The organism is Pseudomonas sp. NBRC 111130, assembly GCF_001320485.1.
Lineage (GTDB): Bacteria > Pseudomonadota > Gammaproteobacteria > Pseudomonadales > Pseudomonadaceae > Aquipseudomonas > Aquipseudomonas vlassakiae.
The window spans coordinates 1-53,505 of the sequence record NZ_BCBG01000037.1; the positions used below are offsets into that span (position 1 = coordinate 1).

The following is a 53,505-nucleotide window of genomic DNA, read 5'->3' on the forward strand; positions in this document are numbered from 1 at the left end:
AGCGCCTGAAAGGTGACCCATGACAACAACAACCGCCCAACTGCGGGCCTCCCCCCTGGACGCGCTGCAGCGCTGGCTTCCGAAACTGGTGCTGGCGCCGAGCATGTTCATCGTCCTGGTGGGCTTCTACGGCTACATCCTGTGGACCTTCGTCCTGTCCTTCACCACCTCGACCTTTCTGCCGACCTACAAGTGGGCAGGCCTGGCGCAGTACGCCCGGCTGTTCGACAACGACCGCTGGTGGGTAGCGAGCAAGAACCTGATGTTGTTCGGTGGCTTGTTCATCGCCATCAGCCTGGCCATTGGCGTGCTGCTGGCGGTATTGCTGGACCAGCGCATCCGTCGCGAAGGCTTCATCCGCACCATCTACCTGTACCCCATGGCGCTGTCGATGATCGTCACCGGCACCGCCTGGAAGTGGTTGCTCAACCCCGGCATGGGCCTGGACAAGCTGCTGCGCGACTGGGGCTGGGAGGGCTTTCGCCTGGACTGGCTGATCGACCCTGACCGGGTGGTGTACTGCCTGGTGATCGCCGCCGTGTGGCAGGCCTCGGGCTTCATCATGGCGATGTTCCTCGCCGGCCTGCGCGGGGTCGACCAGTCGATCATCCGCGCCGCTCAGATCGACGGCGCCAGCCTGCCGCGCATTTACTGGACCGTGGTACTGCCCAGCCTGCGCCCGGTGTTCTTCAGCTCGCTGATGATTCTGTCGCACATCGCCATCAAGAGTTTCGATCTGGTGGCGGCGATGACGGCTGGTGGCCCGGGTTATTCCTCCGACCTCCCGGCGATGTTCATGTACTCCTTCACCTTCAGCCGCGGCCAGATGGGCATGGGCTCGGCCAGCGCCATCCTGATGCTTGGGGCGATCCTGGCGATCCTCGTGCCGTACCTCTACTCGGAACTGCGGAGCAAGCGCCATGCATAGTCTTTCGGAGAAACCAGCGCTCAGCCCGAGCCGCGTCGCGATCCATGCGGTGCTGCTGATCGCCGTGCTGTTGTACCTGGTGCCGTTAGTGGTAATGCTGCTCACCAGCTTCAAATCGCCGGAAGACATCAGTACCGGCAACCTGCTGAGCTGGCCTGCCGTGATCACCGGTATCGGCTGGGTCAAGGCCTGGGCTACGGTGAGTGGCTACTTCTGGAACTCGATCATGATCACCGTACCGGCGGTGCTGATCTCCACCACCATCGGCGCACTGAATGGCTATGTACTGTCGATGTGGCGCTTCCGCGGTTCGCAACTGTTCTTCGGCTTGCTGCTGTTCGGCTGCTTCCTGCCGTTCCAGACCGTGCTGCTGCCGGCCTCGTTCACCCTCGGCAAGCTGGGCCTGGCCAGTACTACCACCGGCCTGGTGCTGGTGCACGTGGTCTACGGCCTGGCTTTCACCACGCTGTTCTTTCGCAATTTCTACGTGAGCATTCCCGATGCCCTGGTCAAGGCTGCGCGCCTGGACGGCGCCGGCTTCTTCACCATCTTCCGCCGCATCATCCTGCCGATGTCAACACCAATCATCATGGTCTGCCTGATCTGGCAGTTCACCCAGATCTGGAACGACTTCCTGTTCGGCGTGGTGTTTTCCAGTGGCGACTCGCAACCGATCACCGTGGCCCTGAACAACCTGGTCAACACCAGCACCGGGGCCAAGGAATACAACGTCGACATGGCGGCGGCGATGATCGCCGGCTTGCCAACCCTGCTGGTCTACGTGGTGGCAGGCAAATATTTCGTCCGCGGGCTCACCGCCGGCGCGGTCAAGGGGTAAGTCATGGCAACGCTCGAACTTCGCAATGTGAACAAGACCTACGGCAGCGGCCTGCCAGACACACTCAAGGACATCCAGCTTTCGATCAAGGATGGCGAGTTCCTGATCCTGGTCGGCCCCTCTGGCTGCGGCAAGTCGACCCTGATGAACTGCATCGCCGGCCTGGAAAACATCACCGGCGGGGCGATCCTCATCGATGATCAGGACGTCAGCGGCATGAGCCCCAAGGATCGCGACATCGCCATGGTGTTCCAGTCCTATGCGCTGTACCCGACCATGAGCGTGCGCGAGAACATCGAATTCGGCCTGAAGATTCGCAAGATGCCGCAGGCCGCCATCGACGAAGAGGTGGCGCGGGTGGCCAAGTTGCTGCAGATCGAGCACCTGCTCGCGCGCAAGCCGGCACAACTGTCAGGTGGCCAGCAACAGCGTGTGGCCATGGGCCGGGCGCTGGCGCGGCGACCGAAGATCTACCTGTTCGACGAACCGCTGTCCAACCTCGATGCCAAGCTGCGGGTCGAGATGCGCACTGAAATGAAACTGATGCACCAGCGCCTGAAGACCACCACGGTGTATGTCACCCACGACCAGATCGAGGCCATGACCCTGGGCGACAAGGTGGCGGTGATGAAGGACGGCATCATCCAGCAGTTCGGCACCCCACAGCAGATCTACAACGACCCGGCCAACCAGTTCGTCGCCAGCTTCATCGGTTCGCCGCCGATGAACTTCATTCCGGTACGCCTGACCAAACAGGACGGGCGCCTGTTGGCGGTGCTCGACAGCGGCCAGGCCCGCTGCGAACTGCCGTTGGGGCCGGCCAATGATGACCTCGACGGTCGCGAGATCATCCTCGGCATTCGCCCCGAACAGATTGCCTTGGGCGCAGGCGAGGGCAATGGCCTGCCGGGTATCCGCGCCGAAGTGCAGGTGACCGAGCCCACCGGGCCGGACCTGCTGGTGTTCGTTACCTTCAACCAGACCAAGGTCTGCTGTCGCCTGGCGCCGGACATTGCCTGCCGGGTAGGCGACAGCCTGGATCTGCAGTTCGACCCGGCTCGGGTGCTGCTGTTCGACGCCGACAGCGGCGAGCGTTTGCACCTGGCCAGCAGTCATACCGCCGTAAAGGACAACGTGGCTCACTTCAAGGGCCGATAACTCGTCTACACCGTCAATAAGAAAAAAGAGGACGCAAAGGGATGGAACAGCGCAATCGCATCAGCACATTGGGTTCACTGGCCCTGCTCGCCGTGGTTGGCAGCAGCGGGGTGCAGGCTGCCGAGGCATTCTCCAGCGAGTCGAAATGGATGACCGGCGACTGGGGCGGCGCCCGCACCGAGCTGCTGGACAAGGGCTATGACTTCACCCTCGACTATGTCGGCGAGGTGGCCGGCAACCTGCATGGCGGCTACAACGACGACAAGACCGCGCGCTACAGCGACCAGTTCGCCCTTGGCGCACACCTGGACCTGCAGAAGATCCTCGGCTGGCACGATGCCGAATTCAAGCTGGCGATCACTGAGCGCAGTGGCCGCAACCTGTCCAACGACCGCATCAGCGACCCGCGTGCCGGGCAGTTCAGCTCGGTGCAGGAAGTGTGGGGCCGTGGCCAGACCTGGCGGCTTACACAGATGTGGGTCAAGCAGAAGTACTTCGACGGCGCGCTGGACGTCAAAGTTGGCCGTTTCGGTGAGGGCGAGGACTTCAACAGCTTCCCTTGCGACTTCCAGAACCTGGCCTTCTGCGGTTCGCAAGTGGGCAACTGGGTCGGCGGTATCTGGTACAACTGGCCAGTCAGCCAGTGGGCGCTGCGGGTGAAGTACAACATCACCCCGGAATTTTTCGTCCAGGTCGGTGCCTTCGAACAGAACCCGTCCAACCTGGAGACCGGCAACGGCTTCAAGCTCAGCGGCAGCGGCACCAAAGGCGCGATCCTGCCGGTGGAGATGGTCTGGTCCCCCAAGGTCAATGGCCTGCCGGGCGAGTACCGCCTGGGTTATTACTACAGCACGGCCAAGGCCGACGACGTGTTCGAAGATGTCAACGGCAACCCGCAGGCGGTTACCGGCGAGGCCTTCAAGTCGCACTCGAGCAAGCACGGCTGGTGGGTAGTGGCGCAGCAGCAGGTCACCGCCCATGGCGGCGACATCAACCGTGGCCTGAGCCTGTTCGCCAACTTCACCGTGCATGACAAGGCCACCAACGTGGTCGACAACTACCAGCAGGTCGGCCTGGTCTACAAAGGTGCCTTCGACGCTCGGCCCAAGGACGATATCGGTTTCGGCGTGGCGCGTATCCACGTAAATGACGACGTCAAGAAGCGCGCCGAACTGCTCAACACCCAGAGCGGTATCGATGATTACGACAACCCAGGCTTCGTGCCGCTGCAGCGCACCGAATACAACGCCGAGCTCTACTACGGCTTCCATGTCACCAACTGGCTGACCGTACGGCCCAACCTGCAGTACATCAAGAGCCCGGGCGGTGTGGACGAAGTGGACAACGCGCTGGTCGCAGGTTTGAAGATTCAGTCGTCTTTCTAAGCATACTTGTTGTAAATTTACGCCAATCCAAATTCGGCTCCCGGCACCCACTGGCTTGCAGTGGTTGTCGGGAACAGGCCGAGACAGCGCTATCTCAAACAACAAGAGCTTGGAACCATGCCCGAACATCCGCTACATCGCTTCTTTTCCTCGCAGCGGCCCCGGCCGACGTTCGAGTGGGAGCGTTACCAGCAGCGCGATGTGCTGATCATCGACCATCCCCGTTGCCAGGCGGTGTTCAGCCGCCAGGGCGCGCAACTGCTGCACTTCCAGCCGAGCGGCGAGCGGCCCTGGCTGTGGTGCGCCGAGCAATGGCCGCAAGTGGGCGCGATTCGCGGTGGAGTGCCGGTGTGCTGGCCCTGGTATGGCCGTCACCCCAGTGAAGACCTGTGGCCTGCCCATGGCTGGGCGCGCTTGCTGGACTGGAAACTGGTGGACAGCCGTGAAGACGAGGAGGGCGTCAGCCTGAAGTGGCGGCTGGACCTGTGCGATTGGCAGGTGGACCTGCACGCCAGGCTTGGCAGCCGTATGGAACTGAGCCTGAGCACCGAGCATCAGGACAGCGAACCTTGCCAGCTGAGTCATGCGCTGCTGGCCTACTGGCGCATCAGTGACGTTTCCGAGATAGCGCTGTCTGGGCTTGAGGATATCGAAGGCTATGACCGCCTGAGTCGCCAGGCCTGCCGTGAAGGCGGCGCGCTCAAGCTCAAGGGCGGCTGCCAGAAGGTTTACCCGGGTACGCCAAGGGTGCAGCTGCAGGACCCGGCCTGGGAGCGTGAACTGTGCATTGATACGGGCGACAGCGACGACACCGTGGTCTGGCACCCGGGCAACCGGCCGCTGATGGGCGTCAGCGGCCGTGAATGCCAGGGCTTCGTCTGTGTCGAGGCGGCCAGTGGCAGTGGTGAGGGCCTGAGCCTGGCACCGGGGCAGCGTGCACACCTGCGGTTGCAGGCGCACCGGCTCAGTTGAGTTCGTCGTCCTCGATCGGGTAGCGGCTGGCGTTGAGGCTTTCCTTGATCTTGCGCAGGTGCGGCTGGAAGTCCACACCGCGGCGCAGGGTCATACCGGTAGCCAGCACGTCGAGCACGGTCAGCTGGATGATCCGCGAGGTCATCGGCATGTAGATGTCAGTGTCCTCCGGCAGCGGAATGTGCAGGCTCAGGCTGCAGGCCTGGGCCAGCGGTGAGCCGGCAGCCGTCAGGCCGAGCACCGAGGCGCCGTTTTCCCGGGCCAGGCGTGCCACATCGACCAGTTCGCGGGTGCGCCCGGTGTAGGAGATGATCACGAACAGGTCGCCAGTGTGTGCCACCGAGGCCAGCATGCGTTGCATCAGGACATCGGCATGGGCCGATACCGCGAGGTTGAAGCGGAAGAACTTGTGCTGGGCATCGAGCGCCACCGGTGCCGAGGCGCCGAGGCCGAAGAAGTGGATCTGCCGGGCCTGGATCATCATGTCCACGGCACGGCTGACCTGTTGCGGGTCCAGTTGCTGGCAGGCGCTGTCAAGCGAGGCGATGGCACTGCCGAAGATCTTCTGGGTGTAGGCTGCCGGGTCATCGTCGGCTTCCACTGCGCGGCTTACGTAAGCTGCACCGCTGGCCAGGCTCTGCGCCAGTTGCAGCTTGAGCTCCGGGTAGCCGCTGACGCCGAACGAACGGCAGAAGCGGTTGACGGTCGGTTCGCTGACCTTGGCCGCCTGGGCCAGCGCGGCGATGCTGAAGCGGGTGGCTTGTTGCGGGTTGAGCAGGATGACTTCGGCGACTTTGCGTTCGGCCTTGTTCAGCTCGTCGAGGCGTCCCTGGATCTGTTCCAGGAGGTTTCGCACGCGGTCCATGGGTGTGTCCTTGGGTCGGGAAGACAGCCGGCTGTGGGAGCAGCAGGCTTTTTGCACGGTCGTCTATCGTACTGTCGGCGCGATTGACGTACCACTTGTCTCTAACGTTTGAGTGTAATGTTGTGGTTTTTACTACATTATCCCTTGAAAACCGTGTGTGAAAGCGGTATTCCTAGACCAACTTTAGGAAAGAACCAACATCATGGCTGCGATCAGTGTCGAACCTTGCACCTTTGCCCTGTTTGGCGCACTCGGCGACCTGGCCTTGCGCAAGCTGTTTCCTGCGCTCTACCAGCTCGACCGTGCCAACCTCCTGCACGCCGACACCCGTCTGTTGGCGCTGGCCCGCGAGGCCGGAAGTGCCGAAGATCACCTGAACACCATCGAAGCGCACCTGCGCCGGCATGTGCCCGAGGCTGACATCGAGCCCGCTGCATTGGCGCGCTTCCTTGGCCGCCTGCGCTACCAGCACCTGGACTTCCTGCAGCCCGAAGGCTACCAGGCCCTGGCCGAACAACTGACCGGCGAGCAGCCGCTGATCGCCTACTTCGCCACCGCGGCGGCGGTCTACGGCGCGATCTGCGAGAACCTCGACAAGGCCGGCCTGGCGCCACGCACGCGGGTGGTGCTGGAGAAACCCATCGGCCATGACCTGGAGTCGTCGCGGCGGGTCAACGATGCCGTGGCGCGCTTCTTCCCGGAAGGCCGCGTCTATCGCATCGACCACTACCTGGGCAAGGAGACCGTGCAGAACCTGATCGCCCTGCGTTTTGCCAACAGTCTGTTCGAAACCCAGTGGAACCAGAACTCCATCTCCCATGTGGAGATCACCGTGGCCGAGAAGGTCGGCATCGAGGGCCGCTGGGGCTATTTCGACAAGGCCGGCCAGCTGCGCGACATGATCCAGAACCACTTGCTGCAGCTGCTCTGCCTGATTGCCATGGACCCGCCCAGCGAGTTGTCGGCCGACAGCATCCGTGACGAAAAGGTCAAGGTACTCAAGGCGCTGGCGCCAATCACCGGGGAAGGGTTGAGCACCCGCGTGGTGCGCGGCCAGTACATCGCCGGCTACAGCGATGGCAAGCCGGTGCCTGGCTACCTGGAGGAAGACAACTCCAACGCGCAGAGCGACACCGAAACCTTCGTCGCCCTGCGTGCCGACATCCGCAACTGGCGCTGGTCGGGTGTGCCGTTCTACCTGCGCACCGGCAAGCGCATGCCGCAGAAGCTGTCGCAGATCGTCATCCACTTCAAGGAAACCCCGCACTACATCTTCGCCCCGGAACAGCGTTTGCAGATCGGTAACAAGCTGATCATCCGCCTGCAACCGGACGAAGGCATATCCTTGCGGGTAATGACCAAGGAGCAGGGCCTGGACAAGGGCATGCAACTGCGCAGTGGCCCGCTGCAACTGAATTTTTCCGATACCTGGCGCAGTTCGCGGATCCCGGATGCCTACGAGCGCTTGCTGCTCGAAGTGATGCGGGGCAACCAGAACCTGTTCGTGCGCAAGGACGAGATCGAGTACGCCTGGAAGTGGTGTGACCAGTTGATCGCCGGCTGGCGTAACGCGGGCGATGCGCCCAAGCCTTACGCGGCGGGTTCCTGGGGGCCGATGAGCTCGATTGCATTGATCACGCGTGATGGGAGGGCGTGGTATGGCGATATCTGAATTGAAACTGCCTGCAGCGGTGCGGGCGCACGACCTGCCTGAAGCCAAGGCGCTCTGCGCTACCTTGGCCCATGACGTGGCCGAACGCCTGCGTGCAGCCATTGCCGCCAAGGGGCAAGCCTGCGTGGTGTTGTCTGGCGGTCGCAGCCCGGTGCCCTTCCTCGAAAGGCTGGCCGTTGAGCCGCTGGACTGGACCAAGGTCACCGTCAGCCTGGCCGACGAGCGCTGGGTGCCGGTGGAGCACGCCGACAGCAATGCCGGGCTGCTGGCCCGCCACCTGTTCAAGGTCGCTGCCGCCAAGGCCCGCTTCGTCGGGCTCTATCGGCAGGCCGGTAGCCTCGAGGCGGCCGCGGTGAGCGCCGATCAGGCCCTGGCAGAACTGCCGCCGATCGATGTGCTGGTGCTGGGCATGGGGGACGATGGCCATACCGCCTCGCTGTTCCCCGACAGCCCCAACCTTGCCGAAGGCCTGGCGCTGAATAGCAAGCGCCGCTGCCTGCCGATGCTGGCCCCGAGCGTGCCGCACCAGCGCCTGTCGATGACGCGCTCGCTGCTGGCCAGTGCGGCATTCATCGCGCTGTCCGTGCAAGGCCCGGGCAAACTCGCTACCCTGCGCGCCGCGCTGGCGGGCAACGACCTTTCCGAAATGCCGATTCGCGCCTTTCTTCACGACCCCCTGGACATCTACTGGTGCCCATGAGCCAAGGATCCACAGTCATGACCACCCTTGAACGCCCACAGCCCAAGCTTTCGATGGCGGATAAAGCCGCCCGGATCGATGCCATCTGCGAACAGGCGCGCATCCTCCCGGTAATCACCATTGCCCGTGAGCAAGACATCCTGCCATTGGCTGACGCCCTGGCTGCGGGCGGTATCCGCACCCTGGAGGTGACCTTGCGTTCGCAGCATGGCCTGAAGGCTATCCAGGTGCTGCGTGAGCAGCGCCCGGAGCTGTGCGTCGGCGCCGGCACTGTGCTCGATCGCAGCATGTTCGCGGCGGTGGAAGCCGCTGGCGCGCAGTTCGTCGTCACGCCGGGCATCACCCAGGACATTCTCGAAGCCGGTGTCGACAGCGAGATCCCGCTGCTGCCAGGCATCAGCACGCCATCCGAGATCATGATGGGCTATGCCCTGGGCTATCGCCGCTTCAAGCTGTTCCCGGCGGAAATCAGCGGCGGTGTGGCGGCGATCAAGGCCTTCGCCGGCCCGTTCGGCGACATTCGTTTCTGCCCGACTGGCGGTGTGAACCCGGCCAACGTGCGCAATTACATGGCACTGGGCAATGTGATGTGCGTGGGGGGGACCTGGATGCTCGACAGCAGCTGGATCAAGAACGGCGACTGGGCGCGTATCGAGGCGTGCAGCGCCGAGGCGATGGCACTGCTGGACGCCAACTGAATCTGTTGTGTGCTTTACGGCTTATGGGGCGCTTGGTCGGCGCCCCTTTTTTTTGCCGCCCGCTAGCGGGTCACTGCTTCGAGCTTCGCCACCAGGGCGAAGGTGCCGATGAGTAGCAAGGCACGGAACAGCAATACCGCGATACGTCCCTGGCGCGTGATCAGCCAGCACCATGAGCGGCTCTGGCGAGACAGCTCGGGTGCCTTGAACACCAGGCGCTCGGCGAAGAAAGCCCGTACCCCCTGGTCGATCACAGCGTCGTCGCAGGCGATTCCCTGGGCCTGGTAATAAGTGCGGATACGTTGCGCCACTTCTTCGCGACGGCGCGGCAGGTCCAGGTGATCCTGCACCTGCCGTTGCTGCAGGCGCAGCTGATCGACGAGGGCCATGGCCCCCATCTGTTCGCTGAGCGAGCCTTGCTTCACTGCGCGGCCTTGGTCAGCAGGTTGGAGAAGGCGCGTTTGGCGTCTTCGACGGCCGTGGCGATGTCCTGCGCGGCCTTGGTCGACTCGGCACGGTAGGTCTCGGTCAGGCCTTTCATGTCGTTCTGGAAGTCCAGGGTGGCCTGGGCCAGCGCGCGTACCGATTCGACCCGCAGGGTCGAGCCATAGCTGGCTTTCATCGCTGCGCCGAGCTGCTTGTTGCCCAGCTCGCCCAAGGCCTCGAGGCCCTTGTTGATGCCGGCAGTGGTGGCGTTGAGGGTGTGGGTGGCCTCGGCCATGCCCTGGTTGGCGGTGAACGACACGGCCAGGCTGGTGAGCACCACTTCGTTGGTGGAGAAGAACGAGATCATGCGCTGGTACTGGCGCTCCTTGACCACGTGCACCTGGCTGATGCGGGCGAACACCATCTCGGCGGTGTTGTAGCCGACCCGCAGGTCGTCGGCGATGTCCTTGACGATCTGGTAGCTCTTGTCTTCATTCTGCAGCGCGCGTACCGCCTCGTCGCGGGCCAGCTCAAGGGCTGCGCGCTGGGCCGGTTCCTGCCCTTCGGCGGCGGCCACGGCGGCGTTGGCGGCATCCAGGGCCTGGGTGCGCTGCTGCAGCGACTGCCCGGCGAGGGTCAGCACCTGCTGGGCGTCGACCTCGGCAGTCTTCATGGCCAGGCGGAAGTCCATGTACGACTCAAGGATCAGGCCTTCCCGGGTGATCTGGTCACTGGCGGCTTCGCACACGTCCAGGTAATGTTTGCGGATGTCCTCGAAACGGCTCGGGATAGAGCCGCGGCGCATGTTCATCCAGGCCATCTTCAGGCGTTCGACGGTGTCCAGGCGCCCGTCGTCCATCCACGAGGCCATCGCGGCTGCATCCTCGCGGATCGAGGTGAAGCTGTCGGTGATGTTCATGTAGCGGTGCGAGATGTCCATGCCGGCGATCTGTTCGCGCACGGTCTGGTTGAACAGCGTCGCCTGTTGCAGCACTGCGGCAATGCCGGTGACGCGTTGTTCGTCGTAGTGCGCGACCTTGTCCAGCAGTACCAGCACCGGGGCCGGTTGGGTCGGCTGGCTGAAGGAGATACCGAGTTGGCGCAGGCCGTCGAGGGCGCGTTGGAGGTATTGGCTCATGGGTGTCCTTGCCTGAGTGGTTGTCTGGGGAGTGCGTCAGAAACTGTCGGTAGTGCGGAAGCCGCCGCCACCTGAGCTGTGGGTGGTTTTGAACCCCCCGCCACCTGAACTGCTCGAGGTGTGGAAAGTACTACCGGACGAGGTGCGCGAACCAGCGAAGTCGCCCGAGGTATAAATCGATGCGCTGCCCCACTGGTGGTTCCTGGCATCGCCGCGGCGGTGCAGCGGCACATACTGGCGGTTTTCGTCGAGGAGCTTCTGCACGGCGTACGTGTCGAACTGGCCTTGCATATAGCCCGCCAGCACCTGCTCGATTGGCTGGGGCAGCTCGTATTCGTTACTCGGATCGCGGTAATGGTCGTCACGCAGTGCGTACTCGAGGGTCTTGGCGCGCTCGTAGAGGCGGCGCTGGTCGGCGGCCTCGTCGCGTGCGGCCCTCAGGCGCTGCTGCAGTTCCCGCAGGCGGGCGTGCAGCAATTGCAGATCGCCGACCAGTACATCGTCACGCTGGTCAGGGGTCTTGGCCGCCTCGACGATCAGTTCGGCCAGAGGCCGCTCCTTGAGCCGCTTGGCGATCGCCTGGCGCAGCTGCTGCAGGTGCGGGTCACGCTGCTCGTTGAAGGCGGCCAGCTGCGCATGCAGCGCACTGGCCTGGGCCTTGGCCTCGCCAAGCAACGTGTCGAGGTCTTGCTCTTGGGTCATCGACGCCTGCATGCCGAGGCTCTCGCGCGCCTTGTCCAGTTGTTGCTGGTGTTGTGCATGCAACTGCTGGCGCGCCTCGCCGAGGGTCTGGGCAAGGGTCTCGTTGCGGGCTTGCATGGCCAGGAGGATCTGCTCGTTGGCGTGGTTGACGCGAAAGTCCACCTTGCGGGCCAGGTAGTCGTCCAGTGCACGCTGGAAAAGCTTGGGGCGGTACTGCTCGGTACCGTACTGGCGTGCCTTGAGGAAGCAGTAGAGGGGGTGGGTGGCGTAGACTTGCAGCTTGCTGGCGCATTCGTCACGGATTTCCGTGTAGCCGGCCTGGGCTTGCCGTTCGGCCAGGTCAGCGGCGTCCAGCTGCTCGAGCAAACGGCGATGTGCCGGGTCCTGTTCCAGCAGGGCCTGGGCCTTGGCATCCAGCTGGCCGAGGTTCTGGCGTATTGCCTGCTGTTTCGCCAGGCTGCTGGCGATGGACCGTTCGACCTGCTCGAGTTGCTGGCCGAGTGCCGTACGCTCCAGCTCACGCTGTTCGAGCAGTTGCCGGGTGTGTTGGTCTTGCGCGGGGTTGGCTTCCAGGTGCAGGCCGGCGATTTCGCTCAGTTTCGACGCGATCAGGTGTTCGAGTCGGGTTTCCTGGTCGGCCTCGGCATACAAGGCCTCCTCGGCCTGGCGCAGGTGCTTTTCGGCCTGGCGCGAGTTCTTCTCAAGTGCTTTGGCGAGGGCGGTCGGGGTCATGGCGTCACCATTGCAGGATCATGTCGGGGTTTGAGCTGGTGCGCTGGGTAAAGCGCAGGGCCAGGGTGTTGGCGGGCTTGTCGCCGATGACCCGTTGGCTGATATGGCCATCGTCAAGCTTGTCCTGGCGCAGCTTCTGGTACTCGTCATGGCTGACCCGCACGCCGAACTGGTCGGCCCAGCGGGTCTTGCCGTCCTCGACGCTGGTCACTGGCACCTGGGTTGGCTTGCCGGTGGCGTCCAGGGCCTCGACGATCAGGTACCAGCTTTTGCCTCGCAGGCTGTTCGCGCTGCAGCCGGCCGCTTCGTAGCAGCGTTCCACGCCGGACTTGACGCCGGGGCGGTCGACCAGTGAGAGGGTCAGGGGCTCGGCGGCGTAGTCCAGGTAGTCATCCAGCACACCGAGCGTGTTTTCTGCCACTTTGAACTTCTGGCTGGCGATGTCTTTCCCGGCCTGTACGGCCCAGCCCGTCAGAGCCTGGCGATCCTCAGCGGGCAGTGTCACTGCCTTCAGGCGCTCAAGCATCTGTTGTTGCCGGTGCTGCAGGGCCTGGCTGTGCGTTGCCAATTGCGCGGTTTCTCTTTGCGCGCGGATGTTCTCTGACCAGTTCAGGCCCAGCAGCAGGGCCACTGTCACGGCGCCGATTGCGGTGATCTTCAGCAGCGTGCCGCGCGCCATGTTCAGGCGTACCAGCAGGCGCTGGGCCAAGTTCAGCGTGGGGGCCTCGAACACCAGGCGGCGCGAGAAGAACAGGCGTACGCCTTCTTCGATCATCGCGTCTTCGAAGGCGATGCCATTGTTCTGGTAATAGCTGCGGATCCGCTCGGCCACTTCGGCGCGACGCCGGGGCAGGTCCAGGTGTTCCTGGATTTCCATCTCGCGATGACGCAGCTGGTCGACGAGGCCCATGGCCCCGATCTGTTCGCTCAGCGGGACGCTCATCGGGTACATTCCTGGCGGCGGCTCATGGTGCTCCTTGCATGAGTTGAAGAGGGCTGGCGCAGTATACCCAAACCGCAAGGCAAAACAGTGGCCAGCCTCTGGACGCGGGCAAACAGGCAAAAAAAAAGCCCGCATCAAGGATGCGGGCCTGGTTTGCCGGGGGCTGCTTATGCCGCCTTGGCTTCCTGCTGGCTCAGCGAGCGGTTCAGTGCGCTGAACAGAGCCTTGAAGCTGGCAGTGGTGATGTTCTCGTCGATACCCACGCCGTGCACCGGACGGCCGCCGGCCACGCGCAGTTCGATGTAGGCCGCCGCCTTGGCGTTGGTACCGGCACCGATGGCGTGCTCGTTGTAGTCCATGATCTCCACCGATACCGGCAAGCCGGCGACCAGGGCTTCCAGGGCGCCGTTGCCCTTGCCGCGCCAGTGCAGGGTGGTTTCGCCTTCACCGGCGACTTCCACTTCCACTGCGCTGTGGCCGTTTTCTTCCTGCAGGCGGTGGCTGACCAGTGCGTAGGGGGCATTGGCCTGGAGGTATTCCTTGTGCAGCAGGCTGTAGATCTGCTGGGCGGTCATTTCCAGGCCCAGGCGGTCGGTTTCACCTTGCACCACCTGGCTGAACTCGATCTGCATGCGACGTGGCAGGCTGATGCCGTATTCCTGCTCGAGCAGGTAGGTGATGCCGCCTTTGCCCGACTGGCTGTTGACGCGGATCACCGCCTCGTAGCTGCGGCCGATGTCGGCCGGGTCGATCGGCAGGTATGGCACTTCCCACAGCTCGCCTTCCTGCTGCTTGGCGAAGCCCTTGCGGATGGCGTCCTGGTGCGAGCCAGAGAATGCGGTGTGGACCAGGTCGCCGACGTACGGGTGGCGTGGGTGTACTGGCAGCTGGTTGCACTCTTCGACCACCTTGCGCACGCCGTCGATGTCGGAGAAGTCCAGCAGCGGGTCGATGCCTTGGGTGTAGAGGTTCAGCGCCAGGGTCACCAGGTCAACGTTACCGGTACGTTCGCCGTTGCCGAACAGGCAGCCTTCGGCACGGTCGGCGCCGGCCATCAGGCCCAGTTCGGTGGCGGCGATGCCGGTGCCACGGTCGTTGTGGCAGTGCAGGCTGATGATCACGCTGTCGCGCCGGCTGACGTTGCGGCAGAACCACTCGATCTGGTCGGCGTAGATGTTCGGCGTGGACACTTCCACGGTGGCCGGCAGGTTGAGGATGATCTTGTGCTCGGGGGTCGGGTTCCAAACCTCGATCACCTCATCACAGACTTCCTTGGCGAACTCCATCTCGGTGGCGCTGAAGGTTTCTGGCGAGTATTGGAAGGTCCACTGGGTTTCTGGCTGCTGGGCGGCATATTTGACGAACAGCTTGGCCGCGTTCACCGCGATGTCCTTCACGCCCTGCTTGTCCTGGTTGAAGACGATGCGGCGGAACGACGGGCTGGTGGCGTTGTACAGGTGGACGATGGCCTTCTTCGCCCCGCGCAGCGACTCGAAGGTGCGGGCGATCAGGTCTTCACGGGCCTGGGTGAGCACCTGGATGGTGGTGTCGTCCGGGATGTGGCCGTCTTCGATGAGCATGCGCACGAAGTCGAAGTCGGTCTGCGAGGCCGACGGGAACGAGGCTTCGATTTCCTTCACGCCGACCTGCACCAGGGTCTTCCAGAAGCGCAGCTTCTTCTCCGAGTCCATCGGCTCGATCAGCGACTGGTTGCCATCACGCAGGTCCGAACTGCACCAGATTGGCGCCTGGGTGATGGTCTTCGACGGCCAGGTACGGTCAGGCAGGTCGATGGTCGGGAAAGCGCGGTATTTCTTCGATGGGTCTTTGAGCATGGTCATGGAAGCAATCCTTTTGTGTGCGGCCGAGATCGGGCCTGCCGAGCGATAACGAGATGAACAGGCGAGGCGATGCGATCAACCTGGTAGTCGGGCGCTGACCAGGCAGAGGCTGCGGTGTTGTCGGAGCAGGATGAGGGTGCTGAAGGTTTTCATGCCCTCAACCCTAACCAGTGGGTTGGGGGATGGCAAGCGTTGGGAAAAAATTGAGAGAAATGCTTAAAAAAAGCGCAATGGCGAGATTTTATAGCTGGAAGTTTATGAGTACTTATTGACGCTTGCGCAGTATTTTTCCATGGCGCAACACGCCGAATGTGTGAGTGTCAGTGCTGGCCCCTTCGCGGGCTCGCCCGCTCCCACAGGTATTGCGCAGCCTTCGGGAGCGGCGCGATACCCTGTGGGAGCGGGCATGCCCGCGAAGCAGGCGGCGCGGAGCTCAAGGCTGGAACGCGCCAATGAAGATCGCCGGATCCACCCGCGCATCGTTCAGGCTGACATTCCAGTGCATGTGCGGGCCGGTGGCGCGCCCGGTCGAGCCCACGCGCCCGACCACGTCGCCACGGCGCAGTTGCTGGCCAAGCTGAACATCAATCTTCGACATGTGGCAGAACATGCTGATGAACCCTTGCCCATGGTCGACGAACACCGTTCGGCCATTGAAGAAGTAGTCCCCCACCAGGATCACCTTGCCGTTGGCGGGGGTCTTGATCGGTGTTCCCGCCGGCACGGCGAAGTCCAGCCCGGCATGCGGGTTGCGTTCCTCGCCATTGAAGAAGCGACGCACGCCGAACTTGCTCGAAAGCGGCCCGCTGACCGGTTTGTCGAGGATCAGGTTGCTCGGCAATACCGGGCTGAAACTGCGATACGCCTTGATCTGTTCAGCCAGCTCGCGGTCGATGCGCTTGAGGTCGTCCGGGTTCGGGTTGACCTGGCGGGTGTTCTTCAAGGTGATGTGCTGTTCGGGGTATTTCTTGCTGCCGACGCTGAATGGCAGGCTGCGACCGGCCTGGGTCAACACGGCGGTACCGGGCTTCTGGGTCAACGGAATGCCGACGATGGCCAGCCAGTTGTCCTGCTCCTTGACCACCAGCACCGGTTTGCCATCGAAGCGCGCGCTCGGCGCCGTGGCCGCCGGGCCAAGGTCGACCACCGCCACGCCACCCGGCACGGGCTTGTTCAGGGTGCGGGTGATGTAGCTGGCCTGGGCGCCTGCGGCCAGCAGCATGAGGGAGAGGGCGAGCAGGGGCGCGAACAGGCGGGGCATGTGTCAGTCCAGTAAGGAGAGGGTGACCGGGGTCAGGTGATTGTCTTCGACGCGGACCTGCAACTCGCCTTCGTTCAGGCGGGCGGTCAGGCGCTGGCCGTTGCGAGTCTGCCCGGCGCTGCGGATGGCCTGGCCCTGCTCGTCGAGAAGGATGCTGTAGCCACGCGCCAGGGTCGCCAGCGGGCTGACCACCTGCAGCGTCTGCAGTTGGGCCTGGAAGCGCTGGCGGCGGTCCTTGAGCACTTCGCGCATGGCCCGTGGCAGGCGCTCGGCGAGGCTATCCAGGCGTTGCTCCAGCATTTTCAGGGTGCGCCCAGGGTGTTGCGCGGCCAGGCGCGTATCGAGCCGCGCCAGGCGCTCGCGGCGCTGGTTGAGGTTGAGGTTGAAGGCGCGGCGCAGGCGCATGTCCAGGTCATCCAGGCGTTGCGCTTGCTGGCGCAGGCGTTCGCCGGGGTGGCGCAGGCGCCGGGTCAGTGAGTCAAGGCGCAGGCGGTCGTGGGTCAGGCGGTTTTGCATGCGCAGCAGCAGGCGCCGCTGCAGGCCGTCGAGGCGCTGCTGCAGGCCGCTGTTGTCGGGGGCCAGCAGTTCGGCGGCCGCCGACGGCGTCGGCGCGCGCACGTCGGCGACGAAGTCGCTTATCGACACATCGGTTTCGTGGCCGACGGCGCTGACGATGGGGGTTACGCAAGCGGCCACGGCGCGTGCCACGGCTTCTTCGTTGAAGCACCAGAGGTCTTCCAGCGAGCCGCCACCGCGGGCCAGGATCAGTGCGTCGAAGCCCAGCCGGTCGGCCTGCTGCAAGGCACGGACGATCTGGTTGATCGCCTCGCGGCCCTGCACGGCGGTGGGTATCAGGCTCAGCTCGACCTGCGGTGCCCGGCGGCCGAACACGCTGATGATGTCGCGGATCACCGCGCCAGTGGGCGAGGTGATGATGCCGATGCGCTGCGGATGGGCCGGCAGCGGCTTCTTGCGCTCGGCACTGAACAGCCCTTCGGCGCCGAGCTTTTCCTTCAGCGCCTCGAAGGCCAGGCGCAGGGCGCCATCACCGGCCGGTTCGATGGTATCGAGGATCAATTGGTAGTCGCCACGCCCTTCGAACAGCGAAACCTTGCCGCGCACACGCACCGCCAGGCCGTCACGCAGTGCCTGGCGCACGCGGGTAGCGTTCTGCCGGAACAGCGCGCAACGCACCTGGGCGCCGCTGTCCTTGAGGGTGAAATACATGTGGCCGGAGGCCGGGCGGGCGAGGTTGGATATCTCGCCTTCCACCCAGACGCTGCGGAACACGTCTTCCAGCAGCACGCGGGCGCGGCCGTTGAGCTGGCTGACGGTGAGGACCTCACGGTCCAGGCCGAGTCGTTCGAAAGGGTCTCTGATCATGGCGGGCATCATAAAGGACATCGGCCCCGGTTGTCTGTCTTGCCCCAATCGTCAGCCTGGTCGCTCCCACAAGCACCTCGCATTGCCTCAGCCCAGCGCAGTAACTGCAGGGGAACTCACCGGCGATGGGACCAGTCAGTCATGCATCGCTGCCACGAACTGGCGCACCATCTGTCCCGCATCGCGTCGGCAGGCCAGCGCCACGGTACTCTCGCATCCCCGCTCCAGCGCCACGAAACTGACCGAGGCTGGTGCAATTTCCCGCATGCAATCCGGCAACAACGCCACCCCGAATCCCGCCTGGATCAGCTGCAACTGCGTGGTCTTGCGCGACAGCACCTGCGCCGCTCGCGGGAAAAAGCCAGCGTCCATGCACAGTGAGGCCGACAGGTAACTCAGCCCGCCACGATCGCGATGCGGAATGGAAATAAAGCGCTCTTCTCGCAGCTGCTCCAGCCTCACTCGCGCTGCACCGGCCAGCGGATGCCCGGCGGCAACCGCCAGCAACAACGGTTCGCTGAACAGCTCCTGCAGTACCACGCCTTCATGCTGGCGCAGTACCGGCAAGCGCAACAGGCCGATATCCAGCCGTCCGGCGGCGATGTCCTCCAGCTGGGCCTCCGAAGACTGCTGGGCGATCTCCAGCGCAATCCCTGGGTTACCCCGCAGGTAAGTGCCCAGTCGGGCCAGCAGCGGGCCGGTCAGCGGTACCGTGCTGGAGTGGTTCAGGCGCAGGCTGCCTTGCAGTCCTTCGCCAATGTCGCGGGTCACCCGCTCAGCCTGTGACAGGTCGGCCAGCAAGCGCCGCGCACGTTCCAGGAAGGCCTGGCCAGCCAATGTCAGGCGCGGCAGGCGCGCGGTACGCTCGAACAGTGGTGTGCCCAGTTGCTGCTCCAGCTCCTTGATCTGCCGGCTCAGCGCCGACTGAGCGATGTACAGCCGTTCGGCGGCACCGCTGAAACTGCCGCATTCGGCGATTTCCACGAAGTAACGCAACTGGCGGATCGACGTCATGTCATGCCTTTTCGAGATGGGTATGGAGTTAAAGGCATATTAGTCGGCATGGCTTGTGGCTGGCTAACCTTTGTCTGTCTTCCCAGGAACTGCTGCCATGCTCGCCCAGTTGTCGTTTTCCGGCCTTGACTGGCTGCCCATCCTGCTCGGCGTCGGCGCTGCTTACATCGTCTTCGGCATTGCCGGTTTCGGCACGGCATTGGTGGCGGGCCCGATACTGATCCATTTCATGCCCCTGTCGCGAATCATCCCGCTATTGGTGCTGCTCGACTTCGTCGCCGCCTTCGGCAACCTGCTGCCATCACGCCGCGATGTGGTGCGCGGCGAGCTGCTGCGGCTGTTGCCGTGCATGGCCGTGGGCTGCACCCTGGGCGTGGTGTTCCTGCTGCACCTGAAGTCCGACCTGCTGTTGCTGCTGATGGGCCTGTTCGTCACCGCGTATGCGGTCTACGGCCTGGCGGTAAAGGTACGGCCGGCCAGGTTGTCGGGCTTCTGGGCGGTGCCCATGGGCACGGTTGGCGGGCTGTTCGGCGCCTTGTTCGGCAGTGGCGGCTTCCTCTATGCGATCTACCTGAGCGCCCGCCTGGAGATAAAAGAGCAGGTACGCGCGACCCAGAGCGCGCTGATCAGCTGCAGCACCCTCGTGCGCCTGTCGTTGTTCCTGATTGCCGGCGTCTACGCCGACACCAGCCTGTTACTGCTCGCCGTCTGCCTGTTGCCGGTCATGTTCATCGGCCTCTGGGCAGGCCGTCGACTGACCCTGAAGCTGTCCCGCGAAGCCTTCGTGCGCCTGGTCACCTGGCTGGTGCTGGCCAGCGGCCTGGCGCTGATCGGTCGCTACCTGAGCGGCTGAGCGGTAGAATTGCAGGATTACCGCAGTCCGCAGGCCCGCTTCGTTCATGAACACCCAGAGCATCATCGTCCCCAAGCTGTCCACCGTGCCTTCGCATGAAGCCCGTTCGCGGGCCATCCTGCGCTGGCTGGTGCGCGAGAAGATCGTCGAAGAACAACTGACCACCTGCGGGCGCACCGGCAACCGCATGGGCCATGCCTTGGCCGAGGGCGCGCGCAAGGTCGCCCTGCACCCTGACAGGCTACCGTTCGGCGAGCAGGTCAATGGCCTGGAAGTGATGCTCAAGCGTTGCATCTATACCCCGACCGAGGGCTTCCTTGAGGAGGCCGGTTGCCCGGAGTGCCGGCGCGAGGTCGGCGAGCCGCTGTTCGAAAGCCTGGAGGAGTGGATGCCGGCGGTGAGCGACAACTTCACCTGCCCGCTGTGCGGCCATGAGGACGACATCAATGGCTTCATTTACCTGCAGCCATGTGCCTTTTCCAACCTTGGGTTCATCTTCAACAACTGGGGCGAGGCCGGGTTCACCCAGGCCTTTCTCGACAGCTTCGCCGACTGGCTCGACCAGCCGGTGGCGGTGGTGCAGGTAAAAGTGCCACAAGGCTGACCGAAGGCCCTTATTTTGCATTGAGCGGCGCGCCGTGGATGAGTATAATGGCGCGCTTCCATTTTTCCCGCCCGGGAGCCCCCGCGATGCTGCGTATCAGCCAAGAAGCCCTGACCTTCGACGATATCCTCCTTGTACCTGGCTACTCCGAGGTACTGCCCAATGAAGTCAGTCTCAAGACCCGTTTGACTCGTGGCATCGAGCTGAACATTCCGCTGGTTTCCGCTGCCATGGATACCGTCACCGAAGCGCGCCTGGCCATCGCCATGGCCCAGGAAGGCGGCATCGGCATCATCCACAAGAACATGACCATCGAACAGCAGGCCGGCGAAGTGCGCAAGGTCAAGAAGTTCGAGGCTGGCGTGGTCAAGGACCCGATCACCATCGACGCCGACGCCACCGTCCGCGACCTGTTCGACCTGACCCGCCTGAACAACATCTCCGGCGTTCCGGTGCTGGCGAACGGCGACCTGGTCGGCATCGTCACCTCCCGTGACGTGCGCTTCGAAACCCGTCTGGACGCCAAGGTCCGCGAAGTGATGACGCCGAAAGAGCGTCTGGTCACCGTCCGCGAAGGCGCCGACAAGAACGAAGTCCGCGAGCTGCTGCACAAGCACCGTCTGGAAAAGGTCCTGATCGTTGACGACAAGTTCAACCTCAAGGGCATGATGACCGTCAAGGACATCGAAAAGGCCAAGGCCTACCCGCTGGCCAGCAAGGACGACCAGGGTCGCCTGCGCGTTGGCGCTGCGGTCGGCACCGGCAAGGACACCGGCGAGCGCGTTGCCGCCCTGGTAGCTGCCGGCGTTGACGTGGTGGTGGTCGACACCGCCCACGGTCACTCCAAAGGCGTGATCGACCGCGTTCGCTGGGTCAAGGAAAACTACCCGCAAGTGCAGGTGATCGGCGGCAACATCGCCACCGGCGCTGCGGCCAAGGCCCTGGCTGAAGCCGGCGCTGATGCTGTGAAGGTCGGTATCGGCCCGGGCTCGATCTGCACCACCCGTATCGTTGCCGGTGTCGGCGTGCCGCAGATCAGCGCCATCGCCAACGTCGCCGCTGCGCTGGAAGGCACTGGCGTGCCACTGATCGCCGACGGCGGTATCCGTTTCTCGGGTGATCTGTCCAAGGCCATCGTGGCCGGTGCTTCCTGCGTGATGATGGGTTCGATGTTCGCCGGTACCGAAGAAGCACCGGGCGAAGTCGAGCTGTTCCAGGGCCGTTCCTACAAGGCCTACCGCGGCATGGGCTCGCTGGGTGCCATGGCACAGGCGCAAGGCTCGTCCGACCGTTACTTCCAGGACTCCTCGGCCGGCGCCGAGAAGCTGGTACCGGAAGGCATCGAAGGCCGCGTTCCTTACAAGGGCGCCCTGGCTGCGATCATCCACCAGCTGATGGGCGGCCTGCGTTCGTCCATGGGCTACACCGGCAGCGCGACCATCGAAGAGATGCGCACCAAGCCGGAGTTCGTGCGCATCACCGGTGCCGGCATGGCCGAGTCCCACGTGCACGACGTGCAGATCACCAAAGAAGCCCCTAACTACCGCGTAGGCTGAGGCTTCAAGCAATAACCGAACGGGGCTGTCACGAACAGCCCCGCGTCGTTTCCGATTTCCACTGACGAGATTGAGTCATGGCCCTCGACATTCACGCTCACCGTATCCTGATCCTCGATTTCGGTTCCCAGTACACCCAGCTGATCGCCCGCCGCGTGCGCGAAATCGGCGTGTACTGCGAGCTGCACCCGTTCGACATGGACGATGAAGCGATCCGCGAATTCAACCCGCGCGGCATCATCCTCGCCGGCGGCCCCGAGTCGGTCCACGAAGCCAACAGCCCACGCGCTCCGCAGGCGGTGTTCGACCTGAACGTGCCGGTACTGGGCATTTGCTACGGCATGCAGACCATGGCCGAGCAGATGGGCGGCAAGGTCGAAGGTTCCGACCTGCGTGAGTTCGGTTATGCCCGCGTCGACGTGGTCGGCAAGAGCCGCCTGCTCGACGGCATCGAAGACCACGTCGACGATGACGGTGTGCTGGGCCTGGACGTGTGGATGAGCCACGGTGACAAGGTCACCCAGATGCCGGGCAACTTCCACGTGCTGGCCAGCACCCCGAGCTGCCCGATCGCCGGCATGTTCGACGACGCCCGTGGCTACTACGGCGTGCAGTTCCACCCTGAAGTGACCCACACCAAGCAGGGCGGTCGCATCCTGTCGCGCTTCGTGCAGGACATCTGCGGCTGTGAAGCCCTGTGGACCCCGTCCAACATCGTCGAAGACGCCATCGCCCAGGTGCGTGAGCAAGTCGGTTCGGCCAACGTCCTGCTGGGCCTGTCCGGCGGCGTAGACAGCTCGGTGGTTGCTGCGCTGCTGCACCGTGCCATCGGCGACCAGCTGACCTGCGTATTCGTCGACAACGGCCTGCTGCGCCTGCACGAAGGCGACCAGGTGATGGCCATGTTCAAGGAGAACATGGGCGTCAAGGTCATCCGCGCCGACGCTGAAAAGCAGTTCCTCGATAACCTGGAAGGCGAAGCGGACCCTGAGAAGAAGCGCAAGATCATCGGCCGCACGTTCATCGACGTGTTCGATGCCGAAGCCAGCAAGCTGGAGAACATCCAGTTCCTCGCCCAGGGCACCATCTACCCGGACGTGATCGAGTCGGCCGGCGCCAAAAGCGGCAAGGCCCACGTGATCAAGTCGCACCACAACGTCGGTGGCCTGCCGGAGGAAATGAACCTCAAGCTGGTCGAGCCGCTGCGTGAACTGTTCAAGGACGAAGTGCGCAAGATCGGCCTGGAGCTGGGCCTGCCGTACGACATGGTCTACCGCCACCCGTTCCCGGGCCCGGGCCTGGGCGTGCGTATCCTCGGTGAAGTGAAAAAGGAATACGCCGACATCCTGCGTCGCGCCGACCACATCTTCATCGAAGAACTGCGCAAGGCCGACTGGTACCACAAGACCAGCCAGGCATTCGTGGTATTCCAGCCGGTCAAGTCGGTGGGTGTCGTTGGCGATGGCCGTCGTTACGCCTGGGTCGTCGCACTGCGTGCCGTCGAGACCGTGGACTTCATGACCGCACGTTGGGCACACCTGCCCTACGAGCTGCTGGAAACCGTCAGCGGCCGTATCATCAACGAAATCGACGGTATCTCCCGCGTAACCTACGACGTGTCGAGCAAGCCGCCAGCGACCATCGAGTGGGAATGATCCCTACCCGCCGCTGACCGAGAAGGGCCTGCATTGCAGGCCCTTTTCTTTTGCGCCAGTGAATCTATTCACTGCCCGGAGCGTGGCCGAAATAGGCCTTGTAGGCATGGCAGAAGTTGGCGGGGTTGGCATAGCCGACCTGGTAGGCCACCTGCGAAACCTGCCAGCGCCGCTCCAGCAGCAGGCTGCGGGCCAGTTCCAGGCGTTGTTGCCGCACATACTGCAACATAGGCCGGCCAAATTCATCGCGGAATGCCCGGCGCAAGGTGGTCTCGCCCACGCCCAGCTGGCGCGCCAGGCTGGCGGCAGTGGGCGGGGCGCTCAGCTGCGCGTCGAGCAGGCGACGCGCTTCGATGGCCAGGTCCCGTAGCCCGCGATCCGGATTGTTCGTGGCGTGCGCAGGGCCGATCAGGTAGCGGGCCAGCTCCAGCACGATGGCCAGGCTCAGGCTTTCGCAATGCAGGCGCCGGAGCCCGCCAGTGTAAGGAGACAGATACAGCTGCTGCAGCAGGCGGCTCACTGCCGGGCAGTGTGGCAACTGATCGAACCGCATGCCATCTGCCGTCAAGGCCAGCAGGGGCATCAGCTGCGCTTCATCTTGGGCCAGCTCATGCAGGTAGTCACCGGCAATACGCACGCCCGCCATGCGCGCGTGGCTGGCGGCAGGCAACTGATCCTGCGCCTCCAGGCTCTCGCCGAGGCCCAGCAGGTGCAATTGGCCGGGTGTGTAGCGGTTCAGAGTGCCATCGACCTTGTGCTGCCAGGCGCCATCGAACAGTTGCACGATGCACAGGCTCTGCGGCAGCACCTTGTCGATCTTCAGCGGCTCCGGGAATTGCAGGTTGCAATCGAAGTATTGCAACCCTGCGTGTACCGTCTGCGCCCGATAATGCCCGGTGGCGCTTCCCAGTATCTGCGCCTTGCGGCTGTCCAGGACACCGGCTTCGGCGAGCGACCCTGGCCTGTCAAAGCAGAAGTCGGTGTCCAGGTAGGGGCTGTTCGATGGCATGAGCGCTAAGCATCCTTGGTTGGCGGCGGCATGAGCGCAAATGGTAACGCGTGCACATTTTCGGCAACAGCCATTGTGCGGGGCAGGCCATCTTTTGTGCGAACCGGCCACGGGGGTTGGCAGTGTCGGCGCTGCTGTTTTCAATGGTCGATCGTTTTCGCAACAGGATTGAAAAAGATGTTCGCTTATCGCAAATGGGCTGCCCTGCTGGTGGCGTTGGTGGTTTTCAGCCTGGGCCAGGCCCATGCAGAACAACGGCCGGTGGTGGCCGAACAGGTTGTTGCCTACATGGGCACGGAGGGCGTCAAGGTGTGGACGCTGCGCATTGGCGAGCGCGCTGCCAGTGAAGCATTGGTCCAGATCGAAGGCGTTGATCACGACTGGGACATGCGCATCCAGAAGATGCAGGTCGAGAAGACCGCAAAGGACACGCGTTACTCGACGACGGTGAATGGCAAGAAGTTCGTGGTACTGGTCGTTCAGGGCGGCTGGGGCGGTGAGCTGTACCTGCCTGGCGAGCCGCAACCGGTGCAGGTTGGCTATTCCGAGGGGCTTTCGCGTCAAGGCAATGCCCAGGCATTCCTGACCGATTACCTGGCCAAACAGCAGTGAACAGGGGGGAAGATTGATCATGGATAAACCTACCGATCCGCTCGCAGAGCTCTCCGGCTCGCTCGGCGAAGACTATGAGCAATCCCGTGCTGCCCAGCGCGACCGGGTCATCGCCGAACTCAAGCAGGTGATCGAGCGCGTGCCACCGCAAAGCGAGTTCACCAATTCCCGCCGTTACAAGGTCTGGGGGCCGATATTCCTGGTGGGCGCCCTGATCCTTCTGGGCGTCACCTTCAATCTGCAACGCATGGGGGCGGTCGCCGCGGGTGTGTTCATCGTCTGCATTGCCGCCGCGGTGACCTGGCAGCACCGCAACGCCGGCACCCAGGTGTTCATGCGCCTGACTCGCCGACAGCTGTTCGTCGATACGCTGGATGCCCCGGTCGATATGGCCGAAGTCGAGGACATCGCGGTCAAGGATGAAGGCTTGGTGATGGTACAGACGCTGGAAATGAGCAGCGAAGCCGCGCTGCCGAAGCATCGTGTGGTCAAGCTGCAGTTCTTCGGCAATCAGGCGATGGCACTGAAAAAACCACGACCGCAAATCCGTATCATGTCCGCTGGCCTGGCCTGTAATGGTCGCAAGCTGGACAACGAGGAAGTGCTCGCAATGCTGGCGGCCTACCGTGATGCGGCCCACGCGCAGCGGCAACTGGAGCTGATGCAGGCAGATGGATAACGCCGAGTGCGAAGCGCATCTGGCGTACCTGCAGGCACAGGCCGACGGCCCCCACGACAGCTTCGATCTGCTGGAGCGTTCGTATGGCAAGGTGCTGGCGTGCGCCATGACCGCTCTGTTGCTCTGCGCCCTGGGCGCCTGGCTGGTCTGGCTGGCGTTGCTGTTTGGCCCTCAGGCCAGCGGTGGCGTGCTGTGGCTGCTTTCGGGCTGCGGCCTTGGCCTGGTCGCTGTGGGCCTGGCCGCTCTGACCTGCGCCGCCGCGCTGTACCGCCGGCAGGACAAGCGGGTATTGAGCGTGACACCCGATACCCTGTGCTTTGCCAATGCCCAGGCACCGACGCCTCTGCATGCGTTCGACGGCTTCGAAGTCGAGCAGGGTTATTTCAGCACCCGCCTGATTTTCACGATGGCGGCCTCCAGCCTCGCCCCCGCGCTGCTTCCGACCAGTTTCAAAGGGCTGGCCTCGCCTGACGCAATCACTGTAGCCGGTGGCTTGCGCGTGCGTTTGTGGCTGTGCACACCGGTAGTGAACGGGCGTCGCCTTGACCTGCAGGCGCTGGTGGACCTGCTCTATGCGTACCTGCAGGCCGCGCAGGCCAGGCACACCCTGGCACAGCTGTTTCCGGGCGTGGCACGCGTGGGGGTAAAGGCCCCATGAAACGCCTGGGTTGGGGGCTGGTCATGCTGCTCTTGCCGCTGGCGTTGTTCGGCTGGGCCACTGTGCAGCACTGGCGGGCCGAGACGGCGCAAGAGCAGGCGCACATCACCCGGCAATGGCTGGCAGCACCCAGCGATACCCTGCTGCAGGCGCTGCCTTGGGCCGCACGCAAGCAGTTTGCCGGGCGCGTCGACACGCGCGAGGTGCTGCAGCGGCAGCTGGACGAACTCGACAACGACCGTCATTGGTTGAGCATGCGCAAGTGGATGGCCAGCGTCGGCGGCTGGCTGGCACTTGGCGCGTTGGTCGCCGGCATTGGCGCCTGGCTCAGGCTCAGGGTCGACGCCTGGCGCGCGTTGCGTTCGGCGCATTACCTGCATCAGCGCATGGCGGCCAGCTGGCGGGTGCTGGGGCGTTGGCTGAGCGCTTACATGGGCCTGCTCGCAGGCTCGCTGTGCCTTGTACTGCTCTATGAAACCAGCGCCGGCTTGAGCCATGCTGCGCAGGGTGGCTTGACCGTGCTGGTCGTGGTGCTGCCGTTGGCCTCGGTGCTGGTCGTCTGCCTGCGTACCCTCTGGCAAATGCGCCAGCAGTGGCCGCAGACGGGGCTGTCGAACGCGAGCTTTCTCGGCCGGGAGCTTGAGCGACAGGGGGCTCCGGCGCTGTGGCAGTGGGTCGAAGGCCTGGCTGCGCAGTTGCACGCGCCAGTGCCGGACCATATCGTGGTCGGCATCGACCAGGGCTTTTTCGTCACCAGCGTGCCGATTGTGCTGCAGCCCGACCACGCGGTGCTCAGCGGGCGAACCTTGTACCTGTCATTGCCATGTCTTGGTGTCCTGAGCCAGCAGGAGACCGCCGCGCTGATTGGTCATGAGCTCGGCCATTTCCGTAGCCGCGACACGGAGCAGGGCAGTGAAATCAATGCGCGCTTCAGCTTGATGTGCGCGCAGTTCTCGGCCATCGTCGACGCCGAGCGGGCCGTCGACTGGGTGGCCCGGCCAGTGGTGTGGATGGCCGGGCAGTTCTTGCACCACTTCCAGATCGCGGTTCACCACTGGGGGCGCGCGCAGGAGTTGCTGGCTGATCGGGCAGGGGCGCAAGTGAATGGCCCGAAGCTGTTCGTGCAAGCGTTGTTGCGGGCAATCGCCGTGGGCAGGGTGGTCGATGCCTTGTTGCTCGAGCGCGGCGGCGAAGGGCTGCTTGCGGCGCTGACCCAGTCCCTGCAGCGCACCCCGTTGCACCTGGACGAAGACGTGCTCGGGCTGACCATGCCCCATCCCTTCGACACGCACCCGCCGATTGCCGCGCGCCTCGACAATCTGGACGTGATGCTTGACGCCGCGCTGCTGCAGGCCGCCATGCGCGCCCCCTCTGAGCATGACCGGCACTGGTTCAACCAGCTCTGCGGGGCTCCTGCCATCAGGGTATAGAGAGACTTCACTTAATATTTCCCATTTGCAGGTGTATCGTATTCGCCCTTCATCGTCAGCCATGCTGGCAGCTTGATTGCGCAGAACGCGAGGTACCCGCACCGATGTCCTTCACCCGTCGACAAATGCTCAAAGGCCTGACCGGCCTGGTTGTGGTTGGCCTGGGCGCCGGTGGCGCGGCGCGTTACTGGCTGGGCAAGGTCGAGGACGATAACGCCGGGCATGACTACGAACTGATCGCCGCACCGCTGGACGTCGAGCTGGTGCCGGGTTTCAAGACTGAGGCCTGGGCCTTCGGCCCTTCGGCGCCGGGTACCGAGCTGCGGGTGCGCCAGGGCACTTGGCTGCGGGTGCGCTTCATCAACCACCTGCCGGTGGAAACCACTATCCATTGGCACGGCATCCGCCTGCCGCTGGAAATGGACGGCGTGCCCTATGTGTCGCAGTTGCCGGTCAAGCCGGGCGAGTACTTCGACTACAAGTTCCGCGTGCCGGATGCCGGCAGCTTTTGGTACCACCCCCACGTCAGCAGTTCCGAAGAGCTTGGGCGCGGTCTGGTCGGTCCCCTGATCGTCGAGGAGCGCGAGCCGACCGGGTTCAGGCACGAACGCACCCTCAGCCTGAAGAACTGGCACGTCGACGAGCAGGGCGGCTGGCTACCCTTCAGCATCCCCCGCGAGGCCGCACGCAACGGCACTGCCGGGCGACTGATCACCATCAATGGCCAGCCCGACGCGGTCACGGAGTTGCCGGCCGGGCAGGTGGTACGCGTGCGCGTGCTGAACCTGGACAACACCTGGACCTACCGCCTCAATCTCAAGGGCAACTGCGAAGCGAAAATCTATGCCCTCGACGGCAACCCGGTGACTCCACGGCCACTGGAGGACGAGTACTGGCTCGGCCCTGGCATGCGCATCTGCCTGGCCATCCGCATCCCCGAAGCGGGTGAGGAAGTTTCCCTGCGCGACGGTTTCGTGCGCCTGGGGACCTTGCGTTCGGTGGCCAGTACCGAAGTACCCGGCGAATGGCCCAAGGCACTGCCGGCAAACCCTATCGCCGAGCCGGACCTGGAGAATGCCGAGAAGCTCAACTTCAATTTCGAATGGGCGGCGAGCGTCTCAGTTGACAGTAATCCAGACAAACCGTCGAGCATGTGGCAGATCAACGGCCAGGCCTGGGACATCACCGACAAGACCTGCGCTGACCGGCCGATCGCCACGCTGAAGAAGGGCAAGAGCTACATATTCGAGCTGAAGAACATGACCCAGTACCAGCACCCGGTGCATCTGCACGGCATGAGTTTCAAGGTGATCGGCTCCAATCGCCGGCAAATCCCCGAGCCTTACTTCACCGACACCTATCTGTTGGGCAAGAACGAACGTGCCCAGGTCGCACTGGTGGCGGATAACCCAGGCACCTGGATGTTCCACTGCCATGTCATCGACCACATGGAAACCGGCCTGATGGCCGCGATTGCGGTGGTTTGATGCGTCCGCAGATCATCGACCGCAGCCGCGATCAGGAATTCATGCGCCTGGCACTGGCCTTGGCCGCCGAGGGCGCGGCCATGGGCGAGGTGCCGGTGGGCGCGGTGCTGGTGCAGCATGGGCAGGTGATCGGCCAGGGCTTCAACCGGCCGATCGTCGACAGCGACCCCAGCGCCCATGCCGAAATGGTCGCCATCCGCGCCGCTGCGAAGGCGGCCTGTAACTACCGGCTGCCGGGCAGCACGCTGTACGTGACCCTGGAGCCGTGCAGCATGTGCGCGGGGCTGATCGTGCATTCACGGGTGATGAGGGTGGTGTATGGCGCACTGGAGCCCAAGGCGGGCATCGTGCAGAGCCAGGGGCAGTTCTTCGGGCAGGGCTTTCTCAACCATCGGGTGATGGTGGAGGGCGGGGTGCTGGCGCGGGAGTGCGGGCAGATCCTCAGCGACTTCTTCAAGGCCCGCCGAGCCAAGAGCTAGCCTGTTCCGGCCTCTTCGCGGGCACACCAACATCACTCGCCTCAGGCCGGTGGTGTACCTGCTGGAGCGGGTTTACCCGCGAAGGGGCCGGGGCAGGCTTACATTGGCGGCGACTGATCCGCCGGCTTGTCCTTGTTCACGCCGGGCACATGCAGGTTGCCTTCGGCCACCTGGCCTTCAAGCTGCGGCTGGGTCACCCAGGTGAGGATGTCGTAGTAACGGCGGATGTTGGCGACGAAGTGCACCGGCTCGCCACCGCGGGCATAACCATACTTGGTCTGCCGGTACCACTGCTTCTGCGACAGGCGCGGCAGCATCTTCTTCACGTCCAGCCACTTGTTCGGGTTGAGCTTCTCGCGCTTGGCCAGGGTGCGGGCGTCTTCCAGGTGGCCGGTGCCGATGTTGTAGGCGGCCAGGGCGAACCAGGTGCGGTCCGGTTCCTGGATGCTGTCGTCGAGTTCTTCCTTGATCTTCATGAAGTACTTGGCGCCACCCTGGATGCTCTGCTTCGGGTCCAGGCGGTTGGACACGCCCATGGCCTGGGCCGTGCGCTGGGTCAGCATCATCAGGCCGCGTACACCAGTCTTGGAAGTGACTTCAGGCTGCCACATCGATTCCTGGTAGCCGATCGCGGCCAGCAGGCGCCAATCGACCTGTTCGACCTTGGCGTAGCTCTTGAAGTGTTTCTCGTACTTGGGCAGGCGTTGCTGCAGGTGCTGAGCGAAGGTGTAGGCGCCGACGTAGCCGAGCACGTCGACATGGCCGTAGTAACGGTCTTTCAGGCGCTGCAGGGTGCCGTTCTTCTGCGCCTTGTCGAGGAATTCGTTGATCTCGTTGAGCAAGCTGTTGTCATCACCTGCCGCCACCGCCCAGCGCTGGTCGCGGGTGTCGCCCAGGTCGAAGGCGACCCGCACGTTGGGGAAGTACACCTGGTTCATCGCCAGTTCATTGGAGTCGACCAGGGTCAGGTCGATCTGCCCTTCGTCGACCATGCGCAGCAGGTCGACCACTTCGACGGCGTCGGATTCTTCGTAGTCCAGGCCCGGATACTGTTTTTTCAGTTCGGCCAGCTGGTCGGCATGGCTACTGCCCTTGAGCACCATGATCTTCTTGCCGACCAGGCCCTTGGCGTCGGTGGGGCGCGGGCGGCCGTTGCGGTAGATGACCTGCGGGGTCACTTCCAGGTAAGGGTGCGAGTACCTGACCTGGGCCTTGCGCCGGTCGCTGCTGACCAGGCCGGCAGCCGCCAGCACCGGGCCGGAGGGTTTGCCGAGCGAATCGTAGAGTTCGTCGAGGTTGTCGGCGGTCTCGATCTGCAGCTTGACGCCGAGGTCGTCGGCGAAATGCTGGACCAGTTCGTACTCGAAGCCGGTTTCGCCGTTGCGATCCTGGAAGTAGGTAGCCGGGCTGTTGCGGGTAATGACGCGCAGCACGCCGTCCTCCTTCACGCGCTCCAGGGTGCTGGGTTTTTCAACGCAGGCACCGAGCAGCAGAAAGAGTCCGGTTGCGATTAGCCATCTGGCGCAACGCTGGCGCAAAGCAGTGTGGGCGAACATAGGTTGCAGTATACGCAAAGGACCGGCACAGCCATATCTCGACAACAGATAGCTTGTCTGGTAGCGGGTTGTGTGGTGGGGTGGGATTGCATCAAGGCCACCAGGCGCCAGACATCAGAAGGCAGGCACCCGGCAGGCAGCTGACAAGCACCCAGCAGGCCCCCCGCAAGCGCCGCAAAATCTGACCCCGAAGTCCGGTTCAGCCGCCCGGCAGCCATGGCTTAGAGCGGGTGCCGAAAGCCATCGAATTAGGCTAGAATGCACGGCCTCTAAGCACACCCCTTCCTGAGGCTGTCCCGACGATGTTGATCCTGCGCGGCGCTCCTGCCCTTTCTGCCTTTCGCCACGGTAAATTACTCGAGCAACTGAGCCAGAAAGTCCCCGCTGTTACTGGTTTGTATGCCGAATTTGCCCACTTCGCCGACGTTGACGGCGAGCTGACCGCCGACCAGCAGCAGGTGCTGGGCCGTCTGCTCAAATACGGCCCGAGCGTGCCGGTACAGGAGCCGACAGGCCGCCTGTTCCTGGTCGTGCCGCGCCTGGGCACCATCTCGCCCTGGGCCAGCAAGGCCAGCGACATCGCCCATAATTGCGGCCTGCAGTCGATCCAGCGCCTGGAGCGCGGCATCGCCTACTACGTGGCTGGCGACCTGAGCGAGGCCGATGCCGGGCTGATCGCCGCCGAACTGCACGACCGCATGACCCAGCGCGTGCTGGCCAAGCTGGAGCAGGCAGCCGACCTGTTCAGCCACGCCCAGCCCAAGCCGATGACCTCGGTCGACATCCTCGGCGGTGGTCGCGCAGCCCTGGCCCAGGCCAACATCGACCTGGGCCTGGCCCTGGCCGAAGACGAGATCGACTACCTGGTCAACGCCTTCCAGGGGCTCAAGCGCAACCCGAACGACATCGAACTGATGATGTTCGCCCAGGCCAACTCCGAGCACTGCCGCCACAAGATCTTCAACGCCAGTTGGGACATCGACGGCCAGGCTCAGGAAAAGAGCCTGTTCGGCATGATCAAGAACACCTACCAGATGCACAACGAAGGCGTTCTGTCGGCTTACAAGGACAACGCCTCGGTGATCGTCGGCAGCGTTGCCGGCCGCTTCTTCCCGAACCCTGAAACCCGCCAGTATGGCGCGGTGCAGGAGCCGGTGCACATCCTGATGAAGGTCGAGACGCACAACCACCCGACGGCCATCGCCCCGTTCTCCGGCGCTTCCACCGGTTCCGGCGGCGAGATCCGCGACGAAGGCGCGACCGGCCGTGGCGCCAAGCCAAAGGCCGGCCTGACCGGCTTCACCGTGTCCAACCTGCGCATCCCGGGCTTTGAACAGCCATGGGAGCAGGCCTACGGCAAACCTGAGCGCATCGTCGACGCCCTCGACATCATGATCGAAGGCCCGCTGGGCGGTGCCGCGTTCAACAACGAATTCGGTCGCCCGGCCCTGACCGGCTACTTCCGTACCTTCGAGCAAGCCATCGACACCCCGCACGGCGAGGAAGTGCGCGGCTACCACAAGCCGATCATGCTTGCCGGCGGCATGGGCAACATCCGTGAAGGCCACGTACAGAAAGGCGAGATCACCGTCGGCGCCAAGCTGATCGTGCTCGGTGGCCCGGCCATGCTGATCGGCCTGGGTGGCGGCGCCGCCTCGTCGGTGGCCACCGGTGCCAGCTCGGCAGACCTGGACTTCGCCTCGGTGCAGCGCGAAAACCCTGAAATGGAGCGCCGTTGCCAGGAAGTCATCGACCGCTGCTGGCAGCTGGGCGACAAGAACCCGATCGCCTTCATCCACGACGTGGGCGCCGGTGGCATTTCCAACGCCTTCCCTGAACTGGTCAACGACGGTGGCCGTGGCGGCCGCTTCGAACTGCGCAACGTGCCCAACGACGAGCCGGGCATGGCCCCGCACGAAATCTGGAGCAACGAATCGCAAGAGCGTTATGTGCTGGCCGTCAGCGCCGTCGATTTCGAGCGCTTCCAGGCCATCTGCGAACGTGAGCGTTGCCCGTTCGCCGTCGTCGGTGAAGCGACTGAAGAGCCGCACCTGACCGTCAGCGACAGCCACTTCGGCAACACCCCGGTGGACATGCCGCTCGACGTGCTGCTGGGCAAGCCGCCGCGCATGCACCGCTCGGTCACCCGCGAAGCCGAACTGGGCGATGATTTCGACCCGAGCCAGCTGGACCTGGACGCTGCCGTGCAGCGCGTGCTCAGCCACCCGGCCGTGGCCAGCAAGAGCTTCCTGATCACCATCGGCGACCGCACCATCACCGGCCTGGTTGCCCGCGACCAGATGGTCGGCCCGTGGCAGGTCCCGGTAGCCGACTGCGCGGTCACCGCCACCAGCTTCGACGTCTACACCGGCGAAGCCATGGCCATGGGCGAGCGCACCCCGCTGGCGCTGCTGGATGCCCCGGCTTCCGGGCGCATGGCAATCGGCGAGACCATCACCAACCTGGCTGCTGCGCGCATTGAAAAGCTGTCCGACATCAAACTGTCGGCCAACTGGATGTCCGCCGCTGGCCACCCAGGTGAAGACGCGCGCCTGTACGACACCGTCAAGGCTGTCGGCATGGAGCTGTGCCCGGAGCTGGGCATCACCATTCCGGTCGGCAAAGACTCGATGTCGATGAAGACCAAGTGGAGCGAAGAGGGCGTCGAGAAGAGCGTCACCTCGCCGATGTCGCTGATCATCACCGGCTTCGCCCCGGTCACCGACATCCGCCAGACCCTGACCCCGCAACTGCGCATGGACAAGGGCGAGACCGACCTGATCCTGATCGACCTGGGCCGCGGCAAGAACCGCATGGGCGCCTCGATCCTGGCCCAGACCTACGGCAAGATCGCTGCCCAGGCACCGGACGTCGACGACGCCGAAGACCTCAAGGCGTTCTTCGCCGTGATCCAGGGCCTGAACGCCGACGGCCACCTGCTGGCCTACCACGACCGTTCCGACGGCGGCCTGCTGACCACCGTGCTGGAAATGGCCTTCGCCGGCCATTGCGGCCTTGACCTGCAACTCGACCCGCTGACCGACAGCAAGGCCGATGTGGCCGCGATCCTCTTCAACGAAGAGCTGGGTGCGGTCATCCAGGTTCGCCAGGATGCCACCCCGGACGTACTGGCACAGTTCAGCGCTGCAGGCCTGGGCGAAGAGTGCGTCGCAGTGATCGGCAAGCCGATCAACAACGGCGAAGTCTCCATCAGCCTCAATGGTGAAGTGCTGTTCGACGACGATCGGCGCATGCTGCAGCGCCAGTGGGCTGAAACCAGCTATCAGATCCAGCGCCTGCGCGACAACGCCGACTGCGCCGACCAGGAATTCGACCTGCTGCTGGAGGAAGACAACCCTGGCCTGTCGGTCAAGCTGGGCTACGACGTCAACGACGACGTTGCCGCGCCCTACATCAAGAAGGGCGTGCGCCCGCAAGTGGCGATCCTGCGCGAGCAGGGCGTCAACGGCCAGGTCGAGATGGCTGCCGCCTTCGACCGCGCAGGCTTTGCTGCGATCGACGTGCACATGAGCGACATCCTCGCTGGCCGGGTCGACTTCGAAGCCTTCAAGGGCCTGGTCGCCTGCGGTGGCTTCTCCTACGGCGACGTGCTCGGTGCTGGTGAGGGCTGGGCCAAGTCGGCGCTGTTCAACAGCCGCGCCCGCGATGCCTTCCAGGCCTTCTTCGAGCGTAGCGACAGCTTCGCCCTGGGCGTGTGCAACGGTTGCCAGATGATGTCCAACCTGCACGAGCTGATCCCGGGCACCGAGCACTGGCCGCACTTCGTGCGCAACCGCTCGGAGCAGTTCGAGGCGCGCGTGGCCATGGTCGAGGTGCAGAAGTCCAACTCGATCTTCCTGCAGGGCATGGCCGGTTCGCGCATGCCGATCGCCATCGCTCATGGTGAAGGCCATGCCGAGTTCGCCAGCGAAGAGGCACTGCTGGCAGCCGACGTTTCCGGCTGCGTGGCGCTGCGCTACGTCGACAACCACGGCAAGGTCACCGAAGCCTACCCGGCCAACCCGAACGGCTCGCCGCGTGGTATCACCGGCCTGACCAGCCGCGACGGCCGTGTGACCATCATGATGCCGCACCCAGAGCGTATGTTCCGCGCCGTGCAGAACTCCTGGCGCCCGGATGAGTGGCAGGAAGACGCCGCGCTGATGCGTATGTTCCGCAATGCACGGGTGTGGGTGAACTAAGGCGTGTACAAGCTCGCCTTCTTCGTCCCGGCCAGCCACGTTGAAGCGGTCAAGGCCGCCGTGTTCGCCGCCGGTGGCGGGCGAATCGGCGGCTACGATCACTGCGCCTGGCAAACCCTTGGCCAGGGCCAGTTTCGCCCGTTGGACGGCAGCCAGCCGTTCCTCGGGCAAACCGGGCGGGTAGAGGTTGTCGAAGAATGGAAGGTAGAGATGGTGGTCGCCGACGAGCTGATCGTCCCGGTGGTCGCTGCGTTAAGGCACGCTCACCCGTATGAGACGCCCGCGTACGAGGTGTATTTGTTAGCTGATTTCTGAACCCCCGCAAAGGCCCTGACAGTATCCAGTCAGGGCCTTTTGCTTTTTGGGCATGCGGTTGAATGTTTATGAGATGGGCAGAAGCGTTCTGAGGGTCTCGGAGTATTTGATGACCGTGTAGTTGTCATCATTACCCAGCGATTGCAGACGCCTGAGCGAAGCTTCAAGCTCTTCTCTACGGCGCTGCATGAGGCGGGTCGGGCTGCAGGCCTCCTCGATCTTGTCCGGATTGGCTTGCGCCCACTGCTTGACTATCGAGTCGTGCCAACCGGTGTCATTGGGGTGAACGAAGTAACTGCTTGCCAGATGTGAAGGGACCCTTTGGTTGTTCCCGTCCCAGGACTCCTTCACCGCTCTTGCCACTCGCTCGACGGCGTCGTGCGCCAGCAGGGCAGCCAAGTCATGCAGCGGATGGGTCGCATGGTCCTTGGCAAGCTGAGAGTGGGTGACGATTGCGCTTTCATCGACATTCGGGTCACTGTCCAGCGCAACCTGGAGTGTACCCATCTGGTCGCCTGCCCATGACGCCAACTTCTGCATGAGCCAATTCTTGGCATAACTGATGGCATTGAGTGGCAGGTCGCGGACCCAAAGGGCCGCTCGTACCTGGTTGAACAACGGGTTTTTCGCGGCGATGTCACGTTGGTCAAGGGTGAACTTGAAGGCTTGCGCGATTTCAGGAACATTGGTGTCATCGAGCAAAATCAACAGCGCCCGCTCGTTTTCGCTGCGCTCATGTTCATCTATTGGCCGGAAGGCAAGGGATTCGGTGGGGAAGAGTATTCTCGCCAAGGGTTCGGCCAGGCTGCCAATGACGTCGAGCCCACTGAATCGGCCGGTTACCACCGGGCATGGGTGCCTGGCGCCGATGAGGTCGACTGACCACGTGGCAACGTCTGCATACCCTGCTTTGCGCAAACACAGCTCGGCATAGTTGGAATGGGCGAACAAATCTTCGAGCACATGCAGTGCTTCACCGAGGTTACGCATGCCAGTGGCTGTCATGCCCGCTGTTTTTGCGGCATCCAGCCTGTCCATCATGTAGCTGACCCCCGGCTTGAAGTAGCTCATGGTCCAATGCTCGGGGTCGATGCTGTTGAGCGGGTCGTCGCGAAACACCAGCGGCTCGAATTCTGCATCGACGGTACGAGGATCGAGGGGATCTTCGTCGAGGTTGATCGGGTTGTCGATATGTTGCGAAGGCCGGTAAACCCCGAGCAGTTCAGGTGTGACGGTGTAGTCCTGGCGGCCTTGGGGGTCGGTTTGCAAACTGTGAAACTTCTTCAGTGCCATCCAGTCGACCAGCATGGTCAGTGCCTGCCGGGTGAACAGGGCGGGGAATTTGGGTGTCGCTTCGGGCCTGCGAATGACCTTGGGATCGATAAGCTGTGAGTAATCGCGCAGCCAGTTACCGAAGTAGATGGCCAGGCACTGGTCGTCGTTGAAGCCGACGCGGGTCAGGGCCGTTTTGCCTATGGTCTCGTGTGCATGCGACTCAAGGTCTTCCGCTTCAGCGGCGAAGCGCTTGCGGCGCCGTGCTTGCTCAGGTGGTGCCGGAGCGTCCTCAAGCGGCGGCAGCGTCAGCGAAAGGGGGCCGTCGTACTGAGCGCTGGTGTAATTGGCAAACGTTTCTCCGTTTTCAGGAACACGGTCGAAGTAGGTCATTATGGCTGCATAACGACTCGCAAATTCGGGCTGGACCTCTTCCATGGCGGGCTCGGCACCCTCCAGTTCCTCAAAGTCCTCGCGCAGGACTGCGTCTATGTGCAAGCCAAACCCTTCGATCAGTGCAATGAGCAACGCCGGTGTGCCGTCGGCTTGCTCCAGTGCCTGTTCAACTGTTGTGCGATCGACCACGATAGTGCGGGTTTCACTGTCGTAGGTGGTAATCGCCGCCTCGAGATTCGCCACGCGATACCCAGGGTTGGCCAGGGTTCCGGACATGAGCGCCTCTTTGAGCCTGCGCAACGATGCGACGGGGGTATTGGCGGCGAATACGGGCAGTAGCGTCTGAGCAAACAGAAGCTCGCTGGATGACGCTGCGAACCGCTTCAACTGGTCCAGTGCGTAGGTGCTGACGAGCGTCGAGGTGCTATCGCTGTTTTCGGTGGTCATGGCCATTCTCACAGAGTGTTGGGAATGGCCATGCTGAGTGGTTGGCCGATGGCTAATGCAGCAGGAATTTCTCTCATGCATGGCTCAAGGGGTATCGGGATGTTTGAGCACAGCGCCGCACGCCAGTAACCCCACCTCGAACAGCACCCACATCGGCACCGCCAGCAGGGTCTGTGAAAACACATCCGGCGGCGTCAGAATCATCCCCACCACAAAGCAGCCGACGATCACGTAGGGCCTGCTGTGCCGTAACGTGGCCACATCGGCCAACCCCACCCAGACCACGATGAAGGTCGCCACCGGGATCTCGAAGGCCAGGCCGAACGCCAGGAACAGCGCCAGGATGAAGTCCAGGTACTGGCTGATGTCGGTCATCATCGCCACGCCGTCCGGCGTCACGCTGGCAAAGAAGCCGAACATCATCGGGAACACCAGGTAGAACGCGAAGGCCATGCCGGCATAGAACAGCACGATGCTCGACACCAGCAACGGCAGGGCGATGCGCCGCTCGCGGCGGTACAGGCCAGGGGCGAGAAACCCCCAGGCCTGGTGCAGCAACAGCGGCATGGCGACGAACAGCGCACACATCGCCGTCAGCTTGAATGGCGTGAGGAACGGCGAGGTGACGCTGGTGGCGATCATGCTGGCGCCTTCCGGCAGGAAGCGGCGCAGCGGCTCGGAGATCAGTGTGTAAAGTTGCTGGGCGAAGGGGAACAGGCCGGCGAACACCACCGCCAGCAACAACAGGCAGCGCACCAGGCGTTTGCGCAGGTCACGCAGGTGCTCGGTCAACGGCATGCGTGCCGCTGGGTCCACGGCGATGCTCATGGGGTGTTCTCCCGGGCGACGGTGGCGGAGACGCTGTCATTGGCCGGTTCCGCCTTGAGGCTGATGCCCTGGCGTATTTCCTGCTCCAGGCGTTGCAAGGGGGCGCTGTCCAGGCTGGGCATATCGATCTCCCGCTCCATCTGTGCACGCAAACCGTTCATTGCCCGGCGTGCCTGGCCCAGCCCGCGGCCCAAGGTACGTGCCGCGACCGGCAGGCGCTCCGGGCCAAGCACCAACAGCGCGACGATACCTACCAGCAAGAGTTCGCTGAAGCCAATGTCGAACATCAGGCTTGGCGATCCGCTTGCGGCTGCTGTGCGGCCTGAGCGGTTACCGGTGGCTGCTGTTGGATGTGAGTGGCGCCTGGCGCGTTGACGTCCTGGTCGCCGCCCATGGACTTGCGAAAGCCCTGGATCGCTTCACCGACATCGCTGCCCAGGCCCTTGAGCCGCTTGGTGCCAAACAGCAAAAACACGATCAGCAGTACGATCACCAGTTGCCAGATTCCGATGCCACCCATTTCGACCACTCCTGTAAGGCCATGAAAATGAAGGCCAATCCTGCCGCGTGCAGATGACGCCCATATGACTGCAAGGCCATTGCAACCTGGCTGCAACAACCCGCGTGTTGACTGGCGCTTTCATCGAGGAAAAGGATGCGCGCAGATGTACGGCAAGCGACAGCAGGGTGCGGCACTGCTGATGGTGATGGTGGTGCTGGCCATGCTCGCCGCCGGCATGGCCTGGCTGGTAGAGGATGGCCGCCGTCAGGTGGATGAGGTGCAGCTGTTGCGCCAGCGGGTGCAGGTGCGGGCGATGGAACAGGCCGGCCTGGCGTATGCCGAACAGGCCCTGCGTGACCCTGCCTGGCGGCTCAGCCCGCTGTTCTGGCAAGCCTTGCGCGGGCAACCGCTGAAATACGATTTCGGTGCCGGGCAGGCGCAGTTGCGGGTGCGTGATCAGCACACCTGCTTCAATGTGAATGCGCTGCTGGGGGCCGATGGCGAGCGTGCCGAGCGCCAGCTCAAGCACCTGCTGGGTGATGACATGGCCGCCGAACGCCTGGTCGATGCGCTGGCCGACTGGCTCGACAGTGACAGCGACGCCCGCCTGCAGGGCGCCGAAAGCGCCCAGTACCTGCGCCAGCAACCGCCACGGCTGGCCGCCAACCAGCCGATGCTCGATACCAGCGAACTGAACCTGCTGCTGGAGCCGGATGCTACCCGCCAGCGTCGCTACCCGATGCTGTGCGCCTTGCCGCAGACCACAGGCTGGCGCCTGAATGCCAATGCCTTGTGGGTGGAGCACTTGCCGCTGCTCGATGCGCTGTATGAGGGGCGTTATCCGCGGTCGTTGCTTGGCCGCATCATCAGTGGCCGGCCGGCGTCGGGGTATGAAGATGCCCCGGCGTTGCGCCAGGCGCTGGGGGCGGTGGATGACGAGACGTTCGAGCGGTTGAGCGAAGGGTTGCTGCTCAACAGTGGGCATTACCTGTTGCAGCTGTCGTTCGAGGAACAGGGCAGGGTGATGCGCAGTGAGTTTCAGGTGGAGGCGTTAGGCGTGGTGCAGTGGCATGCCCGGGTGCCGGCGCAACAAGTGCGGGTGCGCAGCCGGGAGCCGATGGCTTGGTAACCTGTACCGGCCTCTTCGCGGGCTTGCCCGCTCCCACAGGAACCCCGCAGACCTTGAAGGATGTGCAACACCTGTGGGAGCGGGCAAGCCCGCGAAGTGGCCGGTACAGCCAGCACAAGGCTGGCTGACCGGCATGGAATCAAGCAGTACCGATTTCCCCACCATCATCCCGCTGGATCACCACCGTCGTCGCACGTGGCCTGACCTTGGTCCCTGCCGGAGTCGCATCGGTCGCCTTGTCGGTATACGGCCAGTTATCCGGGTGCTGGATGTTGATGAACATCGTCTTGTTGTCCGGCGTGAAGCTGATGCCGGTCACCTCGCAACCGTTCGGCCCGACGAAGAAGCGGCGCAGGGCCGTCTGGTTCTGGGCATTGATCGGCACCTGCTTGCCGCTGGCATCGACCAGGTCGGTGGGGATCACCGCCAGCAGCTGGTCGTTGGTGTAGTCGGTGAGCGTGGTTTCGCCGTTGTCGGTCTCGAACCACAGCACGCCACGGCTATCGAAGCTCATGCCGTCGGGGCTGGCGAACTGGTTGAGTTCGGTCAGGCCGGAGCGGTTGATGTCGGCGGTACCTGCAGCGTTGGCGCCGAACACGAAGATGTCCCAGGTGAAGCTCAGCTGGTCGTCGCTGTCGTGCCAGCGAATGATGTGGCCGTGGCGGTTCGGGCCGCGCGGGTTCGCTGCATCGACCTTTTCCGGGGTGCGCGCGCTGTTGTTGGTCAGGGTCAGGTAGGCATCGCCGTTGAGCGGGTTGACGGCGGTCCACTCCGGCCGGTCCATGGGCGTGGCGCCTACTGCATCACCGGCACCCCGGGTGTTGAGAATGATGCCGGCAAGGTCGCCGTACAGCGCACCGAGGGTGCTGCCGCCGGTGGTGGCGGTGTTCACGTCGAGCAGCAGCCACACGCCGGTGCCGTCGGCATTGAAGCGGGCAACGTACAGCTTGCCTTGGTCCAGGTACTTGGCCCCGGTGGCCAGGCGGTCGGCCGGGTTGGCGTCGGCGGCATCCCAGACGGCGGTGGAAACCCACTTGTACAGGTATTCGTTGTTGGAGTCGTCGCCCATGTACCAGACCAGCGGCTTGCCGACCACCGGCAGGCCCGGGCAGCAGCCTTCGTGGCGGAAGCGGCCCAGGGCGGTGCGCTTGGTGGCCAGGGTGCTGCTGTTGTACGGGTCGATCTCGACGATGTAGCCATAGGTGCTGGCTTCGTTGCGGTAGTCGTCGGTGGCGCTGGCACCTTTGACGGTGACGTCGAAGCGGGCGAATTCATCGGCCACTTCGCTGCTGTCACCGGCAGCGCTTTCCCACTTGTACTGGCCACTGGAGGTGCCCACGCCGATGCGGCGCTGGTCTTCGGGGCGGGTGCCCTTGTTGACGAAGATGCCCGGCCAGTTCTCTTCGCAGGTCAGGTAGGTGCCCCACGGGGTGTAGCCATTGCCGCAGTTGTTGTTGGTGCCGCGGCAGTGGGTGCCATCGACCGAGTACTTGGTCTTGACGTGGTCGGTACCCCGCAGCGGGCCGGTCAGCTCCATGCGCGAAGCGGTGGTGAAGCGGCGGTTGAGCGGGTCGTTGTCGACCACCTGCCAGCGGCCGTTGACCTTCTGCAGGCGCACCACACCGGCGCCGTGGGCGTTGATTTCCTTGCGCACTTCTTCGGCCGGGCGCTTGCCACTGGCATCGGTAGTCGGCCCGTTGGGGTGCAAGGCCGCGGTGTCGATGTACTCGAAGTTGATCGCCAGCAGGCCGTCTTCGGAGCTGCCGTTGATCGGGAAGAAGTGCATGCCGTCGTGGTGCATGCCCATGGCGTTGGCCTGGTCGGTCGAGGTGTTGCTGCCGTCCGCTTTCCACGGGCTGGCGTTGCTGTTCAGCGGCGTGCCCCAAGGCGCCAGCACGTAGGCGCTGTAACCGGCGGCGACGACGCAGGCGTCGGTGCGCGAGCCGGCGATGGACTGGAAGCCCAGGGCCAGTTTCGGGACTTCCGGTTCGGTCGGCTCGGTTACCGGCGGTTGCGGTGCTGGATCGTCATCGGAACCGCCACCACTGTCGAAACAGCCAGTCAGGCCGGTACCGGCGATCATGGCTATGGCGGCGCCCAGGCTGCCACGCATCACGCTACGACGGCTCAGGTAGGCGTCCATCACGCTGGCCATCGGCAGGTTGCCGCTCTGGTTGCGGTCCAGGTTATCGCCGGTATCTCGACTCATCAGGATGTCCTTGTAGTGGCTGAGTTAGAGGAAACCGCGACTTTAGGGCGCTACTGTGATGATTCATTGGCAGAAATATGAACGGGTTTTTAAAACTGTAAGTTCTTATTTCAAAATCAGACAGATCAATTTGGAATGTCTGTCGGATTTTTGACATCAAACTGTCATGCCAACGCCGCAACATCCGGGGCCCAACGAGAACTCGGATAAGGATGGCGGGCCCGATGGCGAGCAGTGTTAACAGGCGCGAATTGATCAGCTGGATGGGTGTCGGTGCGCTGGCGCCGTTGCTCGGCGCCTGTTCCGCATTGCCAGGCCAACGTGGCGGCAGCGCCAGTGTGGATCTGTTGTACGTCGCTGACACCCTCGATGCCCGCCAGCCCGGTTTGCCGGTCGTGCCAGCCACGCGCCTGGGCCCGGTCAGCCAGCTGGGCCGGGCACCGTGGATGACCGGTGCCAGTGCCAGCCTGGCACATCCGCAACTGGCACCCTTGCTCGATGCGAACCAGGCGGCGGGCGCAACGCTTGGCGGCTATGCGGTGCTGGGTGCGCTGCTGGAGCAATTGCGCAACGAAGCCGGGCCGGGCAACAGCCTGACCCTGGAGAACGGCCAGGGCTGGAACGGTAGCGGCCTGGCCTACCTGACCCAGGGCGAAAGCGGCGTGCAGGGCAGTCAGTTGCTGGGCAGCGAAGCGCGGGTCAGCAGCGATGAACGCGTGCTCTGGCCCCAGCGTAGCGCGGCGCTCTACCGCCAGTCTGGCGCTGTCACCCTTGCTGCCGGGTTGGCTCAAGAGCAGCGCAAGTCGTTGGGCCTGGAGCCTCTGCAGGTGTTCGAGCGCGGCGCTGCCCGGATCGCCGTGGTCGGTGTCACTGACCCTTATGCACAAGACCAGAAGGGCTCGCTCAAACAGTGGTACCAGTCACTGCTGCCGACCTTCGAGCAGGCGCGGCGCGAGGCTGACCTGGTGGTGGCGATGGCCGATGTCGGCACCGGGCCGGGCCTTTGGCTGGCCGAGCGACTGGTCGAAGCCGATGTACTGCTCTGTGCCCGTGGTCAGGACCTGTGGCCGGTACCGGTTCAAGCCACCCAGGCCAGCGGCCGTCGGGTGCCTGTGCTGTTTGCCGGATGCCGCGGCAGTGGCGCATTTCGTCTGCGCTGCAAGCAGGTGGCTGGGCATTGGCAGTTCGACGGGCAGTTCTTCCCGGCGTTTGCACGCTACCTGTCGCCTGCAGCGCAGATGCGCGCCAGCCAACTGCAGGGTGAGCTGCGCCAGCAACGGGCCGGCCACGCAGCGTGGCTCGACCAGCCACTGGCGCGTGCGCCGCAGGCCTTGTGGCGGCGCGATACCCGTGGTGGTAGCTGGGACCGCCTGCTGCACCAAGCCTTGGCCGATGACAGCAGCCTGCCTGTGCTGCTGCCGGGTCTGCGCTACGACTACCCCCTGGCGGCAGGCGAGGCGATCACTCGCGAGCACTTGATCAGCCTGACCGGTGGCTACCCGGCACCCGTCGTCGAGGCCCCGGCCCGGCAAGTTGAACAAGTGCTGGAGAACGCAGCCGAGCAACTGTTCGGCGACCCCTTGCTGCTCGACAACAGCCAGGACCTGCCGCGTTGGCAGGGCCAGGCCTGGCGTGTCAGCTACAGCCCGCAAGGCAAGCGCGTGAGCGGTATCGACGCGGTGCAGGGTTTGTGCCGCACCTTTGGCCTGCAATTCGAAGCCCGGGCGGGCGAGCCGCTGTGGCAGCGGGTCGAGGCCTGGCTGGCGCGGCAGAAGACCGATTGGCAACTGGCGTCGTTGCCATTGCCCGAGGTGCGCTACGTGCAGGGTCACCCAGGCTGGCACCCGCGGCAGGCCGTTTCGTGAGCCGGGCTTCACGCCTGATGACTGGCGGCCTGCTGACCCTGGCCGGCTGGCTGGCCGCCCAGTGCGTGTTGCAACTGAGCCGCCAGCCGCAACCGGCCAGCCCGGCGCAGGTCGCCACCACACCGCTACCTGGCCTGCTGATCGGTCACTGGCAGCCAGCGGTCGATGACGGCGCGATTGCCATCACCCGCCTGCCGTTGCAGTACCTCGGGGGCCTCAAGGCCCAGCCGTTGTCGGCCAGCGTGGTGGTGCTGCGCTATGGCCAGCAGGTTCGCACCCTCGGCCGCGGTCAACGCCTGGCACCGGGCATCGTATTGCAGGACATCGATGCCGATGGCCTGATTTTCGACAACCAGGGGCGGCGCGAGCGCCTGCCCTGGCCGCCACGCCCTGTCGTGACCGGCTTCAAGCGGCAAGGATGAATGATGTTTGCCAGATACTGCATGGCCGCAGCCTTGAGCCTGTGCCTGTCTCTCGCCGGGGCAGAAGAGCCGGAAACCTTCGATGAAAGCGGCACACCGCTGTACGAGGTGAACTTCGTCGACACCGAGCTGGGCGAGTTCATCGACAGCGTGTCGCGCATCACCGGCACCACCTTCATCGTCGACCCGCGGGTCAAGGGCAAGGTCACCGTGCGCACCGTCGACCGCCACGACGCCGATGCCATCTACGACATCTTTCTCGCCCAGCTGCGTGCCCAGGGCTACGCGGCTGTCGACCTGCCCAACGGCAGCGTCAAGATCGTCCCCGACCAGGCTGCGCGCCTGGAGCCGGTGCCGGTCGAACCCGTTGGCAAACCGAGCGCAGGCAGCGACGGCGTGGCCACCCGGGTGTTCAATGTGCGCAATGCCGCCAGCGAGCAGATGCTTGGCATCCTCAAGCCGCTGATCGACCCCAGGGTCGGGGTGATCACGCCGTATCCGGCAGCCAACCTGTTGGTGGTGACCGACTGGCGCAGCAACCTTGAACGTATCGACAGCCTGCTGCGCCAGCTCGACCAGGTGAGCGACGAGCCGCTGCAGGTCATGCCATTGCGCCACGCCAGCGCTGCCGACACCGCGCAGCTGCTCACCCGCCTGCTGGCCCGCGAACAGGGCGCCGACAGCACCCAAGTGGTCGCCGACCCGCGCAGCAATGCCTTGCTGGTACGTGGCAGCACTGACCGGGTGCGGGCGTTGCTCGGCCAGCTCGACCGCCCCAGCGACAACCAGCACAGCAGCAACACCCAGGTCATGTACCTGCGCCACGCCAATGCCGCAGAAGTGGTCAAGGTGCTGCGTGGCCTTGGCCAGGAAGGCGCGGTACCCGGCGAAGCGGCTGGCGAAGGGGAGGGCAAGGCGCGGCCGGTGATGGCGGCTGCCAGCGATTCCGGCATCCGCCTGGAATACGAGGAGGGCACCAACGCCGTGGTCATGGTCGGCCCCGACAGCGAACTGGCAGCCTATCGCTCCATCGTCGAGCAGCTGGACATCCGCCGTGCCCAGGTGGTGGTCGAGGCGATCATCGCCGAGGTGTCCGACATCCGTGCCCAGGAACTGGGTGTGCAGTGGCTGTTCGCCGATGAGAAGTTCGGTGCCGGCATCGTCAACTTTGGCAGCAACGGCGTGAACATCGCCAACATCGCAGGTGCGGCGGCCAGTGGTGACAACGAGGCACTCGGCGAGCTGCTGTCCTCCACTACGGGCGCCATTGCCGGCTTCGGCCACATCGGCGGCGGTTTCAACTTTGCCATGCTGATCAATGCACTCAAGGGCAAGAGCGGCTTCAACCTGCTGTCGACGCCCACCCTGCTGACCCTGGACAACGCCGAAGCGTCGATCCTGGTCGGCCAGGAGGTGCCGTTCGTGACCGGCTCGGTGACCCAGAACAACACCAACCCCTACCAGACCATCGAGCGCAAGGAAGTGGGGGTGAAGCTGCGCATCAAGCCACAGATCAACGTCGACAACAGCGTGCGCCTGGACATCGTTCAGGAAGTTTCGTCGATCGCCGAATCCCGCGCTGCCAGCGACGTGATCACCAACAAGCGCGAGATCAAGACCAAGGTCATGGTCGAGGACAATGGCCTGGTCATCCTCGGCGGCCTGATCAGCGACGAGCTCAGCACCAGTGACCAGCGTGTGCCGTTGCTCGGTGACATTCCTTATCTGGGGCGGCTGTTCCGTTCCGATGCCAGCAAGAACACCAAGCAGAACCTGATGGTGTTCATCCGCCCGCGCATCCTCCGTGACGGACCAAGCCTTGCCGGCCTCAGTGAAGACAAGTACCGCACCCTGCAGCAGACCACGCCGTTGCAGTTGCCCGGCCTGGCCGAAGGGACCCCGTTGCTGCAGGTGTTCCCCGCCAGCCGCGCGCGCCTCGAAGGTGGCAACTGGTGATGCTGCCTTATCGCCTGGCCCGCCAGGCCGGGCTGGCCATGGCGCCGGCCGAGCAAGGCTGGCGCCTGTGGTTGCGCCGCGATGCCGACAGCGACCAATTGCAGGAGTTGCTGCGCGTGCATGGCCGGCCGGTGGTGCTGGAGTACCTGGAGCCTGCGGCGTTCGATGAGCGTCTTGGCCAGCTTTACGAGGCAGGCGCGGGGGCAACCGAAGCGCTGATCGAAGGCATTGGTGAACAGGTCGACCTGGACAGCCTGATGAGCGAAATGCCGCGCATCGAAGACCTGCTCGAAAGCGATGACGAAGCCCCGGTGATCCGCCTGATCAACGGCCTGTTCGGCCAGGCGCTGCGCCTGCGTGCGTCGGATATCCATATCGAAACCTTCGAACAGAGCCTGGTGGTGCGCTTGCGCGTCGACGGCCACCTGCGCGAGGTGCTGCGCCCGCCGCGGGCACTGTCGGCGATGCTGGTGTCGCGGATCAAGGTCATGGCGCGGCTGGACATCGCCGAAAAGCGCCAGCCCCAGGATGGCCGCATCACCTTGCGCGCAGCCGGCCGGGAAGTGGACGTGCGGGTGTCGACGTTGCCCGGCATTCATGGCGAGCGCGTGGTGATGCGGGTGCTCGACAAGCAGGCCAGCTTGCTGGCGCTGGCCAACCTGGGCATGCCTGCCGCCGTGCTGCAGGGCCTGCGCAGCTGCCTGGCGCGGCCCAACGGCATCGTACTGTCCACCGGCCCGACTGGCTCGGGCAAGACCACTACGCTGTACGCCAGCCTCAACAGCCTCAACGACGGCAGCCGCAATATCCTCACCGTCGAAGACCCGGTCGAATACGCCATTGCCGGCATCGGCCAGACCGCCATCAACCCGCGCGCCGGGCTGACCTTCGCCAGCGGCCTGCGGGCCATTCTGCGCCAGGACCCGGACGTGATCATGCTCGGGGAGATCCGCGATCAGGAAACCGCGCAGATCGCCGTGCAGGCCAGCCTGACCGGCCACCTGGTACTGTCGACGCTGCACACCAACAGCGCGGTGGGCGCCGTCACGCGCCTGCGCGACATGGGCATCGAACCGTTCCTGATCGCCTCGTGCCTGCGCGGCGTACTGGCCCAGCGCCTGGTCAGGCGCCTGTGCCAGTGCGCTGTTGCGCAGCCACTGCAAGCGGCCGAACGCGCCCTCTGGCCGGAGCTGGCAGCGCTGCACAGCAGCTATCACGCGGTCGGTTGCGCGCAGTGCCAGGGCAGTGGTTATGTCGGGCGCCTGGGGCTCTACGAATTCATCGAGCTGGACGCCGGCCTGGTCGGCCTGCTGTACGACGGCGCCAGTGAACTGGCCATGCAGGGCTACCTGGCCGAGCGCCGGCAAAGCCTGGTGGCGATGGCCAGCGACTGCCTGGCTCGCGGCGAAACCAGCCTGGCCGAAGTGCTGCGCGTGGTACAGGGCTGACCGATGCCGACCTTCCGTTACCAGGCTGTCGACCTCGCCGGCAAGACCCACAAGGCCAGCCTGCAGGCCGACAGCGAACGCCATGCGCGCCAGTTGCTGCGCGAGCAAGGCTTGTTCCCGCGCCAGCTACAACGCCATGAGGCCGGCAGCCGGCAACCGCGCCGTCAGCGCCTGAGCCGTGCGCAGTTGTGCGAGCTGACGCGCCAGTTGGCGACGCTGACCGGCGCGGGTATCCCCCTGGTCGATGCCCTGGCCACGCTGGAACGCCAGCTGCGCGAACCGGCCCTGCATGCCGTGCTGGTGGCCCTGCGCGGCTCGCTCGCCGAAGGCCTCGGGCTGGCCCGCAGCCTCGCCCGGCAAGGCGCGCCGTTCACCGGTTTGTATTGCGCGCTGGTCGAGGCCGGCGAGCGCTCTGGCCGCCTGGCCCAGGTGCTGACCCGCCTGGCCGATCACCTTGAACAGGTGCAACGCCAACAACACAAGGCGCGCACCGCGCTGATCTACCCCTGCGTTTTGATGGGCGTGTCGCTGGCGGTGGTGGTTGGCCTGATGACCTTCGTCGTGCCCAAACTCACCGAGCAGTTCGCCCACGCGGGTCAAAGCCTGCCGTTGATCACTTCGCTGCTGATCGGCCTGAGCCAGGGGCTGGTGCATGCCGGCCCGTGGTTACTGGGGCTGGCGCTGCTGTCCGGCGTGCTGGGTAGCTGGCTGCTGCGCAAGCCGCACTGGTGCCTGCGCCGTGATGAACTGCTGCTACGCCTGCCGCGTCTCGGCGTGTTGCTGCAGGTGCTGGAAAGCGCCCGCCTGGCACGCAGCCTGGCGATCCTCTGCAGCAGTGGCGTGGCCCTGCTCGAAGCCCTGCAGGTGGCAACCGAGACCGTCGGCAACCGGCGCATTCGCCTGGCCATGGACCAGGTGCGCCAGCAAGTGCAGGGCGGCACCAGCCTGCACCGGGCCCTGGATGTCAGCCAGCAGTTTCCGCCGCTGCTGGTGAACATGGTCGCCAGTGGCGAGGCCAGCGGTACCTTGCCCGACATGCTCGAACGCGTTGCCGACGACCAGGAGCGCGGCTTCGCCCGCCAGGTAGACACCGCCATGGCGCTTTTCGAACCGCTGATGATTCTGGTGATGGGCGCCGTGGTGCTGTTCATCGTACTGGCGGTGCTGTTACCGATCATGCAACTCAACCAGGGCCTGCAATTGTGAACACAAGGAGCACTTCGATGCAGCAACGACGCAACCGCCAGCGGGGCTTTACCTTGATGGAAATCATGGTGGTGATCTTCATCATCGGCCTGCTGATCGCCGTGGTCGCGCCCAGCGTGCTGGGCAACCAGGACAAGGCCATGAAACAGAAGGTCATGGCCGACCTGGCGACCTTGGAACAGGCGCTGGACATGTATCGCCTGGACAACCTGCGCTTCCCCAGCAACGAACAGGGCCTGGCCGCCCTGGTAAAGAAGCCGACCCAGGAACCGCTGCCACGCAGCTGGCGTAGCGACGGTTACGTACGCCGCCTGCCGGAAGACCCTTGGGGCACCCCGTACCAGTACCGCATGCCCGGTGAACATGGGCGGGTCGATGTGTATTCGCTGGGGGCCGATGGCGTGCCCGGTGGCGAAGGCCAGGATGCCGACCTGGGCAACTGGGCGCTCTGACGTATGCCAGGCCAGCGCGGCTTCAGTTTGCTCGAATTGCTTGTGGTACTGGCCATCGCAGGGCTCATGACCAGCATGGCGGTGGCCTGGCTCGACAGCAGCAAGTCCAGCGTCGATCAGGCTCTGCAGCGCCTGGCTTGGCAAACCCGCACCCAGGCCGCGCTGGCTCGGCACGCCGGGCAGCTGCGCGGGCTGCGTTGGACCGGCCAGCGGCCTGAGTTCGTGCGCCGTGAACGGGCTGGCTGGGTGGTCGAGGCAGGCGCCCCGGCTGACTGGCCAAAAGGCCTGCGCCCGGACTGGCCGGCCAGCCCCCAGCCGCGTGTGCTGTTCACCCCGCAGGGCTGGGCGCAGCCGGGTTCGGTGAGCTGGCGCTGGGCCGGCGGCAGCCAGCGTTGGGAGTGGGGCCGCGACGGCCAGTTGCGCGTGATGATGGCGCCATGAAACGCCGGCAGTGCGGGTTCACCTTGCTGGAAGTGACCGTGGCCCTGGCGATCGCCGCGGTGCTGGCGGTCATCACCAGCCAGGTGTTGCGCCAGCGCCTGGCGGTACAGAGCAACGTGCAGCAGCATCGTCTGGGCGTGCTGTGCGCCCGCGAGCTGCAGGCGCGCTTCACCGTCGAGCAATACTGGCCAGCCAGCAACCAGGTCAATGGCGTACTTGAACAAGGTGGCCAGGCCTGCCACTGGCAGATGCAGCTGCGCCGCACCGGTGTGCGCGATTTGCGGCGGGGTGAATTGCTGCTGTATGCCGACCGCGACCAGCGCCTGCCGCTGGGCCAGTACACCGTTTTTCTGGAGCAGCCATGACGGACAAAGGTCGCGTAGCTTCCCCAGGGGGCCAGTATCAGCCCACAAAGCGACGCCAGGCAGGTTTGACCCTGATCGAACTGATGGTGGCCATGGCCCTGACCGCGCTGCTCGGGGTCATGCTCTCGGCGCTGGTCAATGGCTGGCTCAAGGTGCGCGAGCGGTTGCAGGTGAATACGCAGGAATCCAGCGTGCTGGAGTTCTGCCTGGCCCTGGAGCGGCGCTTCGACAGCCCGGTGCTGCGCCAGCTGTACGAGCAGCGCCTGCCCTTGGCCAGTCGCTGGCTAGACTGGCAGGCCGACCGCCAGCAGTTGCTTTGGGTGGCCGCCGCCGCCTTGCCCGAGGCCGAGGGCGGTTCGCGCCTGCAACGCCAGCGTCTGCGTTTCGATGCGCGCGACCAACGCCTGCTGCTGGAAACGTCGGCGGATCTGTACGCCGCCAGCGAGCCGCGCTGGGAATTGCGCGAGCAACTGCCGCAGGTCAGCGCGATCAATGTGCTTTACCACCAGGGTGGCCGCTGGCTGCCCTGGCCCTCCGACCAACCCGCGCACCCAGGTCGTGGCGTGCGCCTGGAATTGCAGCGTGATGGAGCACCGTATGTCTGCACCTTTGTTCTCCCCTGGGGGCGCTCATGAAGTTTGAATGGCGCCGAACTGCGCCAGTTCGACCCTGGTTGTTGCTGCGCCCGGGTGAGGTCTGGGACTGGTTGCTGGTCGAGGTGGGTAGCGCCCATCGCCAAGGGCAGGGTGAGCCCCCGGCGAACTTGCAAGCACGGGTGGCGCTGATCGTTCCCGGGGAATGCTCTAGCCAGTTTCAACTGGCGGCACCGCCGGGTCTCAAGCGTGACGAGTGGCCGCTTTTGCTGGAAGACCGCTTGCTGCAGAACCCGGATGAAATCCTGTGTGCTTGCCTGTCGCGTCAGGCGGGGCAGTTACGCCTGATGGCGGTAGAGCGGCAGTTGCTGGGGCCATGGCGTGAGCAATGTGCCGAATGGGGCCTGCAGGTGGATTGCTGCTGGGCCGAGTTCCAGTTGCTGCCGACGCCCGAGCCGGGCAGTGCCTGGCAGTGGCAGCGCACGCCGGAATTAGTGCTGTGCAAAGGGCGGGTGGAGGACGGGCCGGAGCATTGGTTGGCCTGGCCCACTGCCTTTGGCGAGCTGCCTCCGCAACCTTGGTCGGGTCTGTCCCAGAGGGTTATGTCCGGTCCTTGGCCAACTGCCTTGGCACCGCTCGACAACCTGCCCAGCCTGCTCGATCAACCCCGTCAGCCGCGCTCGCTGCCGGGAATGTCGCGGCAGCAGCTGCGCCTGGTTGCGGCGTGCCTGGTGTTGGCCAGCATTTGGGCCGGCCTGTGGCTGACCCAGCAGTGGCGCCAGGTGCAGACCTGGCGTGCGCAGGTAATGGCGGTCACCCGTGAACAGGCCAGCCCCCGGCATGCGGCGCAGGCTCTCAAGCGCCTGCGGCAAAGCCAGCTGCAACAGCAAGTGCGCGAACGGCAACTCGAAGACCTGCAGGCACGTTTGCAAGCCTGGTTGCGCCAGCATCCCGCCTGGCGGCTGCAGGCCGCGCGTTTCGATGGGCAACGCTGGCACCTGCGCCTGGACGGCGATGGCGCCGCGCCGCCATGGGCCGAGATGGCCAGTGCAGTTGGCGCTGCTGTGCAGGTACAGAACGGGCAGGTGGTGTTCGACCTGGGAGCGGCCTCATGAATCGGGACTGGATGCAGCGGCATCGGCTGTGGTTCGCGTGGGGGCTGATCGGCTTGCTGCTGGCCTTCCTGGTCGTGCGCGAAGGCCTGGCGCAGTGGCGTCAGCTCAGCCAGTGGCGTGAGTTGGCAATGCAGGCTGCAAGCTTGCAGGGTGGCCCGGGCGTAAGCCTGGAGCGGCTGCGGCAGTCAGCCCAGTCGCGGCAAATCGAACTGGCCGATGTGGATGTGCAAGGCAAAAGCTGGCAACTGCGGGGGCAGGTGGCGGATGAGCGCGTGTTGCAGGGTTGGTTACAGAGCCTGCGTGCGGAAGGGGCGCAGCCATTGCAGTGGGGGCTGGAGCAGGATGCCAAGGGACTGCGGTTTGAGTTGGTGATGCAACCATGAGCCGTCGCGTGCTGCTGTGGTGCGGGTTGGTATTCACGCTGAGCCTGTTGGTCGAGTTACCGGCTGCCTGGGTGACGCGCGGCGTTGGCCTGTCGGCACTCGATGTCAGCGGCAGCGTGTGGCAAGGCCAGGCCCAGCAACTGGGGCCGGTTGGGCCACTGCGCTGGACGTTGCAGCCATGGCGCATGCAGGCCAACGCACAGATTGGTTTCCAGGGCCAAGCCTGGCAGGTGCGCGCCGAAGGCTGGCCCTGGCGTTGGCAATTGGAGGCCGCCGCTTTGACGCCTCAGGCGACGGCACTGTTGGATTACCGCCTGGCCGGGCAGTGGCAAGGCGCGCTGCGCATGCAGGGTTCGGGGCGCCAGTGTCGAAGCAGCGAGGGGCGGGTGAGCGTGACGGATCTGGCCTTGAGTGAGCCGTGGTCGCTGGGGTTGGGGCAGGGCTGGGTGGAGATGGATTGCTCTGCTGGGTGGCGCTTGCGTGGGATATTGGTGCAGCAGGGGGAACATGAGTTGAAGCTGGAAGCGGACCTGGAGAAGCGCAGGGCGCGAGTGATGTTCAATTTGCAGGATGGGTCAGCGCTGACGCCGTTGCTGCGTGGCGCACAGTGGCTGGGGCCGCAAGTGCTGACGGGGCAGCGGGAGGTGCGTTGGTAGGACGGGGGATTGGGTCAGGGCTACCATGTGTTCGCCATGACAGGTGCAGCGCCTATGAGATCGAGCGCC

The 53,505-nt window shown here is 64.4% G+C and carries 49 protein-coding genes; 33 read left to right on the forward strand and 16 right to left on the reverse strand.

Features of this window, described 5'->3' with window-relative positions; all coding sequences use genetic code 11:
• The first annotated feature begins 19 nt into the window (after window positions 1-19).
• The 5 genes from APH33_RS16755 (at window position 20) to APH33_RS16775 (ending at window position 5,281) form a co-directional block, all read left to right on the forward strand.
• Window positions 20-928, forward strand: a complete 909-nt coding sequence (locus APH33_RS16755; protein WP_054886214.1) for a carbohydrate ABC transporter permease — start codon at window positions 20-22, stop codon at window positions 926-928.
• Window positions 921-1,766 carry a carbohydrate ABC transporter permease gene (locus APH33_RS16760; protein ID WP_054886215.1) on the forward strand — a complete coding sequence of 282 codons (846 nt, stop codon included), beginning with the start codon at window positions 921-923 and terminating at the stop codon, window positions 1,764-1,766. The genes APH33_RS16755 and APH33_RS16760 overlap by 8 nt, the downstream gene beginning before the upstream one ends.
• A gap of 3 nt (window positions 1,767-1,769) precedes the next feature.
• Complete coding sequence (locus APH33_RS16765; RefSeq protein ID WP_054886216.1) at window positions 1,770-2,924, forward strand: ABC transporter ATP-binding protein; 1,155 nt, start codon at window positions 1,770-1,772, stop codon at window positions 2,922-2,924.
• A 41-nt stretch (window positions 2,925-2,965) separates the two neighbouring features.
• Window positions 2,966-4,309 (forward strand): carbohydrate porin, encoded by a 1,344-nt coding sequence (locus APH33_RS16770; protein WP_054886217.1) that lies wholly within the window; start codon window positions 2,966-2,968, stop codon window positions 4,307-4,309.
• A 117-nt stretch (window positions 4,310-4,426) separates the two neighbouring features.
• Window positions 4,427-5,281 (forward strand): D-hexose-6-phosphate mutarotase, encoded by an 855-nt coding sequence (locus APH33_RS16775; protein WP_054886218.1) that lies wholly within the window; start codon window positions 4,427-4,429, stop codon window positions 5,279-5,281.
• On the opposite strand, the gene hexR is transcribed toward APH33_RS16775, so the two are convergent.
• A complete protein-coding gene (gene hexR, locus APH33_RS16780) occupies window positions 5,274-6,137 on the reverse strand; it encodes a DNA-binding transcriptional regulator HexR (protein ID WP_176510233.1) in 864 nt (287 codons plus the stop codon). The genes APH33_RS16775 and hexR overlap by 8 nt on opposite strands.
• Before the next feature lie 211 nt (window positions 6,138-6,348).
• Between hexR and zwf the strand changes: the two genes are divergently transcribed.
• From zwf to APH33_RS16795, 3 genes are read left to right on the forward strand one after another with little or no spacing between them, the layout of a single operon-like run.
• On the forward strand, window positions 6,349-7,818 hold the full coding sequence (gene zwf / locus APH33_RS16785) for a glucose-6-phosphate dehydrogenase (RefSeq protein ID WP_054886220.1): 1,470 nt from the start codon (window positions 6,349-6,351) through the stop codon (window positions 7,816-7,818).
• Window positions 7,805-8,518: a 6-phosphogluconolactonase gene (pgl, locus tag APH33_RS16790; protein WP_054886221.1), complete on the forward strand. Its 714-nt coding sequence runs from the start codon at window positions 7,805-7,807 to the stop codon at window positions 8,516-8,518. Before zwf ends, pgl begins: the two co-directional genes overlap by 14 nt.
• Window positions 8,519-8,535: 17 nt before the next feature.
• Complete coding sequence (locus APH33_RS16795; RefSeq protein ID WP_054886222.1) at window positions 8,536-9,216, forward strand: bifunctional 4-hydroxy-2-oxoglutarate aldolase/2-dehydro-3-deoxy-phosphogluconate aldolase; 681 nt, start codon at window positions 8,536-8,538, stop codon at window positions 9,214-9,216.
• A gap of 62 nt (window positions 9,217-9,278) precedes the next feature.
• On the opposite strand, the gene APH33_RS16800 is transcribed toward APH33_RS16795, so the two are convergent.
• The 8 genes from APH33_RS16800 to APH33_RS16835 all read right to left on the reverse strand — a co-directional run bounded on the left by APH33_RS16800 (window position 9,279) and on the right by APH33_RS16835 (window position 18,656).
• Complete coding sequence (locus APH33_RS16800) at window positions 9,279-9,641, reverse strand: DUF6384 family protein (RefSeq protein WP_054886223.1); 363 nt, start codon at window positions 9,639-9,641, stop codon at window positions 9,279-9,281.
• Complete coding sequence (locus tag APH33_RS16805) at window positions 9,638-10,780, reverse strand: hypothetical protein (RefSeq protein WP_054886224.1); 1,143 nt, start codon at window positions 10,778-10,780, stop codon at window positions 9,638-9,640. Before APH33_RS16805 ends, APH33_RS16800 begins: the two co-directional genes overlap by 4 nt.
• 36 nt (window positions 10,781-10,816) lie before the next feature.
• Window positions 10,817-12,214, reverse strand: coding sequence for a hypothetical protein (locus APH33_RS16810; RefSeq protein ID WP_054886225.1), 1,398 nt, complete (start codon window positions 12,212-12,214; stop codon window positions 10,817-10,819).
• 4 nt (window positions 12,215-12,218) lie between these two features.
• On the reverse strand, window positions 12,219-13,157 hold the full coding sequence (locus tag APH33_RS16815; protein ID WP_054886226.1) for a DUF6384 family protein: 939 nt from the start codon (window positions 13,155-13,157) through the stop codon (window positions 12,219-12,221).
• A gap of 167 nt (window positions 13,158-13,324) precedes the next feature.
• Window positions 13,325-14,998, reverse strand: coding sequence for a 2-isopropylmalate synthase (gene leuA / locus APH33_RS16820; RefSeq protein WP_054886227.1), 1,674 nt, complete (start codon window positions 14,996-14,998; stop codon window positions 13,325-13,327).
• Between the two features lie 433 nt (window positions 14,999-15,431).
• Complete coding sequence (locus tag APH33_RS16825; protein ID WP_054886228.1) at window positions 15,432-16,259, reverse strand: M23 family metallopeptidase; 828 nt, start codon at window positions 16,257-16,259, stop codon at window positions 15,432-15,434.
• 3 nt (window positions 16,260-16,262) lie between these two features.
• Window positions 16,263-17,642, reverse strand: a complete 1,380-nt coding sequence (gene xseA / locus APH33_RS16830; RefSeq protein WP_054886229.1) for an exodeoxyribonuclease VII large subunit — start codon at window positions 17,640-17,642, stop codon at window positions 16,263-16,265.
• Window positions 17,643-17,777: 135 nt separating this feature from the next.
• A complete protein-coding gene (locus APH33_RS16835; protein WP_054886230.1) occupies window positions 17,778-18,656 on the reverse strand; it encodes a LysR substrate-binding domain-containing protein in 879 nt (292 codons plus the stop codon).
• A 97-nt stretch (window positions 18,657-18,753) separates the two neighbouring features.
• Between APH33_RS16835 and APH33_RS16840 the strand changes: the two genes are divergently transcribed.
• From APH33_RS16840 to guaA, 4 genes are all read left to right on the forward strand, one after another.
• On the forward strand, window positions 18,754-19,509 hold the full coding sequence (locus tag APH33_RS16840) for a sulfite exporter TauE/SafE family protein (protein WP_054886231.1): 756 nt from the start codon (window positions 18,754-18,756) through the stop codon (window positions 19,507-19,509).
• Window positions 19,510-19,555: 46 nt separating this feature from the next.
• Window positions 19,556-20,113: a hypothetical protein gene (locus tag APH33_RS16845; RefSeq protein ID WP_054886232.1), complete on the forward strand. Its 558-nt coding sequence runs from the start codon at window positions 19,556-19,558 to the stop codon at window positions 20,111-20,113.
• A gap of 86 nt (window positions 20,114-20,199) precedes the next feature.
• Window positions 20,200-21,669 (forward strand): IMP dehydrogenase, encoded by a 1,470-nt coding sequence (guaB, locus tag APH33_RS16850; RefSeq protein ID WP_054886233.1) that lies wholly within the window; start codon window positions 20,200-20,202, stop codon window positions 21,667-21,669.
• A gap of 77 nt (window positions 21,670-21,746) precedes the next feature.
• Window positions 21,747-23,324, forward strand: coding sequence for a glutamine-hydrolyzing GMP synthase (guaA, locus tag APH33_RS16855; RefSeq protein WP_054886234.1), 1,578 nt, complete (start codon window positions 21,747-21,749; stop codon window positions 23,322-23,324).
• Between the two features lie 64 nt (window positions 23,325-23,388).
• Here the strand turns inward: guaA and APH33_RS16860 are convergent, their stop codons facing one another.
• Window positions 23,389-24,333: an AraC family transcriptional regulator gene (locus APH33_RS16860; RefSeq protein WP_054886235.1), complete on the reverse strand. Its 945-nt coding sequence runs from the start codon at window positions 24,331-24,333 to the stop codon at window positions 23,389-23,391.
• Between the two features lie 177 nt (window positions 24,334-24,510).
• Between APH33_RS16860 and APH33_RS16865 the strand changes: the two genes are divergently transcribed.
• The 6 genes from APH33_RS16865 (at window position 24,511) to tadA (ending at window position 29,678) form a co-directional block, all read left to right on the forward strand.
• A complete protein-coding gene (locus tag APH33_RS16865; RefSeq protein WP_054886236.1) occupies window positions 24,511-24,945 on the forward strand; it encodes a hypothetical protein in 435 nt (144 codons plus the stop codon).
• A gap of 19 nt (window positions 24,946-24,964) precedes the next feature.
• Window positions 24,965-25,624: a hypothetical protein gene (locus tag APH33_RS16870; RefSeq protein ID WP_054886237.1), complete on the forward strand. Its 660-nt coding sequence runs from the start codon at window positions 24,965-24,967 to the stop codon at window positions 25,622-25,624.
• The gene (locus tag APH33_RS16875) at window positions 25,617-26,282 is read left to right on the forward strand and encodes a hypothetical protein (RefSeq protein ID WP_054886238.1); all 666 of its coding nucleotides are present in this window, start codon (window positions 25,617-25,619) and stop codon (window positions 26,280-26,282) included. The genes APH33_RS16870 and APH33_RS16875 overlap by 8 nt, the downstream gene beginning before the upstream one ends.
• Window positions 26,279-27,712, forward strand: a complete 1,434-nt coding sequence (locus APH33_RS16880) for a M48 family metallopeptidase (RefSeq protein WP_054886239.1) — start codon at window positions 26,279-26,281, stop codon at window positions 27,710-27,712. Before APH33_RS16875 ends, APH33_RS16880 begins: the two co-directional genes overlap by 4 nt.
• Before the next feature lie 104 nt (window positions 27,713-27,816).
• A complete protein-coding gene (locus APH33_RS16885) occupies window positions 27,817-29,199 on the forward strand; it encodes a multicopper oxidase family protein (RefSeq protein WP_054886240.1) in 1,383 nt (460 codons plus the stop codon).
• Window positions 29,199-29,678, forward strand: a complete 480-nt coding sequence (gene tadA, locus APH33_RS16890; protein WP_054886241.1) for a tRNA adenosine(34) deaminase TadA — start codon at window positions 29,199-29,201, stop codon at window positions 29,676-29,678. The genes APH33_RS16885 and tadA overlap by 1 nt, the downstream gene beginning before the upstream one ends.
• Window positions 29,679-29,776: 98 nt before the next feature.
• Here the strand turns inward: tadA and mltF are convergent, their stop codons facing one another.
• Window positions 29,777-31,234, reverse strand: a complete 1,458-nt coding sequence (gene mltF / locus APH33_RS16895) for a membrane-bound lytic murein transglycosylase MltF (RefSeq protein ID WP_054886242.1) — start codon at window positions 31,232-31,234, stop codon at window positions 29,777-29,779.
• Window positions 31,235-31,536: 302 nt separating this feature from the next.
• Between mltF and purL the strand changes: the two genes are divergently transcribed.
• Entirely contained in the window at window positions 31,537-35,436 is a 3,900-nt protein-coding gene (gene purL / locus APH33_RS16900) for a phosphoribosylformylglycinamidine synthase (RefSeq protein WP_054886243.1), read from the forward strand.
• 3 nt (window positions 35,437-35,439) lie between these two features.
• Window positions 35,440-35,751, forward strand: coding sequence for a hypothetical protein (locus APH33_RS16905; RefSeq protein ID WP_054886244.1), 312 nt, complete (start codon window positions 35,440-35,442; stop codon window positions 35,749-35,751).
• A gap of 66 nt (window positions 35,752-35,817) precedes the next feature.
• Here APH33_RS16905 and APH33_RS16910 read toward each other — a convergent pair whose 3' ends face one another.
• The 4 genes from APH33_RS16910 to tatA form a co-directional block, all read right to left on the reverse strand.
• Window positions 35,818-37,866, reverse strand: a complete 2,049-nt coding sequence (locus APH33_RS16910; RefSeq protein ID WP_054886245.1) for an HET-C-related protein — start codon at window positions 37,864-37,866, stop codon at window positions 35,818-35,820.
• A gap of 84 nt (window positions 37,867-37,950) precedes the next feature.
• A complete protein-coding gene (tatC, locus tag APH33_RS16915; RefSeq protein ID WP_054886246.1) occupies window positions 37,951-38,694 on the reverse strand; it encodes a twin-arginine translocase subunit TatC in 744 nt (247 codons plus the stop codon).
• Entirely contained in the window at window positions 38,691-38,981 is a 291-nt protein-coding gene (gene tatB / locus APH33_RS16920) for a Sec-independent protein translocase protein TatB (protein ID WP_054886247.1), read from the reverse strand. The genes tatC and tatB overlap by 4 nt, the downstream gene beginning before the upstream one ends.
• Window positions 38,981-39,214 (reverse strand): twin-arginine translocase TatA/TatE family subunit, encoded by a 234-nt coding sequence (gene tatA / locus APH33_RS16925; RefSeq protein WP_054886248.1) that lies wholly within the window; start codon window positions 39,212-39,214, stop codon window positions 38,981-38,983. The genes tatB and tatA overlap by 1 nt, the downstream gene beginning before the upstream one ends.
• 145 nt (window positions 39,215-39,359) lie before the next feature.
• Between tatA and gspK the strand changes: the two genes are divergently transcribed.
• The gene (gspK, locus tag APH33_RS16930; RefSeq protein ID WP_054886249.1) at window positions 39,360-40,325 is read left to right on the forward strand and encodes a type II secretion system minor pseudopilin GspK; all 966 of its coding nucleotides are present in this window, start codon (window positions 39,360-39,362) and stop codon (window positions 40,323-40,325) included.
• A 139-nt stretch (window positions 40,326-40,464) separates the two neighbouring features.
• On the opposite strand, the gene APH33_RS16935 is transcribed toward gspK, so the two are convergent.
• Entirely contained in the window at window positions 40,465-42,534 is a 2,070-nt protein-coding gene (locus APH33_RS16935) for a PhoX family phosphatase (RefSeq protein ID WP_054886250.1), read from the reverse strand.
• Between the two features lie 224 nt (window positions 42,535-42,758).
• Between APH33_RS16935 and APH33_RS16940 the strand changes: the two genes are divergently transcribed.
• From APH33_RS16940 to APH33_RS16995, 12 genes are read left to right on the forward strand one after another with little or no spacing between them, the layout of a single operon-like run.
• Window positions 42,759-44,399: a hypothetical protein gene (locus APH33_RS16940; protein WP_054886251.1), complete on the forward strand. Its 1,641-nt coding sequence runs from the start codon at window positions 42,759-42,761 to the stop codon at window positions 44,397-44,399.
• Window positions 44,396-44,821 (forward strand): pilus assembly protein PilZ, encoded by a 426-nt coding sequence (locus APH33_RS16945; RefSeq protein ID WP_156351968.1) that lies wholly within the window; start codon window positions 44,396-44,398, stop codon window positions 44,819-44,821. The genes APH33_RS16940 and APH33_RS16945 overlap by 4 nt, the downstream gene beginning before the upstream one ends.
• 21 nt (window positions 44,822-44,842) lie before the next feature.
• Entirely contained in the window at window positions 44,843-46,777 is a 1,935-nt protein-coding gene (gspD, locus tag APH33_RS16950) for a type II secretion system secretin GspD (protein WP_054886262.1), read from the forward strand.
• Complete coding sequence (locus APH33_RS16955) at window positions 46,777-48,225, forward strand: GspE/PulE family protein (protein WP_054886252.1); 1,449 nt, start codon at window positions 46,777-46,779, stop codon at window positions 48,223-48,225. Before gspD ends, APH33_RS16955 begins: the two co-directional genes overlap by 1 nt.
• A gap of 3 nt (window positions 48,226-48,228) precedes the next feature.
• Window positions 48,229-49,431: a type II secretion system inner membrane protein GspF gene (gspF, locus tag APH33_RS16960; protein WP_054886253.1), complete on the forward strand. Its 1,203-nt coding sequence runs from the start codon at window positions 48,229-48,231 to the stop codon at window positions 49,429-49,431.
• 17 nt (window positions 49,432-49,448) lie between these two features.
• Window positions 49,449-49,883 carry a type II secretion system major pseudopilin GspG gene (gene gspG, locus APH33_RS16965; protein ID WP_054886254.1) on the forward strand — a complete coding sequence of 145 codons (435 nt, stop codon included), beginning with the start codon at window positions 49,449-49,451 and terminating at the stop codon, window positions 49,881-49,883.
• A 3-nt stretch (window positions 49,884-49,886) separates the two neighbouring features.
• Window positions 49,887-50,324 (forward strand): type II secretion system minor pseudopilin GspH, encoded by a 438-nt coding sequence (gene gspH, locus APH33_RS16970; RefSeq protein WP_054886255.1) that lies wholly within the window; start codon window positions 49,887-49,889, stop codon window positions 50,322-50,324.
• Window positions 50,321-50,689: a type II secretion system protein GspI gene (locus APH33_RS16975; protein ID WP_054886256.1), complete on the forward strand. Its 369-nt coding sequence runs from the start codon at window positions 50,321-50,323 to the stop codon at window positions 50,687-50,689. The genes gspH and APH33_RS16975 overlap by 4 nt, the downstream gene beginning before the upstream one ends.
• Complete coding sequence (locus APH33_RS16980; protein WP_054886257.1) at window positions 50,686-51,324, forward strand: type II secretion system protein J; 639 nt, start codon at window positions 50,686-50,688, stop codon at window positions 51,322-51,324. The genes APH33_RS16975 and APH33_RS16980 overlap by 4 nt, the downstream gene beginning before the upstream one ends.
• On the forward strand, window positions 51,321-52,397 hold the full coding sequence (locus APH33_RS16985) for a GspL/Epsl periplasmic domain-containing protein (RefSeq protein ID WP_054886258.1): 1,077 nt from the start codon (window positions 51,321-51,323) through the stop codon (window positions 52,395-52,397). Before APH33_RS16980 ends, APH33_RS16985 begins: the two co-directional genes overlap by 4 nt.
• Window positions 52,394-52,780, forward strand: a complete 387-nt coding sequence (gene gspM, locus APH33_RS16990; protein WP_054886259.1) for a type II secretion system protein GspM — start codon at window positions 52,394-52,396, stop codon at window positions 52,778-52,780. Before APH33_RS16985 ends, gspM begins: the two co-directional genes overlap by 4 nt.
• Entirely contained in the window at window positions 52,777-53,436 is a 660-nt protein-coding gene (locus APH33_RS16995) for a general secretion pathway protein GspN (protein WP_054886260.1), read from the forward strand. The genes gspM and APH33_RS16995 overlap by 4 nt, the downstream gene beginning before the upstream one ends.
• The last annotated feature ends 69 nt before the right edge of the window (window positions 53,437-53,505 follow it).

What these genes read in the sequence shown, in the direction of transcription:
- APH33_RS16825 (WP_054886228.1), bottom strand. Translation starts at nt 16,259, where the DNA reads ATGCCCCGCCTGTTCGCGCCCCTGCTCGCCCTCTCCCTCATGCTGCTG.
- APH33_RS16840 (WP_054886231.1), top strand. Translation starts at nt 18,754, where the DNA reads ATGCTCGCCCAGTTGTCGTTTTCCGGCCTTGACTGGCTGCCCATCCTG.
- APH33_RS16860 (WP_054886235.1), bottom strand. Translation starts at nt 24,333, where the DNA reads ATGCCATCGAACAGCCCCTACCTGGACACCGACTTCTGCTTTGACAGG.
- tatB (WP_054886247.1), bottom strand. Translation starts at nt 38,981, where the DNA reads ATGTTCGACATTGGCTTCAGCGAACTCTTGCTGGTAGGTATCGTCGCG.
- APH33_RS16885 (WP_054886240.1), top strand. Translation starts at nt 27,817, where the DNA reads ATGTCCTTCACCCGTCGACAAATGCTCAAAGGCCTGACCGGCCTGGTT.
- purL (WP_054886243.1), top strand. Translation starts at nt 31,537, where the DNA reads ATGTTGATCCTGCGCGGCGCTCCTGCCCTTTCTGCCTTTCGCCACGGT.
- APH33_RS16980 (WP_054886257.1), top strand. Translation starts at nt 50,686, where the DNA reads ATGACGGACAAAGGTCGCGTAGCTTCCCCAGGGGGCCAGTATCAGCCC.
- APH33_RS16815 (WP_054886226.1), bottom strand. Translation starts at nt 13,157, where the DNA reads ATGAGCGTCCCGCTGAGCGAACAGATCGGGGCCATGGGCCTCGTCGAC.
- APH33_RS16810 (WP_054886225.1), bottom strand. Translation starts at nt 12,214, where the DNA reads ATGACCCCGACCGCCCTCGCCAAAGCACTTGAGAAGAACTCGCGCCAG.
- APH33_RS16875 (WP_054886238.1), top strand. Translation starts at nt 25,617, where the DNA reads ATGGATAACGCCGAGTGCGAAGCGCATCTGGCGTACCTGCAGGCACAG.
- APH33_RS16870 (WP_054886237.1), top strand. Translation starts at nt 24,965, where the DNA reads ATGGATAAACCTACCGATCCGCTCGCAGAGCTCTCCGGCTCGCTCGGC.
- gspF (WP_054886253.1), top strand. Translation starts at nt 48,229, where the DNA reads ATGCCGACCTTCCGTTACCAGGCTGTCGACCTCGCCGGCAAGACCCAC.
- guaA (WP_054886234.1), top strand. Translation starts at nt 21,747, where the DNA reads ATGGCCCTCGACATTCACGCTCACCGTATCCTGATCCTCGATTTCGGT.
- zwf (WP_054886220.1), top strand. Translation starts at nt 6,349, where the DNA reads ATGGCTGCGATCAGTGTCGAACCTTGCACCTTTGCCCTGTTTGGCGCA.
- APH33_RS16935 (WP_054886250.1), bottom strand. Translation starts at nt 42,534, where the DNA reads ATGAGTCGAGATACCGGCGATAACCTGGACCGCAACCAGAGCGGCAAC.
- APH33_RS16775 (WP_054886218.1), top strand. Translation starts at nt 4,427, where the DNA reads ATGCCCGAACATCCGCTACATCGCTTCTTTTCCTCGCAGCGGCCCCGG.
- APH33_RS16975 (WP_054886256.1), top strand. Translation starts at nt 50,321, where the DNA reads ATGAAACGCCGGCAGTGCGGGTTCACCTTGCTGGAAGTGACCGTGGCC.
- APH33_RS16985 (WP_054886258.1), top strand. Translation starts at nt 51,321, where the DNA reads ATGAAGTTTGAATGGCGCCGAACTGCGCCAGTTCGACCCTGGTTGTTG.
- guaB (WP_054886233.1), top strand. Translation starts at nt 20,200, where the DNA reads ATGCTGCGTATCAGCCAAGAAGCCCTGACCTTCGACGATATCCTCCTT.
- APH33_RS16940 (WP_054886251.1), top strand. Translation starts at nt 42,759, where the DNA reads ATGGCGAGCAGTGTTAACAGGCGCGAATTGATCAGCTGGATGGGTGTC.
- tatC (WP_054886246.1), bottom strand. Translation starts at nt 38,694, where the DNA reads ATGAGCATCGCCGTGGACCCAGCGGCACGCATGCCGTTGACCGAGCAC.
- APH33_RS16880 (WP_054886239.1), top strand. Translation starts at nt 26,279, where the DNA reads ATGAAACGCCTGGGTTGGGGGCTGGTCATGCTGCTCTTGCCGCTGGCG.
- APH33_RS16995 (WP_054886260.1), top strand. Translation starts at nt 52,777, where the DNA reads ATGAGCCGTCGCGTGCTGCTGTGGTGCGGGTTGGTATTCACGCTGAGC.
- tatA (WP_054886248.1), bottom strand. Translation starts at nt 39,214, where the DNA reads ATGGGTGGCATCGGAATCTGGCAACTGGTGATCGTACTGCTGATCGTG.
- APH33_RS16765 (WP_054886216.1), top strand. Translation starts at nt 1,770, where the DNA reads ATGGCAACGCTCGAACTTCGCAATGTGAACAAGACCTACGGCAGCGGC.
- APH33_RS16955 (WP_054886252.1), top strand. Translation starts at nt 46,777, where the DNA reads ATGCTGCCTTATCGCCTGGCCCGCCAGGCCGGGCTGGCCATGGCGCCG.
- pgl (WP_054886221.1), top strand. Translation starts at nt 7,805, where the DNA reads ATGGCGATATCTGAATTGAAACTGCCTGCAGCGGTGCGGGCGCACGAC.
- tadA (WP_054886241.1), top strand. Translation starts at nt 29,199, where the DNA reads ATGCGTCCGCAGATCATCGACCGCAGCCGCGATCAGGAATTCATGCGC.
- APH33_RS16805 (WP_054886224.1), bottom strand. Translation starts at nt 10,780, where the DNA reads ATGAGCCAATACCTCCAACGCGCCCTCGACGGCCTGCGCCAACTCGGT.
- gspG (WP_054886254.1), top strand. Translation starts at nt 49,449, where the DNA reads ATGCAGCAACGACGCAACCGCCAGCGGGGCTTTACCTTGATGGAAATC.
- APH33_RS16835 (WP_054886230.1), bottom strand. Translation starts at nt 18,656, where the DNA reads ATGACGTCGATCCGCCAGTTGCGTTACTTCGTGGAAATCGCCGAATGC.
- APH33_RS16755 (WP_054886214.1), top strand. Translation starts at nt 20, where the DNA reads ATGACAACAACAACCGCCCAACTGCGGGCCTCCCCCCTGGACGCGCTG.
- APH33_RS16845 (WP_054886232.1), top strand. Translation starts at nt 19,556, where the DNA reads ATGAACACCCAGAGCATCATCGTCCCCAAGCTGTCCACCGTGCCTTCG.
- APH33_RS16865 (WP_054886236.1), top strand. Translation starts at nt 24,511, where the DNA reads ATGTTCGCTTATCGCAAATGGGCTGCCCTGCTGGTGGCGTTGGTGGTT.
- leuA (WP_054886227.1), bottom strand. Translation starts at nt 14,998, where the DNA reads ATGACCATGCTCAAAGACCCATCGAAGAAATACCGCGCTTTCCCGACC.
- gspK (WP_054886249.1), top strand. Translation starts at nt 39,360, where the DNA reads ATGTACGGCAAGCGACAGCAGGGTGCGGCACTGCTGATGGTGATGGTG.
- gspD (WP_054886262.1), top strand. Translation starts at nt 44,843, where the DNA reads ATGGCCGCAGCCTTGAGCCTGTGCCTGTCTCTCGCCGGGGCAGAAGAG.
- mltF (WP_054886242.1), bottom strand. Translation starts at nt 31,234, where the DNA reads ATGTTCGCCCACACTGCTTTGCGCCAGCGTTGCGCCAGATGGCTAATC.
- xseA (WP_054886229.1), bottom strand. Translation starts at nt 17,642, where the DNA reads ATGATCAGAGACCCTTTCGAACGACTCGGCCTGGACCGTGAGGTCCTC.
- gspM (WP_054886259.1), top strand. Translation starts at nt 52,394, where the DNA reads ATGAATCGGGACTGGATGCAGCGGCATCGGCTGTGGTTCGCGTGGGGG.
- APH33_RS16760 (WP_054886215.1), top strand. Translation starts at nt 921, where the DNA reads ATGCATAGTCTTTCGGAGAAACCAGCGCTCAGCCCGAGCCGCGTCGCG.
- APH33_RS16770 (WP_054886217.1), top strand. Translation starts at nt 2,966, where the DNA reads ATGGAACAGCGCAATCGCATCAGCACATTGGGTTCACTGGCCCTGCTC.
- APH33_RS16910 (WP_054886245.1), bottom strand. Translation starts at nt 37,866, where the DNA reads ATGACCACCGAAAACAGCGATAGCACCTCGACGCTCGTCAGCACCTAC.
- APH33_RS16795 (WP_054886222.1), top strand. Translation starts at nt 8,536, where the DNA reads ATGACCACCCTTGAACGCCCACAGCCCAAGCTTTCGATGGCGGATAAA.
- gspH (WP_054886255.1), top strand. Translation starts at nt 49,887, where the DNA reads ATGCCAGGCCAGCGCGGCTTCAGTTTGCTCGAATTGCTTGTGGTACTG.